This is a genomic window from Scandinavium sp., assembly GCF_051650185.1.
Lineage (GTDB): Bacteria > Pseudomonadota > Gammaproteobacteria > Enterobacterales > Enterobacteriaceae > Scandinavium.
Genome location: NZ_JBOFIN010000039.1, coordinates 1 through 46341 on the forward strand (window position 1 = coordinate 1; position 46341 = coordinate 46341).

Genomic DNA, 46341 nt, shown 5'->3' on the forward strand with positions numbered 1-46341 from the left:
GACGATCTGTCGGGTAATTGCAGTGCTCATATCGCTCATTTATGTCAGACTTACCGTTTACGTCGATTTCAATTACAGGAAGTCTACCAGAGATGCTTAAACAGGTAGAAATTTTCACCGATGGTTCTTGCCTCGGTAATCCAGGGCCGGGTGGTTACGGCGCGATTTTACGCTATGGGAAGCATGAAAAAACCTTTAACGAAGGGTATCACCTGACCACCAATAACCGAATGGAGCTGATGGCGGCCATCGTGGCGCTCGAAGCACTGAAGGAACATTGCGAAGTGGTGTTGAGTACCGACAGCCAGTACGTCCGTCAGGGTATTACCCAGTGGATCCACAACTGGAAAAAACGTGGCTGGAAAACCGCCGACAAAAAGCCGGTGAAGAATGTCGACCTGTGGCAACGCCTGGACACCGCGCTGAGCGATCACAAAATTCGTTGGGAGTGGGTAAAAGGACACGCCGGTCATCCTGAGAACGAACGCTGCGATGAACTTGCTCGCGCAGCGGCGATGAATCCTACTCAGGACGACACAGGCTATAAGCCAGAAAGTTAATCCTGCGGCTTGCGATACTGACAGGTGGCACCAACAGCCGGGCGCAGTTGAGTCCTTGATTTACTTTGCCGCATCGGATTGAGTGTCAGCGGAACCGTCCGTTTACGAGCAACGATTATCTGCAAGCATCCCAGAGCAGGTAAATGCGCACTGAGGATGCGCCCACCCTGACGGGTCCACGGAAGGACCTGAAAACGGCTTTGGTGCAGGACTTCAAAATTGAGCAGCCCAAGCCAGTCGAGCTGTCTCATCAGCGTGAACATTCGGCTGTTGTAGGGCATGCGGTTACGCAAGACTGGCACCATTTTGCGCAATCCCATCAGGCTGACCGGGTTGAACGCCGTCAGAATCAACCAGCCGTCATCAATCAGAACACGATCCGCTTCGCGCAACAGAAGGTGTGGATCCTGGCACCAGGGCAAAGTATGCGCCAACAGGCACGCATCAACAGACTTTTCGGCAAACGGCAGATGCAGCGGATCGGCCTTGACCTGCATCGGTTCGCCCCCAAGTGACACATTCACCTGGTGGGAAATAGCGCACGCCTCAGTATTGATTTCCGCGCTTAAATTGCCAATCTTAAGCAGATGAAAGCCATAGAGTTTTGCCAGCCAGGGTTTGAGTTGCAGCTCTAACGCTTCACGATAGTATTCGCCCCAGGGCATTTCAGCCCAGTGGCCAGGTGCCGTCACTGCCAGAGGTATCCTTGCCGGTTTCATCACAACACCCGCTACGTTTAAGAGGTAATCCATGAATCTTAACAGTATTCCCGCCTTTCAGGACAACTACATCTGGGTATTAAGTGAGGACGATGGGCGTTGTCTGATTGTTGATCCAGGCGAAGCCGCGCCAGTACTTGCCGCTCTCACAGAAAACAAGTGGCACCCGGAAGCGATTTTACTGACACACCACCACAACGATCACGTTGGTGGCGTGAAAGAACTGACGCAAAAATACCCAGGACTAGTGGTGTATGGCCCTGAAGAGACACAAGATAAAGGTGCAACGCAGATAGTCAAAGACGGGGATGTGGTCGATGTTTTGGGATGCGAATTTTCTGTAATTTTCACTCCAGGCCATACGGCAGGCCACCTCTGTTACTTTAGCGACCCTTACCTGTTCAGCGGTGATACGTTGTTCTCGGGTGGCTGTGGCCGCCTGTTTGAAGGCACACCCTCACAAATGTATCAATCACTTAAAAAGATTAGCGTTTTACCAGACCATACCCTGGTCTGTTGCGCACATGAGTATACTTTAGCAAACATGAAGTTTGCAGTAAGCATCCTCCCGGACGATTCTGACCTAAATGATTACTTCATGGAAGTTAAGGGGTTACGCGCTAAAAATCAAAAAACACTCCCCTCTATTCTGAAAAATGAGCGCAAAATAAATGTATTTCTTCGCACAGATGACGCTGATTTTATTGATAAATTATCCAAAGAAACAAATTTGCAACAACCTGAGCAGCGATTTGCATGGTTAAGGTCAAAGAAAGATAACTTCTAAAACACCAGGGTTGCCTTTTAAATTTATCGCCGTTATTATTGCTCGTCTTTTAAGCAACTATTGACCACACACATGAAGGCACGAGCGATATTACTCGCCTCTGTCTTGCTCGTAGGTTGCCAGGCCAATCGTGATGGTAACGTTCAGCAGCATGCACAGAGCCTTTCTGCGGCTAGTCAAGGGGAAGCAGGAAAGTTTGCAAGTCAAGCGCGATGGATGGACGATGGGACGTTTTATGCGCAGGATCAGGACTTGTGGGCTTTCATCGGCGACGAGCTAAAGATGGGAATTCCGGATAATGGCCGGATTCGCGAACAAAAGCAGAAGTATTTACGTAATAAGAGCTATCTCCACGATGTAACTTTACGGGCAGAGCCGTATATGTACTGGATAGCCGGGCAAGTTAAGAAACGTAACATGCCTATGGAACTGGTACTACTACCCATAGTGGAGAGCGCTTTTGACCCCCATGCAACGTCTGGCGCCAATGCCGCAGGCATTTGGCAGATCATTCCGAGCACAGGGCGCAATTATGGTTTGAAACAGACCCGAGCTTACGACGCACGTCGTGACGTAGTGGCTTCTACGACAGCAGCCCTCGACATGATGCAGCGTCTGAACAAGATGTTTGACGGCGACTGGTTACTCACTGTCGCGGCATATAACAGTGGCGAAGGTCGTGTGATGAAGGCAGTGAAAGCGAACAAATCGCGCGGGAAACCGACCGATTTCTGGTCACTTTCGTTGCCGCAGGAAACAAAGATCTACGTACCTAAGATGCTGGCTTTGAGTGATATTCTCAAAAACAGCAAGCGTTACGGCGTAAAACTGCCAACAGCAGATGAAAGCCGGGCGCTGGCGCGTGTTCGCCTGGATAACCCAGTCGACATGAAGCAGGTTGCGGATATGGCAGGCATTTCTGTCACCAAGCTGAAGGCATTCAATGCCGGCGTAAAAGGGTCTACCCTCGGCGCCAGCGGGCCGAAGTACGTGATGGTGCCGCAGAAGCATGCCGATCAGCTGCGTGAGTCTCTGGCGTCTGGCGATATCGCTGCCGTTCAGCCGACTCTGGTAGCGGATAACACGCCGATGACCAGCCGTAGCTATAAGGTACGTTCAGGTGACACCCTTTCAGGCATCGCTGCACGTTTAGGCGTGACGTCGAAAGACCTACAGCAGTGGAACTCACTGCGGGGTTCGCATCTGAAAGTCGGGCAAAACCTGACGATAGGCGCAGGTAGCAGCGCGAGTCGTCTTGCGAACAATAGCGATAGCATTACCTATCGCGTGCGCAAAGGGGATTCGCTGTCGAGTATTGCAAAACGTCACGGCGTCAACATCAAAGATGTGATGCGCTGGAATAGCGATACAGATAATCTGAAGCCTGGCGACCAGCTGACGCTGTACGTAAAGAACAGCGACAGACCAGATTCCTGATCACTTTGTTTGACCAGTCAGTTTAACGAAAAAGGCACCGTCTTCGGTGCCTTTTTTATTGGCTTTACTTACGGTGCCTTGAAGGCTTCCGCCATAATGGTATCGCTGGTAAACGACCCCTCTTCCTGCAGTTCGAAGTAATTCTTCACCTCCTGAGAAGCACTGTCCTGATACAGGCGTATGGCTTCACACAAAGCCGCAGGCGTGCGCATACGCGCAACCCATGAGCTAAATTCCAGCGGCAAGCGGTCGGTAATCAGATTACGGGTGATCAACCCGGCTTCGTTAATCAATGACAACCACTCACCACTTGAATAATTACGGACATGCGAGGTATCACGCAGCGCTTCAACGGTCTGCAACCAGATATCCCGCAAAGGATGCCCCGGGGACATGACATCCATAATAATAAACACCCCACCCGGCTTCAGCACGCGCTTCACTTCCCGCAACGCCTGACCGACATCATGCCAGTGATGAGCAGAGTAACGACTGATCACCCCATCATAGCTGGCGTCTTCAAAAGGTAAAATTTCAGCATAACCCTGACAGGTGGAAATATTCGTCAGACCCTTATCGGCAGCGGCCTGATTCACCACGTCCAGCATTTGCGCAGACAAATCGTAGGCCGTGACTTTCGCCACTTTTCCGGCAGCAATGAAACTGGCGTGACCGGCACCACATCCCATATCCAGAACATGCGCCTGAGGAAAATCGCTCAGTCTCTCTGACAGCCGTTGCAAATCACGCCCAGAGGCATGAACGGCACTGGTTAAGTACGCGCTGGCCTGAGAACCAAACTGTTTGTCAACGTTGTTGTGGTGCGTGTTGTTTGTCATTGTGTTGTCCTTCGGTTGATTGATTGAATAAAGGGCAGCACCTTATGTGCACAAGTCTGCCCCACGGCAGACCTGACTTACCTCTATCGCTCAGGTTTGCCGGGACTGAATTCCACTAGTAGCGGGTTGTGATCGGATGCACGAGTCACCAGAACGGATGCCTCATGGACATTCAAACCACGGTAGAACACAAAATCGAGAGGGCGACCAAATGCGCGTCGACGTTGATCGTCGGTGAAGCGGACTTCACGCAGCGACATTTCGCGCGCAAAGCGATAAAGCGCATTCATGCGCGGACGGCTCCATGCGTTGAAGTCTCCCGCCATGATGATTGGGCCATTGTGATGGGCAATCTGATCGCCAATCGGCAGCAGCTGTTTACTGTAAACATCGACGCCAAGGCTGAAGTTAACGGCGTGGATGTTCACCACCATTAACAAGCGTGAATCCGGCAAAGGGTAGACAGTGACCAGAGCTGATTTAGCTAAGCGCAGAATAGGTTCACGCTCGCGCAAAGGGCAGCAATAGACGGGATGAGCGGATGATAACGTCATCACCCCTGATGGATTCTGTGGTAAGACAAAAGCGGGCACCTGATCGGCCGCCAGATAGTTACTCGTGGCAAACCGGACCAGTTCTGGCGTTGTTTGAGCTTCCTGCAACAACACCAGATGAGCATCTTTGCCAAAGTTTGTCAGCACCGATAACCACTCTTCCCGTTTCTGCTTGAAAATGTTCCAGACCAGAATGCGGATTTTCTCATCGCTGCTCAGAGGCGCGCCTGCGGGTAACGCTTTGCCAATAGCCGCAAACGAACCGGGAGGTAAGATCCTCTCGGCCGGCTGTCCGGCAACATAACGCATGGCATAGGTATTTTTTCGCACGCTGTGTTTCTGACCTCAATAACAGAAAAACCACGCCGCCATCACGGTGTGGTTCTTCTGTTATAGGGACTTTAGCTCACACTTTCAACGCTATTTTCCAGAAAGTTACCTCCCGGAGTGTAAGCAAATACGCAGGCTACACATCAACTCATCGCCACTCTCGCCGTTTTATCAAGACGACCACTGATGCCAATCAACAGGAAGGCCAACATCACAATGACGGCGCCAATCCACGGAGTCTGAGCCAGACCATAGTGCTCCACCGTCTGCCCGCCGATAATGGAACCCAAAGCAATACCGACGTTAAATGCAGCGATATTTAACCCTGAAGCCACGTCCACGGCTGAAGGGGTATACAGCTCAGCTTTCTGCACCACATACACCTGAAGCCCAGGCACGTTACCGAACGCAAAGACCCCCATCACCAATACAGTGGCCAGTGCGGCATATTGCAGCAATGCGGTGAACTGGAAGACCAGCAGCAAAACGACCAGGGCTGCGAAGATAATCTTTAACGCAGGTACCGCCCCATGTTTATCAGCAAGTTTACCGCCCCAGATATTACCAATCGCCACTGAAACACCGTAACCAAGCAGGATCCAGCTCACTGCACCCGGCGTAAAACCAGCCAGATTTTGCATCATCGGCGCGAGGAACGTAAAAGCTGTGAAGACGCCGCCGTACCCTAAGGCTGTAATCGCATAGATCATCAGCAAGCGCGGATGAGTCAGCACCTGTAATTGCTCGCGAAGCGTCGCGGTTGCACGCTGCGGGATGTTTTTCGGCACCAGTATCCAGCTGCTGATTAGCGCAATCACGCCAAGCAGGGAAACCGCGAGGAAGGTTTCACGCCAGCCGAAGTGCTGGCCAATGAACGTTCCCAAAGGTACGCCTGTCACCAGAGCCACCGTCAGGCCGCCAAACATAATGGCAATGGCAGAGGCTGCTTTTTCTTTCGGTACCAGACTTGTCGCGATGGTGGAGCCAATGGAGAAAAACACCCCATGGGCCAGCCCAGTCAGCAAGCGTGCTAACACCAGAGTGCCGTAGCCCGGAGCCTGCCAGGCAAGCAGGTTTCCAGCAGTAAAGAGCACCATCAGGGCCAGTAGCAACTGCTTACGTGGCATATGGCCTGTTAAAGCAGTCAAAACAGGTGCACCAATCGCAACGCCCAGCGCGTAGATGGAAACCAGCAGTCCGGCGGAGGGTAAAGAAACAGAAAGTTGTTCGGCTATTGTCGGTACGAGGCCAACAATCACAAACTCGGTCGTGCCAATTGCAAAGGCACTGATCGTCAGGGCAAGAAGCGCCAGTGGCATAATTTACTCCGTATCATCAGGATTAAGATGACACGCAGTATGCGCGGATGCTTAAATAACAAAAACCGTCAAAATCTCAATAAAATTTTGCTTCAGGAGCAATAATGCGAGCTACCTCTGAAGAGATCGCCATCTTTGTCGCCGTGGTGGAAAGCGGCAGCTTCAGCCGTGCGGCAGAGCAGCTGAATCAGGCGAATTCCGCCGTCAGTCGTGCCGTCAAAAAGCTGGAGTCTAAGTTAGGCGTGAGCCTGCTTAATCGTACAACTCGTCAGCTCAGCCTGACGGAAGAAGGCGAACGCTACTTCCGCCGTATGCAGGGTGTTTTGCAGGAAATGGCGGCAGCTGAGAATGAGCTTATGGAGGCCCGTCATACACCCCGAGGATTACTGCGAATTGACGCTGCGACACCAGTCGTCCTGCATTACCTGATGCCCTTGATCAAGCCATTTCGCGAGCGATATCCTGAAATTACCCTTTCGCTGGTCTCATCTGAAACCTTCATAAACCTTATCGAGCGAAAAGTCGATGTGGCGATCCGCGCCGGAACGTTGACAGACTCAAGCCTGCGCGCGCGCCCATTATTCAGCAGCTATAGGAAGATAATCGCCTCTCCGGATTACATTGCGCGTTACGGTAAGCCTGAAACAGTTGAAGAACTTAAACAGCATCTGTGCCTGGGCTTCACGGAGCCCACCTCACTCAATATGTGGCCAATCTCCTGCTGTGATGGACAGTTACATGAGATTGTCAGCGGCATTTCATCCAACAGTGGAGAAACGCTGAAACAGCTTTGTCTTAGCGGGAACGGGATCGCCTGTCTGTCGGACTATATGGTGGATAACGAGATTGCCAGAGGGGAGTTTGTTGAACTGTTGGCAGACAAAAGATTGCCGGTGGAGATGCCTTTCAGTGCCGTCTACTACAGCGATCGTGCGGTTAGCACCCGGATCCGGGCATTTATTGATTTTTTGAGCGAGCATGAAGCTCAGCGTAAAAAATAGAGGGGCAATACGCCCCTCGATGTAATGGGTTAATCCCAGTCAGGTGCCAGACCTTCCGGGCTGACTAACCGGTCGTTGCACTCCAGAGCAGCAATCGCGGCCTTATCCGCCTCATCCAGTTTCAACTGCTGAGCCAGCAGGTTGCTCGCCAGATTCTCGCGCTTCGTTGAAGAAGGAATGACCGCATACCCTTCTGCCATTGCCCAGGCCAGGATCACCTGCGCCGGAGTCGCCTGATGCTTATCGGCAATCTTCTGGATAGTGTCATCTTTCAGTGCTTTGCCATAAGCAAGCGTCATATAAGAAGTGATGTGGATGCCGTGCTGCTTCGCCCAGTCCACCACTTTACGGTTTTGCAGATACGGTGAGAGCTCTATCTGATTGGTGGCAATATTTTCTGCTCCGATAGCGGTAATCGCTTTTTCCATTAGCGGAATAGTGAAGTTTGAAATACCAATCTGGCGGGTCAACCCACTTTCTTTCGCTTCCAGCAGCGCCTGCATAAACTCTTCCACGGAGACGGCTTCATTCGGTGACGGCCAATGGATCAGGGTCAGATCCACATAATCGGTACGCAGCTTCTTCAGGCTCTCTTGCAGGCTGGGGAGCAGTGCCTCTTTGCTGAGATTTTCCGTCCAGATTTTGGTGGTGATAAACAGTTCGCCGCGCGGTATTCCGCTCTCAGCGAGAGCCTGCCCGACCGCAGCTTCATTGTCATAAATCTGAGCGGTATCAATCGCTCGGTACCCCAGCTCAAGGGCAGTCTTTACGGAAGCAATAACGACGTCGTCTTTAAGACGGAATGTACCTAAACCAAATGCAGGGATTGTCATGTGTTCCTCTTCAATCACTTTGTGTGTGTTATCAGAGGATTATTGAACGTTCGGGCAGGGAGAAAAAGAGTCAAAAATGCAGAGGATTTTTGCGATTCTGGCAATAATCTCTGAATTCTGGACAAAAGAAAAAGCCCTGAGCAAATGCTCAGGGCTCTTAATAAGTGGCGGAACGGACGGAAATCTATTTAGTGATGTAACTCACTAATAATCAAGAAAACCCAGCATCATTCCTAATCGCTATAGTCCATATCATAGTCCATTTTGAAAATGTTTGCCTGTTAATAAAAATAAGAGCGATTTGCTTCACCAGCATGCTAAAACTCACGGAATGGCTCTCTGAGCAATTCTGAAGGACTAACCAATAGAATTATCGCTGTGTACTTAAGCATCTGGCGAAGCCGTTTTTTCAGCCTGTGTCAGCACAACTTCCTGGTGTTCAAACATTTACTTTGTCTTCCAGCAAGCCGTCCAGAAACTCAGTCAGTTTATCTTCTATATTGCTGTCAATTGTTCGTAACCTGAGCAAAGGCAGGCCGCATTTCGCCAGTATGCTGTTCTTGAGTTCATCCCGCTCAATCTGTGCTTTCTGCAAATGATAGCCGCCATCGACTTCAACAACGCCCAGAGGCGTCTTTCCAACTTTGTAATAAAGCACAAAATCGCAGCTTGCACGGTGGCGCATAAAAGCCAGTTCCCGGGCAGTGAAATCGCTGTGTTCCACAGATACCAGCTGGTTCAGTGCAATCTGTGAATGGTGCATCAGGCTGTTCCGGCCTTCCTGCGACAAAGCGTCCCGCAGCAGACGAGCTGCTATCTGTTCTGACTTAAAGCGTGAATCGTCAGGATTCAGCCTGGAATTCAACCTCTCCAGCGATTTATCATACTCACTGTACAATAAATCAAACGCTGAAATCACAGGGCTTTCAATAACCTCTGCATCCTCAGCATAGTACCGAATGTAGCGAATCAGTGCGGCAATGTGCCTGCCCTGACCGTCAAAAACACCATCGCCGGTCACAAGCGTAAACTTATTTCTGGCTCTGGAGACAGCCACATTGATAAGGTTCGGGTCATCCACAAAATTAAGGTTACGGCTTTGCTGGCTGCTGCGTTTTTTGTCGAGTACCGTGGAAAACACGATTTCATCGCATTCCCGCCCCTGGAACTTATGCACGGTGGATTTAACAAAATCACCAGGCAGTACCGTTTCAGCTATGCTGACCTGTGCATTATAAGGCGCGATATAACCCCTGCTGCTTGTTTCATCCCAGTAATGCCCCTCGATGGATTCAAGCTCCCGGAGGTTTGAAAAATTTCGGGTATGGTTTCCTTTTGCCGTGGTAACCAAAGACAGGGAGCTTTCCCCGTTGTCAGTCGTCAGTGGTATCAGTGCATTATCATAAAACTGCTTATTACAGAACTGGATGATTTTAGGGTGGCAACGGTAATGTTCTTTGAGCAGCGTAACCGGGGCTGTTTTCCTGAACAGCATGCACAGAGAGTCCAGCAGGCTGTACGCGGTGCAGTCATACTGGGCAGCAGGAGGTGCAATTGAAAGTGCCTCGGGAACATGAGGAAGCTGTTTCCGATCGCCGACAACAATGACGTTTCGGGCGCACCCCAACCCAAGAATACCAGGAACAATATCCTGCTGGGACGCTTCGTCAATAATGACGTAATCAAGAAGAGCGCCTTTCCCGATGGAATTGATGATTGAATGTGTGCTACTGCCAGTTACCGGAAAACGCTTTATGAAAGCGTCAAAATTATCCCGGTATGTCTCTGCATCAAAAGACGTTGCTCCGGAGATGGTTTTCTGGAGATGTGACTTCAGATACTGCATCGAAGATGATTTAAGACTTTCCAGTTGTGCGTTAAAATCTGACGATTTTAATATGTTATTATATTCAGCCAGAGCATCCCGCTTTTCTTTTATTGCAGCCTCATAATAAGATAGCTGGAGTGAAGTAAAAAGAGCCTGTCTTTTTTCAGGACCGCCCAGTGGTTTCACTCTCAGAATTCTGAAATTCAGCAGTAAATCAACTCTGTTTCTGAGCCCTATCCGGCGGTCAGAAAGGTAATGAAGGTATGCCATCAGGTCTGATGTTTTTCGGGATGAAAAACGATACTGTTTTCCCGAAAGATTACTGGTATCAGCGTAACCATTGTACCATTGCTGCAGATAATTATGCTCGATAGTGAGCTCGTCGATATCGGTTTTAAGAGACGCAACCTTGTTTATCGCATTGAGATGTTTTTTAACCTGCTGCAATAATTCCTGAATGATATCTATGGAAGGAGAGCACCGTTCTGTCCCGTCAGGAACCGAGGCTTCGCTTGAAAAAAAACTTTTCTTATTATCAGAACTACCCAGCCTGGCAATCAGATACCCAAGCTCCTGTTTATCCATTTTCTCATAAACATTGCTTACCGCGGTATTATTGTTGGATAAAATTGCCACGGTTTTATTCTGGATAAGGATGTTGGCGACAATATTAAGTATCGTCTGTGTTTTACCCGTCCCGGGTGGCCCCTCTATGATCGAAAGTTGTGAGGAAAATGCACGCTCAACAGCAAGTAACTGGCTTTCATTGAGTCCGAACGGAAAGATAAAATGACTATTTCCGGTACGCTTTACATTCTGTCCAGTACAGTAGGCATGAAGTGCTGTATCCGGGTGAGGGATAACTTTCTCCATCTGGCGGAGAACATTTTTTGCTATATCTTTTTTACTGCCACAGGCCTGAGCAATACGCTCACTGGCAATTCGGGTGAAGTAGTCAAACACAGCTTGTGTGGTAAATGCAGATTTCGCCTGAAATTCCATGCCAGTGGCATTCATTACATAGGGCTTGTCATTTCCAGAATAATAAACAACCGCATACTTTTCGCCATATATAATGGCACGCTTAGCAAGAGTGAGTGTTGCCCCCCCTTTTCTTTCGAGAAAAACATCATGTACGGTTCGTGTCGGCGTTATCTGGCATGCAGAAAGCGGGCGCGTATATTTTTTACCACTCGGAAAATGGCAGGTCAACATGACCTCACCGCTCTCACTGCCAGGCCATAGTGTCCAGTCGGTAATTTTCCGTGTTTTATCCTCGCCATCAACACATACAGTGACCATATTATCTCCCAAGGATTATCACTCTACATCAGGATGTTCAGGTATCGAATATTTAGTATGCACGCCATTCTTCTGGCAGCATTGATTGTTCTCACCGGTAAACGATTTACAACTAAGAAGTACCTTCGGAAGGATAGTATTTTTCCAGAATCGCCAGTTCCTTTTCCGAGCAGCCTACGGGTCTTGCCAGTCCAGGCGTTGCAAAGACATCCGCCCAGGAAGCATCTGCATGATGTGCTGCATTGGTATACCCGTTTCGTAATATGTGATGAGTACTTAATTTTCTTCATCACTCCATGGCTCAACCGATTTCACCGGCATGTAATTACCCTGCGTTGTCTTCATTTGCCTGAGTGCATGTCGCACTGATGCCGGACTTCGTGTCGGGAACAAGGCCTGTAACTCATGCAAAGGACTTTGTATATGCTCTTTTAACAGCTGCAGCTCTTCATCAGACCATCGACGAAAATAGCCGTTGTCGCCGGTATAACGGATATTGAATTCACTGGCTTTGCATCTGATTGACTTCAAACTCCTGCCAGGCAGGCGGGCCACAATATCATTACCTTCTGACGAATAGTATTGCTTCAAAATGTGTTGTTCCGCTTCTGACCAACGATGAGAAAGACGTTTTAGCTCCAGCTTCTCTGCCATCGCAAAGACAGATGTTTTTGCCCTTCCCGGGAGTTTCGCCAGAATATCTTTCATCGGCATCGGCGTTTCATAATGCTGCATCAGGACGGCTTTTTCTGCGTCACTCCAGCGATTGACAGGTTCCGTTGCCGCTTTTTTTCTCTTCGTAGCCACCTTTTTCACCACCTGGTCACTACCCGCCTGTTTTTGCTTTAACCGGCTTAATGCACTTTTCAGCGATGTTTTATTACGCTCAGGAAATAACTGACGCAGTATTTCCAGCGACTCATGTTGATGCTTTTTCAGTAATCGCCATTCTTCATCAAGCCAGACCCGAAACTGTGCATGCCCAATATAACGAATGCCCAGTTCGCGAGCCTTTTGTCTGATGCTGTGCTCCGTCCTGCCGGTCAGACGGTCGCGCACCGTCTGACCTTCTGTCGGGTAATAGTGCCTGAGAAGCTGTAATTCTTTTTGCGACCAGGATGGGGATGGGCCATGAATCCGACGAGAAAGCCCCATCCCTCTCGCTTTGGTCAACACGGCTTTATGCGGCCTCCCTGGCAGCATCGCCAGTATATCAGCCAAAGGTATAGCTGTTTCGTAGTGCTTCCTGAGTACAGCCTGCTCCGCCTCTGACCAGCCAGGGGCTTTCGCCTCCCCCAGAGCCAGTTTACCTGCCATACCTTTTACCGCCATAACTGTACGACCAAGATGCTCAGCAATATCCTTCACTCTCATAGCGGCATAATGTGTTTCCAGATAATGGAGTTCCGCTATCGTCCACTGAACTCGGTGATTTCTTTTTTTCTCAATTTTGTCGTTCATCGTTTGTCCTGCGTATCCCGGCCAAATCAGGCCATCCGCTGGAATCCGTGATCGGATTGTTGGAATCAGTGATCCTGTCGTCGGAATCCTGCGTTTTTCGCTTTGAAAACAATTGGTCAACACATCTTCCTGATAACGAGCCCTCTGGGGAGTCTCTCAATGGCAAGACTGAGAACGCGGGTAAATAAGATTAAAGAAGTACTGTGCTTTAGATTTAACCGCAATTCGCCCAGCAAAAACATCCCTCCCTGCCGGATACGCATTCGTATGACTCATATGTAAAATGGCGAGTAAATCACTCAAGGGGAAAATACGCACTCGTAGCTCACTCGTTGCGCTGAACCATAGCCTCCGACACGGGCTTGATCGTCGAAGCCTGTTGCGCCGACAACTGTTCCAGCAAATGGATTAACGAGTCCAGGTGATGTGAAACCTGCTCAATATTTGCCTGCGGGGCATCAGTCTCTGCAGACGCAGAAATCAGTTGCCGAAACTGTTCTTCCGCCGGAACCGCACTGGCAAACGAGCGGGTGATACGCCAGACAATCGTCTTCAGTTCGCTGCCCGTCATGTATTTACCTTTTTGTCTGTCCAGCGCATCCAGTTGTGCTGACAGCGCCTGTAGTTGCATCATACCGTCGTGCCAGCCATTCAGCTCGCCTGTCGGCAGCGCTCTTGATGCCTGATAGCGTTCCCAACGCAGAACAAGCGCCCGGGTCGCCGGGTCATCCGGCCACAGCGCCTTCGCCTGAGAGACCATGCCCCGGCCATAGCGAAGCCGCCAGCCGGGTGCCAGAGTCGTTATCCAGTTGACCTGGCTGGACATACGCGCAAGCCACATCCGGGCATGCGTCTGGCTGTTTCTGGTTCCGCGGTAGGCTTCAATCTGGGCTGGCGTCATAGGCTCCGGCACCCAGGCAACTGATGCCGCCATCGCCTGTACCGCCTCATCCTGGCGGTGAAAAGCCTGCCAGCCGAACACGCTGGCGGCGCAGAGCACCAGTGAGGTAACCATACCGGCAACAAAAACAGGCCAGCGTTTTGGTGACACTGGCTGTTCTTCAGCCACCTCAACCGCGATTTCCGGCTCTTTTTGGATGACATACACCAGACGGCTTGCCGGGGCGTCTTCCGTTATGACCCCTTCCTGCTCAGACACCATGGTGTCAGCAGGAGCATTCTCTGGAAGGGGGCTGTTCTCCAGACGGCTCAACGCGCTGCGTAGTAACTGCATCAGCGGATTCATCTGGCAGGCATGTTCGAGGTCCTGACGTCTGAGGATGCCCTTCATCTCCAGTAATCGCTTCTCAGCAAGTACCAGGGCCGGTACATCCGCAGCTCCTAGTGAAAAAGTGCGAAACAGCTTCTGTACGCGCTGCAGGAGGCCGTTGATTATCTCTGCCCGAGCATGGATCTGCTGTGGCCATAACTGAGCCCACTGATGATTCAACAGCGCCGTCAGAATGGCCAGCCCCTCGTTCAGGCCACTGACCCGCGCCAGATGGCTGCGGGCAAGGGTGTACCAGGCCCCGGTCTGCAATTCCACACCGTTGATTTCAAACAGGGAGATAGACAGTTTTTCCACCTGCTTCCAGTCGACGTCCGGGCGTGCCGGATGCGTCAGCTTACTCATCTCTTCGCGCACTGCCATAAACTCTGACAATGAACGCGGGTCGCCACCGGTTCTCACCTGGCGGGGTTGTTCGTCATGCATGTTTTGGGTATCCATGGGCATAAAAAGAGAGCCTGGTTCAGGGTCAGATACCGGTGCTACTCAGGCGACAAAGAGGCTCTGTGGTTCACTCTGGCAACACCGGCGCAATGACCTCAAAAAAGGCATCTTCGCCGAACAGCACCCGCAGGCCAGCAGGTTTGCAGACGGATGCATACGTCCACTCAGCACTCTCGGCCGAGCGCATGAACAACCGGCATAAAGCAGAAGAGTGACCTCCAACAACCAGAGTGACTTCCACACAGCCAGTCACGCCCTGCCCGTAAAGAAATACAGGGGTGAATTTTACTATCCGATTTTCATAATGAAGTGCAAAGCTGGGGATCGGGAACGCGGCGCTGCTGATGAGGATTTCCGTCAACGTGCATTGAACGTCAGCGATGTGGATCCCCGTACCAGCAAGCCAGGTTTCAATATTTTCCCTGAGTTCGCCCAGGCGCTGGCGAAACTCGGCCATATCGGCCAGTCCCTTTGTCGCATAGCTGCTTGCCTGTGGTTGGGTATCCTGGAGTTTTTGCAGAAATCGTGCTTTTGCTGACATAAATGTATTCTGGTCTTTTGTCGGAGAAGGTGGCGGACTAGATGTGATCCTGGCGGCCAAGGTAGTTTTGCTGTTTCATGTGGCGCACAAGCACCCTGCCCTCCGGCATGAATTCCGTGCCATACCGCACCAGCCCGATCCCCTTAAGTTCAGCATCGATGGCGTAGCGCAGCTCACCGGGGATTTCCTGCTCAAGCAGTACGACATCAATGGATTTCAGGCGAGGCTCATATTTCAGCAGGACCGCTGACAGCGTCGACATCAGTTTATGTGCGGTACCGGGAAGTCCCTGCAGAATGGTAGTCATATCCGGCAGGCCGTAGTCCGGCAAATGCGCCAGCGTGCCGGCGCGACAGTTAAGGATCCGTTGCAAGTTGTCCAGAACCGACAGAATGACTTGGTTTTCTTCGCTGATCTGCTGAAGGTCGAGATCTCCGACAAAATTACCGTAAAGCATCTCGCATAATGAGGGCGTATTTCGCGTCATGGTTTTCAGTTCTTTAGTTAATGACGTTGTAGGGATTTATGGTGATTACGCATCAGGCTTTTCCATTGAACGAATAACAAGGAAATCCTCAGAGATTCCACCGTCTTTCTCCACTGCCTGCCTGTCATGGACAAACCAGGCATACATTTCTGGGGGCGCAGTATCAACAGGTAAAAGTTGAGGCTGGTTCATCTCCGCAGCGTGCGCATAATCGATAAATCTTCTTGCGCGCCGTAACGCAGGCTCATAAATACCAGGCACTATCTGGAGTCGCTTATCATCTGGATTATTTTCCATGCTGTTTTTCATTTTCAGTGCTGCACTACGGACGTCTTCAAGCCACCCCCAATTTTTATGCAAAACGTTCATTTCATGCTGATATTGTCCAGCGGACTCTTTGGCCTGTGGTGATATTCCCACTAACCCTGCTGACGCAGCTGCCGACGATAAAACATCACCTCGTTTTTTTTCATACTTAATACATTCGCTGCGGTATTGATAATATTGCCGCCCCATCCATTCAAAATAACTGTCCAGGTGACGGTTTTGAGCACCAATAGCAACCTCTTTAAAAGGTACCGCCTGTTGATAAACCTTTGTCCACTGTGCAACTGACTTATGGTTGATGCTGTCCTGCATGATGAAATAGCTGGCAACTTCAGTATCCATTTGATCAAGCGTTTGAAAATCTAAAAAAGGAACCCCTGCCATCGTTGCTGCCCGGTACATCCTGTGTAGTGCCACCCGACAAAGCTCTGCGCTTGGCTTTTGTTCATTTGGTTTTAACCCACCGCCCACGTCCTCTGCACAACCTGGCAATAACTCCTCCTGATGCTTATCACTGCTCCCGCCAAGGCAATAAAGGCTACGCCATGGTCTGTTTTCATGCGCAGCGACCAGATGTAATGCATTTTTAACCGTATCTGGCAGAGCGGAGTCTTGATCAACAGATTTATCACCCAGCAGAACACTAATGCCTTTTACTGGTCCAGCGGCGGTGGCGACAAACCAGTCCACACCATTATTAATAGTCGCAGGTGTATGTCGGGAACAATCAAATAAACCAGTAAACAGAATCTCTACAGGGATCTCTTGATAACTATATTTATCACCCTGTTTTTGGAAAACATCCCCAATTAGCGTATCAATGAATTTACGCGCGAGAGTTGCTCCGACATCGTAGCCAAAAAATGAAATGGAAATTAGTTTGATTGGTACCTGGTTATTTGTTTTGGCTCGCTCGAAGAACCGTTCAAAGCGTAATTTAGCCGAATTTAGCCGGGTATCCACACCGGTAACCAGCATGTCTGCAATAACAGGATTATCACGCAGCAAAGGCGTTGCCTCAGTGATGACTTTTTTGGCCGCATTTTTCGCCGTATCAACAGCCAGATTTTTCCACTCAGTAGGGTTTATCAGCTTTTTCCCTGAGTCTTTTAATATTTCCCACCAGTCACCGCCTTTAAGAAGATCAACCCCTGCGTCCTTCGCCATATCACCCGGTTGTGATTTCAAATCATCAATAGCTGAGTTTTGTGCACCATCCATAATGTTATGAATTTTTTCAGTTAATTCTTCATCAAATGGTGTTCCGAGTCCCGATAAATAAAATTTATTATGAGTACTCTGCGGGGTGTCTTGCTTCTGCTCCGGGTATGCTCTGAATAGCCTCGCTACGTTACTAAGGCGTTGTTCAGGTGCGTCCTGATCAATATTTCGATGAATGCCATCAAAAAAGAAACCGACATGCCAGATACGCGAGCAATTCCCTAATCCGGCTTCATCGACCTGTTGTGCACGACTGGCGGCAGCAATGATACTCTCGATATCCATCAGTTATGCTCCTTTTTAGCAGTGGTACCGGCAGCATCAGGGTGCTTTTCATAAGGCGACCAGGCATTATCGCTCCAGCCCAGTAAGACTTTGTCGCCAGGCAAAAAGTGAACATGTAAATCGTTCTCTCCCCACTTTCTTTCCGGCAATGGCATGACAACCCGGCGGGTTTCTTTGCGAAGACCAGCATCGTATTGAGCACGCGTTGTACTTAATGTCCAGATAACTTCCGCAGTTTTCCCTGTGATACTGCCGCAACAGGTGGCACCACCACCGCCATGAGCAAATGCATTCGAACCCGCCACACCGTTAACACTAAAGCCCAGAATAGGTCGATCAATTTCACTGTGAATAATTAACGTCACGCCCCCGGTCGGCGGTCCCCAGACTGCAGCCCAGATTAACCAACCGCCATATGCCAACACCATGACCAGCAGACCTCTCCAGATCCATTTTCCACAGCGGGCATAACCCCGATTTACGGCGCGATCAACTTTATCGAAGGTTTTAAAAAATCCCATATGTATGTTCCGTTATATCCAGGCACTTGTATTGTGCGGAGCTTCAGTTTTATGCATTTCTGAGTTGAGCCAGCATATTTGCCAGAGAGCGCGATCCATTCACCACATTCGGTAATGCAGCCCTGAATGCATCCGATTTCAATATCGCCTTTCCACCGCTGAGGTAATAGAGTGCATAGACTTTCTGATCCATGGAAGATAACAACCCCGCCTCTTCACTCTTTTTCAAAGCTTTTACCACCATCGAATGCTGCGCACATGGCGGAAATATTGAACTGCTGGGCATTTTCTGCCATTCATTCAATACACTGGTCACTTCCGGCTTATCCGTAATCTGCTGCCAGGTGGCTTTATCAAGTTTGACAATGTGACTGGCTGGCACCAATACCTCTGAGGGCTCTATGGTAAGCGCCTGCCATTGCGCTTCGCCGGGGAACCACCATTGGGTGATGTCGTTGAACAGAAAGGTATGCCAGTCGTTCTCGGCACACTGCGCCAGCACTCCGATAACGTGACTTGCATAAAAGCGCGTCAGCGCCGTAGAACCATCAGGTTGCACAATGGTACATCCAGGTGATAACTGTACTGCCAGCGAGTATGAATAACGTTTGGACACAATTACTGCCGCAGAACCTGGCACCAAAGCCAGATAACCAGCTAACTGCTCCACATTATCAATTTCCAGCAACCAGGGGCCGTAGTTCTGAAACTCCGTCAGTTGCGGGTGGATATAGAGCGAATGCATCCTGTCTTCATGCTCCGCTTTAAACGCCAGAAAATCCTCTTCCAGCTGTGCACCGGCTTCAAACAGCAGGCTGATATTATCGTCTGAACTATAGGATAACGCTGTAATAAGTTCTGAACTGTCCATTGTTATGCTCCCTGCACTATCGCATCATTCGCCTGAATAGCCTTTAACAAGCAGGGAATACAAATCTTGCTTTCGATTGGGGGGAACAACTCTGGCATTTTTATCGGCTGTGACGCCCCACCTTCCGTATCCAGTCGGCTGGCCTTGCGGGTATAGGTACCCGCCGTCTCGTATTTAATTTGCCCTTGTTCGATGAGGATGGAGCTCCCGCCACCCACTAGTCGAATTCGCTTCTTCCCGGCCAGCAGCATCTCTTTGGCGGAAATAAGGGTTAGCTTCTGCTCGGCACTCAGGTGCATCACGCCGTTCTGCGCCTGAAACTGCACCGGACCCTGAGCCGAAATCGCACTCAGCTTGCCGTGTTGGGCAAACATTCCCACGCTGTCGCCTGCCAGTCCGGTGATATGCCCCTGGGCCCCGATACTGATGTCACCGCCTGCATTCAGGGCGATATTGTCAGCGGCCGCCAGCTGAAGATGCTCGGCGCTGGTAAAAGCCATCCCCTCAGGTGCTGAGAAGTGGATCATCTCATTGAGGGTTTTCAGGCGAGTGCTGAACATCGCCTGTTGGCTGGCGATATCAACCTCCAGGGCTTTCGCCTGTCGGGTAGCTGTAGCCAGTCCCTCGATTTGGGCGCTGACGGCCTCAATCTCCTGGAGTGCCACGTCCATATCCAGTACATCGCCCTCGCCGTGCACTTTGCCATCGGCGGTGACCAGCAGTCCTTTTGCCACACGGATAACCCCGAACTCATCGGTGCGCAGCTCAAACCCGCTGCCCCGCGGTTCATTCTCTGTGTCGACGATATGGCCCTGGTTCAGCGCCGTAGCCCCGAACGGGGTACTGAGCGCGATATGCTCACTCTGACGCTGGTCTTCCATCCGCAGTTCATTCTCGCCGGCAGTGCGCAGGATGTTCTGACTGCGGTTATCGCGGGTGACCACGTCCGGATGCTCGGAGTCATGGAATGCATGAGCAATGTACGGGCGGTCAGGGTCACCGCCGTCAAAGGCGATCCCCACTTCGGTGCCGTCAATCAGCGGCGTGTGCCAGCCATAAGTTTCCCCTGCATACGGTTTCGCCTGGCGTACCCACAGGTAGTTGTAGCCCTGCTCTGCATCTTCACGACTGAAGTCGAGCTTCACCCGATAACGCCCCGTCTCATCGAGGTGCGCATAGGTGTCGTTCTTCTCGTCACTCTCAACACGGGCGGTCAGCGTGCCGGCGATAAGCGGGCGCGATACAGGCTCAGGTCTGAAGCAGAACTGTTCGCTGTAGGGCATGCCCCACACCGAGACATGCAGACGGGTGTCACGGGCGGCACGGAAGGTGGTGAGCGTAACCACCATCCCCTCTTTCAGCTCCGGCACCTCACTGTCGTCAGTCTCCAGCACCATCCCTGGGGTCAGGTGGCTGGCGTTGCTGAACAGGTGCAGACGGGTGGCGTGATTCAGGGCGTGCTCATGCTGAATGCGGGCGTAAAACGCGCCGCTTTCGGTTTCCGGCTCTGAGGTGGTGTCATCGCCGGCGTCACGATAAGGGCCAAGGTAGCGGGAATGTTCGCCGGTGGTGGCCGCTTCATTTCTGACGCTGACAGTCGCATCCATCGGCGTGCTGGCAGTGCGGTAGTTGTAATCCCGGGTGGCCACGCTGCCGGTGACCGTGTGGTGCCACACTCTGGCGTCCCACACCGCTTCGACCGCACCGTCATGCAGCGCTGAAGGCTCACGGTACGGCAGGTTCACATCAAACTGATACTGCAACTGGCTGTCGCCAAAGGTCACCGTGTCCAGCCCGGTGGTGGTGTTGACGCCGGTGCGGAACCAGATGCCGTCTTCGGCCAGTATTCGCTGGATAAACTGCAGGTCGGTTTCCCGCCACTGGGTGATAAGCTCACGAACCGGGTAAGTGCGTTCCAGGCGGAACTCAAAATCCGACCCTTCCAGCCCGTGGCTGCGCAGGACCTGCTCCACCAGTTCCGGCACCGAGACATTCTGGTACACCGCACAGCGGCGGGTATGGGCGAGCAGCGCCAGGCGTGAGGAGAGCGTGACGGCAAAATGTGTCTGGTCTGCCGTTTCGCTCAGGTGCTCAAAGCCGTTGATAATGCCTTGTACGACCCTGCCACTGAGCATGCTGAGGGTGGCGTACTTGAGCATCACATCCTCGCGACCGATACCTTTCTGCGACGTGGTGAACTCAATGCGCCATTTAAACGGTTCATTCAGCGCTTCGCGCCCGTGGAAGTTCAGCACATCCGGCTTCAGGATGCTGTCGTTAATCTCAAGGCTGTAGCGGGTCTGTCCGTCAAACAGCGCCAGCCAGTTATCGAGAGTGGTATCCATTGCCTTACTCCTTCACCGGAACCAGTGTCAGCCCGGTGCTGTTGAGCTGGATAGTACGCGGCTTGTCCGGGTCGAGGTCGTCGAGGCTCAGCACCAGCTTCCAGGTGTTGTTCCTGATATCCGGGCGGTTAAACAGCCCCACCACCGCCACGAACTTCGCCTCTTCGTTCATCGGCATATTGAGGGTCACGCTGCCTTTGGGCATCACCAGCAGTGACTTGCTGGCAACGATGTCCTCTTTGAGGGTGTTATCCGCATCGCGCAGCAGCTTCTGGTAATCCGCTGCATCCACTTTCTGGCGGTCTTTCAGCTGGTAGACCTGCACCATGGTGGCCAGTGGCGCCTGCGCCTCATCAGCATTGATGGCCGCACGCGGCTCAAAATCCAGATGCAGCACTTTTATTTTTTTGTAGAAGATGGCTTTGGTTGCACTGACCGTGCCGTCCGACACGGCCTGGGTCAGGCCACATGCGGTCAACAGGGAACAGAGCAGCAGCAGTGCGGCGCTGCGCGACAGGGAAGCGAAAGTCATTCAGGGAGTCCTTTTCAGCCTTCAGAAACAGGGGCGTGTTGAATGTGTTGTGTGTCTGTATTGTGTGTCGGAATATCAGTCGAACCGGTAACCACCAGACTCTGCCGGTAACAGGGTTTCGCAGGTCAGGCCTTCATAGGTGCCCAGGCTCACGGTCAGGTGCGTGCGGGTTGCGGGACGGTCACGTTTGAGGCCCAGCACACCGGTACGACCCAGCTGTACCCGGTGAGCCTTACCCAGACGGGGTTCAGGCAGGCAACTGACTGGTACCGTGAGACGCAGGCGGACATCAGAACGGTAACCCATGTACACCCGCAGCAATACCATCAGGTCGGTGTGCAGCTGGCCGCCGGGCAGCCAGCCCTGCGCCTCGTCCGGGTTGTCAGTTGCCAGCATCAGCAGGATGCGGCTGCAGGCCTCCTTGCCGGTTTTGCCGAGCGTGGCCCGCTGTGAGAGCGACACACGGTTGGCTTTGCCGAGTCCACTGCGGCTCTCCACAGAGACTTTGACCGGGTCCGGGCTGATAACCGTGGCCCGGGTCTCCGGGGCCAGCAGGCTCACCAGCTGGCGGATACCTTCGGCATTTCGGGTCGGCAGGCGCATGGTGCCGAGCAGTGCCAGAAAACGGGAAACCGGGGTGGCAACCTGCTCTGCAGTCCCCGGGATGCCCAGACCAACCAGCCCCAGCAGACACTGGGAGGTGTCATCCACCCCGCCCACCTCAAAGGTCGCCGGGTAGGCGTACTTACGCCAGATACGGTAGTACTGGGTGTGAATACGGTGGCTGAAGATATCGAGAAATGCGGTGGTGGCTTCATGCCCTTCCCGGCGCTGGGCGATATCATCGAGATACGCTGTCGGCAACGGCGAGTCCACACCGTACATCCCGAGGAAGGTGGTGTGCACCGTCGGCGACAGCGCCGGAGAGTCTTCATCGGTTTCAACGGCTTTCAGTTCACTGACCGGGAAGCCCATCCCCGGCCACGGGCGAAAGCGCACCGGGTCGGCGGACAGTTTCTCGGTGCTGCCAAGTTTCGGCGCATCCGGGTTTTCCTGCTCCAGCAACTGGCAGAAACGGTAGAAATTAACCCGCCAGATGTCGTCGCGAAGCGCTTCTGTCAGCCCGGAATGTGCTGGCTGTGATTCTCTTTCCATCGCAGTCGTTTCCCTGTCGGTTGCAGTACCAGTGTGAGCTGATTGAAGAGGTGAACATCGGCATAAAGGGCAAAGAAGCGGTGCAGCATCTCGCCAAACAGGGTGACATCCCCTTCCCCGGCAAAGTTATCGGCATTCAACGTGATTTCAATGTCCACCCCGCGCAGCATAAAGCCCTTCTCAAAGCGACGAATCAGTGTGTGCTTCACTGCCACAATGGCGTCCAGGCGACGACGGTTCATCTCATCATCCGTCCAGTCGTACAGCGCCAGGGTGCCGCGCAGCACTTCCGGGTTATCCATCATGCTTAAGAAGCTGGAGCCCAGGTGACTCATCACCCGCCAGTGGAAGCGGTCGTTCGCCGGTGGATACAGCGGCAGGGTAGGCACTTTCAGGTTCAGGACCCTGACCGGCACCTTGCCCGCTTTCACCACCCGGTCAAGCAGGGTGCTTTCCAGTGAGCGGCGCGGCAGCTGGCCGTTGGTACCGGTGATGCGGATGGAAAGCGACTCCGGGGCCTGCGACAGTTGCTCCATCTCGAACGACTTACCGCCGAGGATAAGCCAGGTGTCATACAGTCCTGAGGGACCGCGCTTCACGCGGGTATGGAAGTAACGCTCTGGCGCATCGTGGCGCATCATGCCGCCGCGGTGACGGAAACTGGTGAACGGCACATACGGGTGTTTACCGTTTTTCACCGCTCCGTGAATGGAGTCCACGCTGTAGATTTCAGTATGCCCGTCCTGCACACGCATCGGGCGCAGCAGGTATTCGTTCTGCAGCGGATCAGGTGTCAGCGGGTCAGCTTCCAGCGAGAACAGGTTAATCACCGGCGCACAGTGCAGGCGGAAGTTGTCGGTCTCAAACGGCATGTCAGAGGGCCAGCCACCGTCGAGCACGATATCCGTCTCAAACCAGGTGGTTTTCTGACTCAGGCCGGCAAGCTCCAGACCTTTAAGCTCCACGAACATAAACTTCTCACGGAAACTGAAATACTCCAGCAGCAGCTGGTAACCGCTGAAGGCTGAATCCCCTTTCGGCCACAGACGGTCAGTGTCGTCAAAGCCCATCGGCTTACACCAGCCTTCAAACCGGACCCGCTCGGTGCGGGTTTCAGCATGGCGTACATACATCGCCTGAACCCGGCGGGTCAGCGCCAGATGCAGAGCCGAAGCTACAGGGCTGTCGGCATCAAGATAAATAGCGACCTTATCAATCCCGGCTTTCGACCAGTCCACCTTGTCCGGACACTCAAAACGCAGACGAATGGCGGCGCGACCATCCGGTTCGGTCTGCAGACGGGCCTCACTCAGATGCAACGGCTGCAGCGGGACTTCACGAGTGGTGCGGTACTGACAGACCGTGTTATCGGGCCCGACCGGGCGCGACAGCACGGAGAAGCCGTTTTCCAGCACTTCCATTTTACGCAGCTGGCGCCAGTCCGGCGTAAACGCCACTACAGAGAGCGACGGGATGGTGCGCATGTAATGCGGCCACAACAGGCTCACCAGCCCTTCGGTCAGTTCCGGCAGGTCATCATCGAGCTTTTCACGCAGGCGACCCATCAGGAAGGCGAAGCCCTCGAACAGGCGCTCAACATACGGGTCACGCGCCCCGGTTTTATCCAGATTGAGCATCGCCGCGCGGTCGGGGTGGGCGCGGGCAAACTCTTTACCGGCTTCCCGCAGGTAGCGCATTTCGGCTTCGTAGTAGCGAAGGGTTAAATCATCCATGTACGGAGATCCTGAGTGTAGAAAATATCAAAAAGAAAACAGACGGCGTCACCGGAGGTGATGACCCGTAATGTCAGGAGATGCTTAACCGCACAGCACCATCGCACGCGCCGGATCGAGGGCAATCAGCCCGGCCAGCAGGCTGTCCATTTCCGGGGCAAAACGGGCTTTGTCGCTTTCATTGCGCCCGGCTTTCATGCGCAGCAGACGAAGACGGCGGGCCTGCACGTCAAACAGCAGTCCCGGCTCCCACTCACTGAGCGTCAGCTGTGGAGCACTGTCGGTGAGTTCACCCAGCAGGTGAAGGGCCAGTTCATTGCGCCCGTACTGTTCTGCCACCTTCGCCATCAGAAGGCGAAGTAACCAGCGGCTGCGGGGGGAAGCCATATCCGGACGGCTCTGAAGCCAGGCCAGTGCTGCCTCCGGGCCCTCGCTGTCCCCTTTTTCCATCGCCTCGGTTTCGAGCGCCAGGATGTCATCCGCCTGAGCTGCGGTCGCCACTGCCGGTTCGTCACTGAAACCGGGCATCTCGTCGTTGACCTTTTCAGCAATCCAGGTGAGCGTCACTTCATCGGCAAGCGCCGTGCCATCGTTCCAGGCGAGCGTCTCCAGACCTGGCAGACGTTTCAGCAACAGCTTCAGGTCGCTGAGGATGTACTCTGCCCATTGCTCCCAGGGTGCGCCGGCACGGCTCAGCCCCTGCCACAGATACCACTGCAAATCGAGCCAGAAGCGGTTACCGCCTTCGGTGAACATCACGTCCACCTGCTCCACCAGTTCGGTCCAGCTCTGCTGCAGATACAGGCGTTTAAGCTGGGCGCGATAGTCAGCTTTTGGTGGCAGCAGGCGTGTCCGGCCGCTCGCATCGAGCGCCGGCAGTTGTGTCACCAGATCCCAGCGGGCGGCTTTCATCATCCGGTGGGCGGCAAGCCAGCCCTGAGGCTGATCGACCACCCAGCCGGACAGCACGCGCAACTGACGAACCAGCTCCACTTCCGATTTAACGGCCGCGGTTTCCGGCACGGCAGCGCCTGACATCGGCATGTTGTGGGTGCTTTCACCTGTATGCTCCTGCCCGGATGACGCCACCGGCGTATCCAGCCCGCCGCTACCGGCCAGCCTGGTTTCCAGCGTGCGCAGCAGACCGGCAAATGTGGGGCGCTCGGCCTCCGGCAATTTTTCCAGCGCGCTCTCCAGCAGGCACAGGGCCGCCGCTGTCCGGGCGGTCTCCTCCCGCGTCACGTCAGGCCAGCGCGAGAATGCATCCAGCACTTTCTCACTGTTCAGCCAGTCGAGTGCAGCCAGTCTGGCAGTGCTGCGCTGCGGATGGCAATGCTGCCCCGCCTGCTCCAGCATCGCCGTCAGCAGCAGGATTCCATCGGTCAGACCCGCATCGCCGTCACGCTGCAGGCGGGCCCAGGCATACCAGGTCACCACCCGGATATCGCGGGCATGTCGGGTCAGAATGCTTTCCGTCAGGCGGCAGAGTACATCGGTATCGGTGCCGGAGAGTTTGTTGATTTCCTCACGCATCAGCTGGAAATCATCCTCATAGGTCGGGTCATCCCCGGCCCCACTACCGGTCGGGAGTGGGGTCAGCCACGGCGACCAGAGAGAGAGGCTTTCCCGGCTCTGTGCGAGCAGTGCCGCGCGCTGAGCTTCATCCGGGAGACACAGGGTCAGAAGTGTTTCTGCAGCCGCCATTTATTCGTCTCCGGCAAGCGTGAGCGCACTGTCAGCCGCGCCCACAGAAAAAATGGTCTGCGGCAGGCTGAAGCCCTGCAGTTTGAGTAACGCCAGCGGCCCGTCTCCGAGTTCGCTGCGCATGATGAATTTCAGCGGGTTACCGTCCGGGGTGATCCACACCAGCTGGGTGCGGCTGCTGTCGAGCGGAGTGATCAGCGCCTTATCGAGCAGGCGGATGAAGCCCCAGTTCCCCTGGTTACTTTCATACAGACGCATTTCGGTGCTGGTTGAGCGCCAGCTCAGGTCGACACCCGGATAATAGGTGTTGCCCGGCCAGGTAAAGCTCTGCCAGCTTTCCATCTGGTTGAAGTAATCCAGTTTCTGACCATCCAGCGTCAGCTGGGTACGGGCCACATCGCGCGACGGGCGGGCCATCAGTTCGAAATGCACCCCGGCATCACCCTGGGCAAAGACGATATCAGAGATATCGGCAAGCTTATTGATAGCAGCAAGAAACGCGGGGCTGATGCTCATTCCCTGACTGGCGGCCGGATCCACCACCCAGTGACTGCCTTCCTGATGGAGCATGCCGCCAAGGTTGGTTTTGATGAACGCGGCAATGCGCCCGGAGTCGCTTCGCAGGAACTGAGCCAGTAGCGGCAGTGAGGCATCGCTGCCGGTGGCCTTAAACGGATAGCGTCCGGCAAAGGCAGTGTTCCACTGCGAGACAATGGTGCTCTGCCAGCGGGCATTCAGACTGCCTGCAGCCGGGGCCAGTACCTGACGCCAGGCCAGGTCGAGCGGCTGCACAAACAGCGCCTGCCCGAAGCCGTTCCACTCCTGGCCGAGACTGGCGGCCACCAGAGAGCCGTAGTCACGGGTATCGGTCAGGTCAATGGCTTTGCCCTGGAAGACGGTCTGGGCCAACATCTGGGCCATCGCCTGCGGATCAGGAGCACTGGTCACTTGCTGGAGTTTGAGTCGCACCTGGGTCACACGGGCAAGCCAGGACTGGAAGCTGAGGTTACCGTTCGAGCCGGTCCCGTCCTTTCCGGCCATCAGGCCTGTGAGCGGACCAAACACGCCGTCCAGCGGACCTTTCGGCCCCTGCGCCTGTTCGATAAACTGTTTTGCGTTCTTCTTACGCCCCACCAGTTTCTTCGCCGAGTCCACCAGAGAATCGGCGAGCGCTTCGCCTTTGGCTCCGGTCTGTCCCTGCCAGGCAAGCGTGTTCATCAGCGCCACCAGTGGTGACTGACGTACATCCGCCAGCAGGTTCAGCTGGGCAATGGCCTCCGAAAGTGATGCCGCTTCGTGCCACTGAATGCTGTTGGCCATGTTGAGCCAGGCGTTACCAAAATCGGTAAAGTAACGCTCGGTCAGGCGCTGTTTCAGCGCTTCCGGCGAGACGTCACTGCCCGGCTGATGGGTTTTGTCGGTGAGCACCCAGTCGATTTCATCACGGCGGGTCTTCACCACTTCATCAATCGCATCCTCAACCTGCTCTTCCCACGCCTGACGGGTAAACATTCCCGGCACCACTTCTTCGGAGGAGAACAGGGATGACACATCGGTATCACCGGTCATGTCTGCCAGGGTTAAATCCGGCCAGTTGCGGGCAATGCGCCCGAGCATCTCCTGGTACAGACCCGATTCCGCGTTACGCTGACCAATCTGCTTGAGCAAAATCTGGCGTACCGTCCCTACAAGGGCACGATCGGGGGTAATTTTCCACTCCGGGTGTGCCTGTAAGTTCTGCGCATAGAAGCCGAGCAGCTTCGGTGCCTGGGTCTGCCACACGCTGTCCGGTACACCACTGCGGTGCGGCCAGGCTTTCAGCATATTACCGGCAAGCCAGTTCGCGTCCGCTTTATCGGGACGGGCCAGCATCAGGTAGCCCTTGAGCAGGCTGTAGGTCTTCTGGGTGGCTGAGGTACGCGCATCGCTTGCCGGTGGCAGTTGCACAAAAGCATTTAACTGGCGGTGAAGCTCCTCTGCCAGCGCATCGCGCATCAGCTGCTGGTTATTACGGGCATACAGTGGCCAGAGCATCTTCAACGTGTCGCTGTCCTGATTCAGGCCAAAGCGGGTGTACCACGGCGCACCGTGTACTTCGCGGTTCTGCAGGCGGGCAATCGTCTGTTGCAGCGCCAGCTGGTTACGCAGACGTTCAGGCAAAGGCTGTCTGGTGTCAGCGGCAACACGCGCCGTATCCTGGGCGAGCCAGATTTGGGCGCGGTTGACGGACAGCGACAGCAGTGTACCCGCCCCCCAGAGCAGTACCAGCCCCAGCAGCACCAGGCGCAGTACCTTTTGCCAGTGGAAACCGATTTTGCGGGCATGCACCTGCAGGCTGTCATTCTCAAGCTCCTGCCAGACTGCCGGTGACAGGCGCGCATGCGGTACCGTTTCGGTTCCCGGCAATGCCGGGCTGAACATCACCCCGCGCAGACGATACGGGGCTGGGCCTGACATCAGACTGGTCAGCAGCGGAACCAGAGATCGTCGTAACGAACCGCGCAGGGCTTTTGACAGGCTCAACAGCCAGTGATGCTGTGAATTCTCCAGCAGCGCTGCCACGCCGGGCGTCTGCAATTCTGACGACAGTGTGGTGAGTGTCTCGCGGGTCTCTTCCGTTGTTGCGCCAGCACCAAATAACGCGCCGGTTGGGGGAACGCCCTCCCCGTCATGAGCCCAAACGCCTTCCCGGACAAGCCACAGCCAGACCGGCAACTGCCAGCCCAGCAGGGCATCGGTTTTCTGACGCACGCGCACCAGGGTGTCCTGCTTCGCCGTATCCGGCAGTGCGGCCGCATTCATCACCTGTACCACACCATCCAGCGGACGCTGTGGCCGCACCTCTTTCAGGACGGACAGGAACTCATCATCGGGCACGCTTTCCGGCAGGCCACCGTGAATAAGCACAATCCCGTCACTTTCCTGCCAGTGGTCGCGCTTAAGACCCGGTACCACTTTTTCGATATCGTTATCAGTACCCTGTACCAGCAGCAGACGCACTTTGGCTTTCCAGCGGCGGCGGTAACGCAGGCGCAGATGATCGACCAGCGCCTCTGCCACAAACCGGGAGGTGTCCTCGTCGGTATGTTTTGCTTCAGGCTGAGATGCAGAAGCCTGCTGCCCGGAGGCAACCACATCCAGATTTCCCTGCTTCTCACCGTTCTTCGTGAATACAGTTTCAAGTACCCAACCGATGATCACTGCTGCCAGCATCAGCAAAAGACAAATGATCACAATGCCGGTCCCGCTGATCGGGCCCAGATTGAAGGTGTCCTTGACCCACACCGGGTAGATCCAGAGTGCGCCGCCAATGAGACAGACAGATAACACGCCCAACAGCAGCGTAAGAAGAAAAGTGGATGCGATTTTCATAGATAGAGGAGAGCAATCCCTTGAGAGTTATTCCGGGGTGACAATACAGAGTTGTCGGTTGTCTTCTGAAAGTTCGGTGACAATAAGCTGGGCTCCGTTGTCACTCAGACACTGACGGGTCGCCAGCTGTAACGCCTGCCAGGGCGCGGCTACGCCCGCAAACCCGACAACCGTGTCGATATGAATGATTTTGTCAGCCTTAAGGCCTGGAGCATATGTCTCACGGGCCTTGCTGAAGATATCGCCGGAGGCCATCTGACCACCGCTGGTCCAGGCCCGCTTCAGGGCAGTTTTATCAAGCCCTGACCACATCATGACGCGTTCAAATGCCAGGTCGAGATTGCCATCGCGACACATCTGCGGCCGGTGAACTTTGACTGATACGTCCGGGATATCCTTCAGGCGGCAGTTGGACAGCAGTAACACGGAAATGGCTTCACCGCTGTCTTCTGGCGGATGTTCGTAGAGCTGAGCGCCGACCACCAGTAACGCAGCAGCACGGTCATAATGGCAGTCCAGCCAGTAGTCGAAGATTTCCAGCCCCGTCAGGTCGCGGATACGTACCAATGGATGAGTCACGCTTTTTTGCAGGAGGGACGGCAATGTCGAAAACTGTTCACCGGTATCCACCGCCAGATAACAGGTCAGCGTCGGCGGGAGCATCGCCACCAGATTCTGGACGTGGGCGATTACTTCCTGAAAATAATGCGCTTCCCGGTCAGCTATTTCCCCGGTGGCCGCCAGCGCCCGATGACGAACAGGGTCGCCACCATTGACAGGTTCGCAGGGCATCATCAGCGGCTTTTTAGCTAAGACCGCCTCATGCGTCATCGGACTGGCAGACCCCAGCCCGTTAACCAGGACTTCACCGATAAGCCAGGCAAAGCGCTGCCCGCGCGCAACGTCTGCCCGATACCGGGCGGCCGTCGTGGCATTCTTCTCATCACAACGCCCACGCAGTAACGCATAACCAAAATAGCGACCAACAACCAGCAGGCCCCACAACACGAGAGGCACACCTGCGGCCAGCCCCCAAAATGCTGCACCTGAACGCTCACCCTGCCAGAACAGGAATGTCACTGCAGCACCCGCCAACAGCATCACAAGTCCTAAGAACAGCCAGCGTTTAAAACGCGGACGAGGCGGCTGTTTCTCCTGCGCAGGGATGCGCTCAAGTTCAACCGGCACGTTTACCCCACCAGAGCATTGGGGAGTGAGCTGATAAGCGTGCAGCCACAGCCACACTTGTGACCATGAAAAGCTACCGGCACACCGCGATCGCGGTAGTTTGGGTTACCTTCAACGATAGTGGTATCGCCATGCTCCGGACAGGAAACACGATCACCTTTACGGGCCACACCGATATCGCCAAAGAGCATGGTAGTTGAACAGGACAACACTGCCCCACCGTGTGTGGTTTTATCGCCTAACCGGATTATCCCTTGCATATTCATCTCCAGGAAATAATTTCATTCTATTATTCACGGACGTTACTTTCAGAGTGACAAATTAATTTATCATCTTATAATTTCAAAATAATGAACTATAACCAAACCAGACAAATCAATTTAGTTATATTTGCTTTTAATGTATTGTTTAATGGATGCTGCGTTTTTATATTTAAAGTGCACCTCATCACCATTAAATTCACCATCCATACCATTTAATGCAGGGTCTTTTGTTACCATGTCATTTATAAATAACGAGTCATTACTGTATTTGTAAGCATAGACTTGATAAGTATTCCCGTTGATGGACTCAGCTTGATGCAATTGGTGCCAGGATATTAAGACAATAACGTTTTTCACATTATGAATCTTCATAAAAAACACAGTATCAATATTTGGAGTATCCCCATCCATTTCATATTTATCAACTTGCGTTTTTTTTGTTCCGGAATCATAGTACAAACCAAGGGGGAAATCAGGGTTTGTTTCTCTCTGAAAGTAGATTGCTTTTTCGCCGTCAATTTTGAACGGCCCCTGAACTACCTCACCCTGCCCATATGAAGGCAAAGAGCAAAATGCAAATAATAAGCTGCAAAGTATCTTAGAAAACATATATTAGTCCTTGTTAATATTTAACAGTTCTGCAACCTTGTTAAACCTAATCCGACGATCATCATAGCCGTTATGCCCGCCGTTTACTTTAAATGTCACATCATAAACACTTAAGGTTTTGGCAGATGCATTTAATCCTTTGCTTACCCAAAATGAAAATGCGGACTCAACACCGTATTCCACATTTGATATGACCAAATCCGGGGATGCTACAAAATCCTGACTGTCCGACGGATTTTTTTTGTTGTGCATATTTGTGAAATACCGATACCCATCTTTACCTGTCAACTGAATCATACCGCGGCCGCGATACTTGTATCCATCCCCAGATGCTTCATCATCATTTCCCATACGGCCCGCATAAACATAATTGGCTAAGTTCTCTGGATGATGAGCATAAGTTGATTCTTGCGTCCATAATTTATTTCTCAATCGTCCTAAATCGCAGTCATCATTAGCTTTGTTATAGTTTTTAGGTCCCTTTTTACAACCAAAAATCCGCCTCATGCCTTTACCGCTATAATTAAGATTTTCTTCGGTTATGACAAACCCGCTTTCATGGCCAATTTGAGATAAAAAGTGAGCAATTTCTTTTTTATCTTTCATGCCATAAGCATCGGCGTATTTATTCAAATATGGCAAAACTTCCTTACATTGTGGTTCATTTTTTCCTAAATTTGCTGCCAAAACCATTTCTAATGTGATGAATCCACTTTCAACGGTCTTAATTGCGTCTAAAAATGTCACGGGATGCATATGCCAGACAGGCTCACCACTGTTGAATCCGTCCACTTTGCTCATCCATTCCATGTCGTCAAACCACTGTTTTACATAGCTGACACAGAGGGGATCCATCTGCTTTAAAAATGTTTTCCAACGCTGGTGACTGCTGCCACCAAACCATTCACTGTCGTGTTTGACCACCATTCGTGCCGCGATATCTCTGACATCCATTTCCGGGAAATGAACCGCGTGACGCAGTTCTTCGCCGGACAGATCGCCACTGTTGTCGCTGTCCAATTTCCGCAGCAGGGCTTTGTAGTAGTCAGAGACCTGTTTTTCCTGAATGCCGCGCTCAGGCCGTACCCATTCCGCAATTTTGGTGAATCCGTCTTTAATCCATCCTTCACTCAGGGATTTCGTCATATCGGATGTGGACGGCTCTTCAAATGTACTGAAGCCAAGTTTCGTCAGGTCATACTGACCAATATCCGCATCCACATCGGCTTCGTTGAGCCAGGCTCCATCCCCGATATCGAACCAGCGCTTACCACTGCTGTCTTTGAACGGATGGCATTTGTCCTGAGGCATGATTTTGTGAATATCCTTCTTCACCTTTCCTTCAGTTTTGGTGAAGCTATCCCCGGAACGGGCATAGACCGAACTCTCCGGGTGGATATGAACGTATTTCGGGCCGCTCTTCACCTGTGCCTTATTACTCAGAAAATCGCTCATCCGGCTGTCGGTGCTGAGTACTTCAACATGTACGAACGCGCTTTTCTCCACGCCACCCATGCTGTCTGGGGCAATGTCTTCTGCCAGATAGCCCACGGCATCACCTGCCGCCACTTCGAGCTTCGTTGCCGGTTTAACGACAGCATCAAACGTTCCCTGCGTGACCGCCTGTTGCATCCAGGCTGGCAGGTGTGCCATCTGCTCGCCCACGGATGTCACATATTGCGGATCGAGTGACATCCAGAACGCTTTACCGGTCATTTCGGATTTGCTGTTCAGCGCCCGGGCAAGTCCAAACGTCTGCGTCTGTCCTTTCAGGTCGAAGGTGTTCTCACGCAGTACAATGACGTTGTCACTTGTTTTCAGCTTATGCTTCTCAGCGACCGGAGCCATGTCACCGGCCTTTTCTTTGCCGGTATATACACGCTTATGCAGTCCGTCGCCTTTCTCTGTAACCTGGTACAGCTTATGTTTCGCAAAGGCCGAGAGCGGCGCAAGCCCGATATACAGCGAGTAAAAGTCGAGGCTGTTGTCCTTCTTTTCGGGATCCGGGGTGCAGGTGGATTTTACCAGCACAAAGGTGCTGGAATACTGCAGCGGCTTATTCATGTACGTGGAAGTCAGGTAATTCTGATTCACACGCCAGGCCACCACTTCGCCACCCGTCATAAACTGAAGCGGTACCGCAGTATCAGCTGTCTCGTTTGTCAGCACGGAGCCGGGAGCACTCTCACTGGTAATGTGGATCCCGCCATGCCACATATTATTCGTTCCGGCCAGCCAGGAGCCATGTGGCTCCTGGAGGATCAGTTTCATCATGTCATCCACTGTGGCGTAATTATCGCCATTGGCTTTTCGGGCAGGAAAACAGATTTTCATTCCGGTCATCCTTAACGTGAAGGGATATTACGTGTTTTGGGAGGCGTCACGCTGGCATTTGTCTGGCTGAACTTAGGCGGCGTAATGTCCATGCTGCCACCGGCCATCGGCGAGCGGTAATGCGGGGATTTCACCAGGTAATCGCCCAGGGTCTCTTCAACAATGCCGCCGTTGTCCAGAGTGATACTGGAGCCACCACCATTAAGTCGCAGTTTAGGCGCACTGATGAGCAACTCATCCTTGTTGCTGCTGATGGTAAACAGCAGTTCTGATGTCATTTCCATTGAGCTCGCCTCTGCGCGGACCTCAACATCCCCCTGATTGGCGATAAGCTTCGCCCCGGACTGATGAGCAAAAAGCCCTACAGACTCACTGGCGGCGAGCGTAATGTTCTTCATTGCGCCCATATCCAGGTGCTGACCCGCACTCAGAATAGTGTTCTGCTTGCTGGTCATCTGCAGGTGCTCGCCCGACGTGAACGCCACGCCCTGTGGCGCACTGCCCAGCAGTGCAGCGGACTGGAGGTCTTTCAGGCGGTTTTCCAGCAGGCTGTTCTGACTTTCCAGGTCGCTGGTGAGTGCCTGAGCCTGCTGCGCGAGAAGATTGAGCCGTTTCATTTCTGCAGCAGACTGGTTCAGGCGCTCAATGGCTGGCGCCATATCCAGCACTTTGCCCTGCGCCGACGGCTGTGCATCTGCGGTCAGGAACATCCCCCGCCCGGCACGCAGCGCACCGTACTCATCGGTTCGCAGTTCAAAGCCGGTACCGCGGGGTTCACGCTCACTGTCCACGACGTGGCCGCCGTTGAGCTGCGTCTTACCAAATGGTGTCGCGAGCTTGAAATGCTCTTCCTGACGCTTGTCTTCGAGGCGGAATTTATTGTCCCCGGCCGTGCGCCAGATGTTGCGTGTGTGGTTGTCGCGGGTAACGTGGTCCGGGTGTTCGGAATCATGTTGCGCGTGGGCAATGTACGGGCGGTCAGGGTCACCGCCGTCGAACATCACCGAGACTTCAGTACCATCAAGCAGCGGGGAGTGGAAACCGTAAGTATCCCCGGCATACGGTTTCGCCATGCGCAGCCAGAGGTAGGCATAGCCCTGTTCGGTGCTGTTGCGGTCAAAATCAAGCCGGACGCGATAGCGCCCCTGATTGTCGAGGTACGCGTATGTGTCATGCTTCTCATCGCTTTCCACCCGGGCAGGCAGGGAGCCGGCCATCACCGGACGATTCAGCAGTGCCGGGCGGTAGCAGACCGTTTCGCTGTACGGAATGCCGGTAAAATGCAGCTGGAAGCCCTTATCGCGTGCACCTGAGGTGTGAACCCCGGTGATGACAATGCCGTCTTTGAGCGAATCAGGCAGACCGCTGTCCTGTGGCTCCAGGACTTCACCCGGGGCCAGAACCGGACTGCTGGCACGTCCCGTCACAGTCTGCTGGGCGTTGAGATAGCGCTCATGGCGCAGACGGGCAAACCAGGCCCCGCCTTCCGGGGTTTGCGTATCCCCTTCACTCAGGAACGGTTCAGCGTAGTGATACACCTCACCGGTGGTGGCACCACCTTCCTGACGGACAGTCACGGAACTGTCCTGCGGGGTCAGTGCATCGCGGTAGTTATAATCGCGGGTGGCCACCGAGCCTGTGACCACATGGTCTTTTGGCTGGATGTTCCAGACGCTTTCCTGGCCGTTATCACTGGTGCGTGACGGCGGGATAATCGGCAGCTTCACGCCAAACTGATACTGCATCTGGCTGTCCTGGAAAATCACCACATCCTGTTCAATGCGGCCGTCCATTTCAAAGCGCCAGAAAATGCCGACTTCGGCCAGCAGACGCTGAACAAAGGCCAGGTCCGTTTCACGCCACTGAGTAATCAGCTCACGGACCGGGTAGGCCTGCGACAGGCGGAATTCAAAATCCGCTCCTTCCAGCCCGTGGGAACGCAGGATTTGCTCCACCACTTCCGGCACAGACTGATTGAGGTATACCGCGCAACGCTCGGTGTGCTGCATCAGGGCAATGCGTGGCACAAGTCGCAGGGCGTAAGTGATTTCATCCCCCGAGGCAGAGATACGGCGGAAATCATCCACCACCCCGTAGACCGTGCGCACCGGCACGGCCGGTGTACCGTCATAGAGTGGCGTCTGGAAGGTGAAGGAGGCCGGTTTGAGCATCAGTTCACTGCCGGCAATGTTTGCCGCACAGGTGACGGTGACGTCATAGCGCCACGGCTGGCTCAGGGTTTCACTGGCGCGAAAACGCAGGACGTCGAGAAAATACGGGCACTCATGGACATCCACGCGATAGCGGGACAACCCCAGGGCTTCATCGATTTTCTTCTGTGCCAGACTGGCAATGCTTTCCATCATCACGCCTCCTCTCGGGTATCCGTGGCATCAAATTCCAGCCCGATCCCCTCTTCGTCATTCCAGCCAAGGGTCAGGGAGCGCGGTTTCTGTTTTGCGGCCATGTGAGTGAGCAGTTGCTGACTCAGTACCGGCAGAATTTGCTGGTTGAGTAAACTGTCAACGTTACGTGCGCCAGTGTCCGGCAGCAGGCAGGCGGCGGTGAGTGCGTCATACAGGCTTTCATCAATATGCGTGGTCAGGCCGTAGTGACGATGTAAGCGCTTGCTGACCTGCGACAGTTTCATCTCTACGATGGTGCGCATCGCCGCTTCCGCCAGCGGGCGGTAAATCACGGTCTGGAAGCGTGCCAGCAGCGCCGGCTGGAAGTGGTCGCGCAGAATAGGGCGCAGCAGTTCCTGCAGGTCGCCTTCGGTGGCCTCCGGCTGCTCATCGAGCAGCTGCATCAGGTGGTCGCTGCCGAGGTTGGAGGTCATCAGGATGACGGTGTTACGGAAGTCGATTTCACGCCCTTCACCGTCGCGCATAAAGCCGCGGTCAAAGACCTGATAGAACAGATTCATCACGTCGCGGTGCGCCTTTTCGACTTCATCCAGCAGCACCACGCTGTACGGACGCTTGCGCACGGCTTCGGTGAGAATGCCGCCCTGACCGTAACCGACGTAGCCCGGCGGTGAGCCTTTCAGCTGAGAAACGGTGTGCGGTTCCTGATACTCAGACAGGTTGATGGTAATCAGCGATTTTTCACCGCCGTACAGCACGTCCGCCAGTGCCAGCGCAGTTTCGGTCTTACCCACACCGCTCGGGCCGACCAGCAGGAACACGCCCTGCGGGCCGTTCTCTGACGTCAGTCCGGTCTTCGCCGCGCGTAAACGCTGTGCAATGGCCTCAAGGGAAACATCCTGCCCGACAACACGCTGGCCAATTTCATTTTCCAGGGTCAGCAGTTCGGTCTGTTCGTCTTTCATCAGAGAAGACAGCGGTACGCCGGTCCAGTCGGCAATCACGTTAGCGACCGTACGGGTGTCCACATCCACCTGAACCAGCACGTCACCCTGCTGTGCCTGTTCGAGCTGCTGCAGGTCGGTAATCTCCGCCTGCTGGCTGATGTCCTGGCGGCTGGCCATCAGTTGCTGCGCCAGCGCCTTCTCATTGCTGAAACGCGCTTCCTGCTCCGCAATACGCGCTTCCAGTTCAGTCCGCTGCTGTTCGATGGCCCCCAGGCGGTCACCATGACGGTTGCTACCGGCGGCGATATCTTCCAGCAGCGCCTGCTCTTCCAGCGCCAGTGCGGTCAGTTGCGCTTTCAGGCGCACAATCTGTTCCGGCACGGTATCGAGACTCATGCGCACACGCGCCGCGGCGGTGTCGAGCAGGTCAACAGCCTTGTCCGGCAGCTGACGACCGGTCAGGTAGCGACGGGACAGCGTAACGGCCGCACGGACGGCGTCATCGGTGATATGTACATTGTGGTGTTCGGCATAGCGGGATTTCAGGCCACGCAGCATCAGGCACGCAGTCTCATCGTCCGGCTCGTCGACTTTTACCATCTGGAAGCGACGTTCAAGCGCGGCATCGCGCTCAAAATATTGTTTGTACTCGGACCAGGTCGTAGCCGCGATAGTACGCAGTTCGCCGCGGGCGAGTGCAGGTTTCAGCAGGTTCGCCGCATCTGCGCCACCCGCCTGATTACCGGCTCCGATAATGGTGTGGGCTTCATCGATAAACAGCAGGATTGGCACTGGCGACTGCTGCACCGCATCGATGACGTTTTTCAGGCGCTGTTCGAACTCACCTTTCACGCCGGCGCCCGCCTGCAGTAAACCAAGGTCAAGGGTGCGCAGGATGACCGGCTTGAGGGATTCCGGCACGTTGCCCTCTGCAATACGCAGCGCCAGGCCTTCAACCAGCGCGGTTTTACCGACACCCGGCTCTCCGACCAGGATCGGGTTGTTCTTGCGACGGCGCGAGAGGATGTCGACCATCTGGCGGATTTCAGTATCACGACCGAACACCGGGTCGATTTTGCCCTCTTTCGCTTTGGCCGTGACATCGAGCGTGAATTTATCCAGTGCGTTCTGCAGCGCCGGGTTGAGCTCGCCCTCTTTCAGTTCAGCACCCACCGGACGACCCACAAACTCGACCTCACCACCGTGGTTTTGTGCCAGCTCAGCTTCCTGTTGCGCTTCTGGACGTTCATCCGACTGCGCATCAAGCAGCGGGCGCAGGCGCTCCAGCTGGCTCTGACCGAGAGTCAGCAGTGGCCACAGGCCATCACAGCGCACCAGGTTCTGTTTTTCCACGAGGGCCATCAACAGGTGCTGGCTTCGGATTTGTTCTTCACCGTTAAGCGAGGCAATAAGCCAGGCTTCCTGCATCAGGGTCTGAATGGCGTCAGACAGCTGCGGGCGGTGGCGTACTGAGCGCGGCTGTTTGTCCAGCCAGCCCAGCAAATCCTGCCAGATGGCATCCATATCCCACTCGTAACGACGGGCCAGCACGGTCAGGTCACCCTCCCCCTGCTCCAGCAGCTTCAGCAGCCAGTGCTCCGGCAGTATTTCGGCATGGGCACGGGTCTGACACAGAGAGGCCGCCCCTTCCATCGCGCGTGCGCAGTAAGGGTTCAGACGTCGAAGAAGGATTGCCGGGTTTTCCATAGTTGCTTCCACTCACTGTTGAGGACCGTTCAGGCACGCTACCGCCCATGGCCGTTACCGAGGCCCATAAGGTCTGTTTCCAAAATGTGATACTTCTTTGCTGAAGGTCCGTGTTTTGCAGGCCTTCAGCAAAGAAGAAAAGCGGACAGAGGGGACCTGTCCGCTTGCGACTTACGCGGTGGCGCGTTCGTTCCAGGAATCGGAATGAATGATGTTGCCGTCTTTGTAGGTCCAGGTGATTTTTTCGTAGCGCAGCTCAATCTCTTCGAGATGGTTGTGCTTCTCGAAATCCGGGTTTTTGATGTCGTGCATCACCGGATTCACTTTAACGACCTTCACGTTTTCCAGTTTGGTGTTGAAGTACTCAACTTCCTGGCCCGCGTCGTTGATTTTGTACCACTTGAATTCCGCAGACTTGAGGGTCTGACCGGTGGTCACCGCCTTGTACAGATACGGGCTGGACGAGTCGATCTCTTTGGTGAACTTGAACGGGGTGTGGATACGGGTACCGGTCAGCTTGCCAGTGTTGTTGTCGGTCGGGATGTACAGGTTATGCTCCTGAGCGACAACTTCGATGCTGCCGTCACGATCCTGAACGTCCACAGACCCTTTAATGTCCGCGCCGCCGTCGTCTTTCAGCCAAAGATAAACAGGAATTGCCATGGAATTACTCTCCATTGTGTTGTGATGCGTCATCATCCTGCGATGACGCCTGGGTGTGGCCCGGTATCTGGCAGGCATTAGCCTGCGGTACCAGACTGATTTCGACACGGCGGTTGAGCGCACGCCCATCCGGGGTGTCGTTGGTTGCGATCGGACGGCTTGCGCCATAGCCCTGCACCGCAAAACAGCTTTCCGGCACGTCACCGGTGTCACGCATCCAGTCGCGTACCGCTGCGGCACGCTCGAGCGACAGCGTCTGGTTCAGCTGTGCATCACCGGTGTTATCCGTGTGACCTGCGACCACAATCAGCCAGCCCGGTTTGGCTTTAATGCCGACCAGCGAATTGACCAGCATTTTGGTGGAGCCGGTTTTCAGTACCGCTTTGCCGGAATCGAACAGCGACATGCTGTCGAGACGGACAATTTTGGGTACCGGCTTTGGCTTCGGTTTTGGCGGTGGTGGCGGAGGCACCCAGGTATCAATAGCCTGCTGCACTGCCAGCCACAGGCGGTTACCCGGATACAGTCCGAGTCCGTAGCGATGGGGTTCTCCCTGACGCTGCCAGCGCTCCAGCAGCAGTGCATCCTGCTGCAGTGCATGCAGCGCCTGTGCTTTCGGGGCATAATGGCTCATCGGGATAGCCTGCCAGCGCTGAAGGTCGGCGCTGACCTTGCGGATAAGTGACTGGTTATGTCGTACGGACAGGGCAAGAGCACCCAGGGCGCATAACAGCAGAACCATCACCACCCGACGCCCGGTTTTGCCGCCCTGCAACGGAGTGGTATAGGGGGCCAGCAGCGGGAGGACCGCATCGGCAAAATGCCAGCGGGGTTCACAGGCAGTGACGCGTGCGGCCGGCGCAATGCGGGTCTGGCGGAACAATAACTGAGGCCACAGCGCAGCTGTCGAGGTGGATACCGCGCCAAGACGCAGGGTGACCGCAAACGGTCGTACGGCCGGACACAGCCTGTCCGCTTTACCCAGTTCATCCAGCATCACGGCGTGAAGCAGTGAGGTCGCCTGAGTCAGGTACGGCTGAATAAAGGCCGTTTGCGGGGACTGTTGCCATTCACTGAGAGTGACGGCAGATTCGTCTTCCGGACACACCAGGGCCGTATTGCCCCGCACCACTATCCAGGGCGTTTCCGGGCCGCTGAATTCGGTGCTCAGGACAACCGGCACGCTATAGCCGGTCAGGTCCCGTAGCTGCTTCATCTGCAGACGCAGCGCTTTCAGGGAGGCGCGCAACAATGCCTCATCCTCATGCTGGTCCGGCAGACAGCGGTACATCACCGTGAGCTGGCCTGCCATCGTCGGCGTACGGGCCAGCAGACGCTCAGCAATTGGCATGAGTCCGGTGAGTTCCGCTATCTGGAGATACCAGCCCTGCGTCGTTCCCCGGGTCGGTCCTGCCGCGAACATACCGTCATCCACGTCCCCGCAGACAAGCACCACCGGTCCGGTATGGCTTTCCGGCGGGAAGTGACCGGCGTCATCAGTCTGCAGTGCAGGCCGTTGTTGACGGTAACGCCGGCGGATAAGGAGAGCGGAAAGCAGCAGAGCAAGCAGCGTCAGAACCGATTTGCCTGCGACCGGCCATGCGAGAAATCCCCAGACCAGCCACAACACTGCGGTAAGACACAGCAATACAGGCAGGGCCGCCCGGGCAAGTGTTCGTCCACGCATCAGGGCTGCTCCGGCAGTTGCTGGTGCAGCAGGTCCTGCAACCACAGATGACCACCCAGCCACACCGCACCGGTCAGGATCACCGCAAGTACGATCCAGAACCAGACGGACCGCAGCAGGTTGTAACGACGGCGTCCGGATTTCTGCACGACCAGGGATGCACCCGTTTCCAGCGGCGACACACGCTCATTCAGGGCGGCTACCACCTCATCACGCTGAGTCTGCCCGACACCAGAGAGGCTGTACTGCCCCTGGAATCCCAGCGCCAGCACCCGCTGGTAGCAAGTCAGCACCGCAGGCTCAGGCGCAGGCTGACGCAGTACCTCCGCGATACGATCGTACAGAGCCCCGCCCGCTCTCAGGGAGCCGAAGTAAACCGCCTGCAGTGGAGCAGAACGCCAGGCGCGTTGGCCGGCATCCAGGGTCATATTCAGCGCATCGGGTGCAGTGTCGCCGGATACTGTCGCTTGCGCATTTTCCGCTTGTAGCACCTCCGGCTTACGGTTCATGACGGTTTCATCCAGCAGGGCGCACTGGGCATAGGTGATGTGATCAATACTTTCAGCACCCAGCCCCGCACGCTCCAGCGCCTCGCGTACGCTTTCCACCTGCGCTTTGCAGGCCGCATACAGCGCCGGACCATCCGTCACCTGACCACCGTGGCGCAACTGCGCCACGGTAAGCCATGTCTGCGCCATCAGGGCATCAATGTCGATAACCTTGTTCATGAGCGCAGCACCGCAAACAGTTCAAGCTCCAGCTCGCCGAGCAGGGAGGGAACGTAGAATACGCACACACCCTGATCCAGCATTTCGCGGGCCGCCGGACTTTCCATATCCAGCACGAAGTACTGGTTTTCCAGACGTACCGGCAGGGCCGCAGGCACACGGCTCAGCGCAATCAGGCCAATACCTTCTACGGCCACACCGGACACTTCACCGACATTCGCCGGCGCACCGGCAATACACATCTCAGCGAAACGCTCTGCAATCTGCCATGCCGGCTGATTGGCACGCACGGACAGGTAGAAATCCGCTTCATCGCGCAGACGAATATCATGCAGTACCGCTTTCCAGGTCTCCGGATCCAGCCTGTCCATTTTGACCGCCACCACACGTGACGGCAGGCTGGCTTCCAGCAGCTCACTGATGAGATCAAATAGCGGCGGGAAGGTCTTTTCTGGTGCCCGGTGGTCATACCCCGGAATGGCTTCCAGGTCATGCTCCAGCGAGAAGGTCAGCATACTGCCAGCCAGACGCGCCAGCTCTGCCCAGACCTGCTCAGGGTGCCTGTTCGGAAAACGTTCAAACTCGGAGAGAACCCGGGCATGGGAGTTCAGGGCATTCAGCAACCAGAACAGCGACACGTCAGCGACAGCAAAGTCAGCCATACGGTCATTACTTTCACGACGCATGGACATCAGACGCTGGCGACGGGAACGCAGCTGGCGATTCAGCAGCGCGAGACGTTCGCACAGCCCGCGGCTGGCCGAGAACAAAGCCATCGGTGGGATAAAGTCCGGATCCTGACGCCAGCCCCCCTGCCCGTCCCGCAGAAGCCGGGCAACCGCACAGGTTTCCCAGGCGCTGTTGTCTTCATGATCAAAGCGGAAGGCCAGATTAAAACGGGCCACTGCCATGGACTCTTCATCCTGACCGAAACGGTCAGTGATGGTCTCCCAGGCCTCGACATAGCGCAGCGGACGTTCTGCTGGCTGTGTGTCAGTCTGCACGTTGACGATCCCCGCCTGCATGACCGGCAGGGCAACATATACCGTCACAGCGCCACTGCCTGTTGAGGCAGGGACGTTCACCTCACGAGGCTCCGGTGGCAGGTCGCTGTTGCGGGTGTCAACCAGCGTGTCATCCGGAAGCCACAACAGCAGGGACTGTGCCTGCACCCGCCCGGAGGCCAGCATCGCATCGTCAAGCTCGACATGCCCGACGCCCCAGGGGAAAGCACTGCTACGGACAGAAACATGAGCCCGGGAATGGGCATCCCACTCAGACTGCTGCTGAAACTGCTGGGGGCTCAGCAGAGCCCCTTCATTCCATAACGGACGATGAATTTTCATCCCTGATTTCCCCTCGCCTTATGATTTGGCTTTCGGCATCTGGGAAACCAGTGACAGGTTGACGTCCATGCCTTCCACCTGGAAGTGCGGGATAGCAAACAGTCGGACGCGGAAGAAGCCCGGGTTGTCTTCGATGTCTTCCACCACCACTTTCGCATCGCGCAGCGGGTGAGAAGCCTGCAGCTCGTCGCCCGGATCGGTCATTTCGGTCACCAGGCTGCTGACCCAGGTGTTGAGCTCAAGTTCCAGCAGACGGCGGTCTTTGGTGGTACCGATGTTTTCACGCTGAATCAGCTTCAGATAGTGCGCGATACGGGACAGCAGGAAGATGTACGGCAGACGGGCGTTGATACGGCTGTTCGCGGTTGCATCGGCGGTGTCATACAGCGCAGGCTTCTGAGTTGAGTTAGCGCTGAAGAAACAGCTGTAATCGCGGTTTTTGTAGTACGACAGGGGGATGAAGCCCAGGTTGGCGAACTCAAATTCACGGGTCTCCGGGATCATCACCTCACTCGGGATTTTCACCTGGTTGCCGGTACCGAGGTCATACAGGTGAATCGGCAGGTCCTGCACCGCACCGCCGGCCTGCGGGCCACGGATTTGCACGCACCAGCCGTTGTTGATGAAGCTCTTCACCATGTTGGCCGCAAACGCAAAGGAGGCATTGGTCCACAGGTATTTATCGTGATCCGGGCCTTTCACTTCTTCAATGTAGTTGAAGCTGCGCACCGGCACGGTGTCCGGACCATACGGCAGACGACCCAGCACACGCGGCATTACCAGGCCGAGATAGCGGCTGTCATCCGTCTGACGGAAGCTCTGCCATTTGATGTATTCCGCCCTGTCGAAGTAGTTACCGATATCCTTGATGGCGGCAACCTGCTCCATATTGTCCTTTAAAAAGAACTTCGGACCGGCAGAACCGATAAACGGCATATGGGCAGCAGCGGACACTTTTGATATATTACGCATCAGCGCCACATCCTGGGCTGAGGCATCGAACTCATAGGCAGAGATTACAGCAGCAATAGGCTCTCCACCCGGGGTGTCGTACTCAGAAATGTACGTCTGACGGTATAACCCGCTCTGAATGATTTCCGGGCAGTCCTCAAAGTCCTGACGCAGATCTTCTTTAGATAAATCAAGAATTTCCAGCTTAACATTCTGTCTGAAGTCCGTTTTATCAACGAGGGATTTCAGACCTCGCCACACTGACTCAACCTGCTGAAACGTCTCGTTGTGCATGATTTCATCAAGCTGGCGGCTGATCTGAAAGTCCAGCTCAGCAATCTGCGCATCAATTAATTGCTTATCGAGCTTTTCGACTTTCTGACCTGATTTTTGCAGCACCTGCATAAAGACCTGAACGGCTGCCGTCACTCGGGCATTTGCCGATGTTTCGGCCATCACAGTATTATCTTCAAACCCATCCAGTTCCCCGATAGACATAACAGGGTCCAGATTAATTTTTTCGAACAGTGAAGCATATACACCGCCGGCTGGCAGTGTTTTTTCGAGGGTTGCACCCGCCGTCTGGTTCTGGGATTCGTTATTGACTGACATAAGCATTATTTCCAGTTATTCCGTTAAAGTTTCCAGTAATTACTTATTAATCCTGGGACGGGGCAAGCGCATTGAGTTCGTTACGCAGTTCGTCGCTTAAGGCGGGGTCTTTCAGAATTTTTTCAAATTCACGCTTGAAGGCTGTATTATCGAGAAGGTTGGATTTGAGATCGCGCAGCAAATTACGCATGGCTAACATGGCTTTCAGCTGCGGCACCTGGCGCGCAATGGCTTCCGGCTCAAAATCTTTCATATTCTGGAAGCCCAGACGAATATTTTCTTCAGACCCATCGTCCGCGAGGGTATTCTTGACAGTGAGATTCACTTCAGGGTTTAAATCCAGCAACACAGAATCGAAGTTGTTTTTGTTCACATTTATTTTACTTCTTTCCGACAGGGTACCGGTGGCCTTGCCGTTGCTGAAGTCGCCGACACTCAGCAGTTTCAGCGGAAGCTCAACCTTTTTTTGCGCGCCTCCTGTATGCAGATTTAACGATATGTTAACACGCGCTTTTGGTATCTCATTCTGGAAGCTTGAACTCATCAAGTCACTCTCCTGTGTATGTGTAATGGGCTTCCTGCCAGATAAAGAGCATGCAACAGATATAACGGCAGGCCGTTTATTATTACGCTGCATAATTCGTAAGTAAACAGGACAAAACCGATTAGTTAATTCGTCACCTGAGCATTAACAGAGATGTTTATACACCATGCCGCGCCGTGCCTGAGATTACAGCCTTGCAACATTGTCGCTTCTCAAACATTTATATTTACACTTAGAGAAATTACAACGCTGAATTGTGATAAAAACATCACAACATAATGTGAAAAATCCTAAATTAAGTATTCAACAAATTTAGATACACTAGGCAGAAAATATATTCACGCACCGTGACATTTAAGTCATAATAAATATTAGATACCTTTCACTTAATTTAGTCACCAGACAAATCAATTAAGCCAAACCATTCGCGCATCATATACAACAGACGAATCGTTCAAATTATCACCACTAAATAGCTGCGCCGAATAGTAGATCACTTAAAGGGAACTCAGCCCGGATTGTGCGATCTGATCAATCGCCAAACCAACCAAAATCACCAACTGGACTGAGCAATGCCGATCATAGCACCCATCCCCCGAA

General features: G+C 54.1%; 35 protein-coding genes. 4 read left to right on the plus strand and 31 right to left on the minus strand.

Translation table 11 applies throughout. The features are described from left to right. The first annotated feature begins 92 nt into the window (after positions 1-92). Positions 93-560, plus strand: a complete 468-nt coding sequence (gene rnhA / locus ACRCWW_RS05020) for a ribonuclease HI (RefSeq protein ID WP_438681429.1) — start codon at positions 93-95, stop codon at positions 558-560. Here rnhA and ACRCWW_RS05025 read toward each other — a convergent pair. Then, positions 557-1279 (minus strand): class I SAM-dependent methyltransferase, encoded by a 723-nt coding sequence (locus ACRCWW_RS05025; RefSeq protein ID WP_438681458.1) that lies wholly within the window; start codon positions 1277-1279, stop codon positions 557-559. The genes rnhA and ACRCWW_RS05025 overlap by 4 nt on opposite strands. Before the next feature lie 31 nt (positions 1280-1310). Between ACRCWW_RS05025 and gloB the strand changes: the two genes are divergently transcribed. Together gloB and mltD are read left to right on the plus strand one after the other, a co-directional pair. Beyond that, the gene (gene gloB / locus ACRCWW_RS05030; RefSeq protein WP_438681430.1) at positions 1311-2066 is read left to right on the plus strand and encodes a hydroxyacylglutathione hydrolase; all 756 of its coding nucleotides are present in this window, start codon (positions 1311-1313) and stop codon (positions 2064-2066) included. 72 nt (positions 2067-2138) lie between these two features. After that, positions 2139-3503 (plus strand): murein transglycosylase D, encoded by a 1365-nt coding sequence (gene mltD, locus ACRCWW_RS05035; RefSeq protein WP_438681431.1) that lies wholly within the window; start codon positions 2139-2141, stop codon positions 3501-3503. 68 nt (positions 3504-3571) lie between these two features. On the opposite strand, the gene ACRCWW_RS05040 is transcribed toward mltD, so the two are convergent. From ACRCWW_RS05040 to ACRCWW_RS05050, 3 genes are all read right to left on the minus strand, one after another. After that, positions 3572-4342 carry a class I SAM-dependent methyltransferase gene (locus ACRCWW_RS05040; protein ID WP_438681432.1) on the minus strand — a complete coding sequence of 257 codons (771 nt, stop codon included), beginning with the start codon at positions 4340-4342 and terminating at the stop codon, positions 3572-3574. Positions 4343-4425: 83 nt separating this feature from the next. Continuing rightward, positions 4426-5226: an endonuclease/exonuclease/phosphatase family protein gene (locus tag ACRCWW_RS05045; RefSeq protein WP_404659826.1), complete on the minus strand. Its 801-nt coding sequence runs from the start codon at positions 5224-5226 to the stop codon at positions 4426-4428. Between the two features lie 143 nt (positions 5227-5369). Next, positions 5370-6545, minus strand: coding sequence for an MFS transporter (locus tag ACRCWW_RS05050; protein ID WP_438681433.1), 1176 nt, complete (start codon positions 6543-6545; stop codon positions 5370-5372). Positions 6546-6649: 104 nt separating this feature from the next. Here ACRCWW_RS05050 and yafC point away from each other — a divergent pair, with 104 nt between their 5' ends. Next, positions 6650-7546 carry a DNA-binding transcriptional regulator YafC gene (gene yafC / locus ACRCWW_RS05055; protein WP_404659824.1) on the plus strand — a complete coding sequence of 299 codons (897 nt, stop codon included), beginning with the start codon at positions 6650-6652 and terminating at the stop codon, positions 7544-7546. A 29-nt stretch (positions 7547-7575) separates the two neighbouring features. Here the strand turns inward: yafC and dkgB are convergent, their stop codons facing one another. From dkgB to tssB, 27 genes are all read right to left on the minus strand, one after another. Further along, positions 7576-8379: a 2,5-didehydrogluconate reductase DkgB gene (gene dkgB / locus ACRCWW_RS05060; RefSeq protein WP_438681434.1), complete on the minus strand. Its 804-nt coding sequence runs from the start codon at positions 8377-8379 to the stop codon at positions 7576-7578. A gap of 439 nt (positions 8380-8818) precedes the next feature. Then, positions 8819-11509: an AAA domain-containing protein gene (locus ACRCWW_RS05065; RefSeq protein WP_438681435.1), complete on the minus strand. Its 2691-nt coding sequence runs from the start codon at positions 11507-11509 to the stop codon at positions 8819-8821. Between the two features lie 276 nt (positions 11510-11785). Further along, positions 11786-12970, minus strand: a complete 1185-nt coding sequence (locus tag ACRCWW_RS05070; RefSeq protein WP_438681436.1) for a hypothetical protein — start codon at positions 12968-12970, stop codon at positions 11786-11788. A 325-nt stretch (positions 12971-13295) separates the two neighbouring features. Next, positions 13296-14705 (minus strand): VasL domain-containing protein, encoded by a 1410-nt coding sequence (locus ACRCWW_RS05075; protein WP_438681437.1) that lies wholly within the window; start codon positions 14703-14705, stop codon positions 13296-13298. 64 nt (positions 14706-14769) lie between these two features. Continuing rightward, positions 14770-15243, minus strand: coding sequence for a hypothetical protein (locus ACRCWW_RS05080; protein ID WP_438681438.1), 474 nt, complete (start codon positions 15241-15243; stop codon positions 14770-14772). Between the two features lie 37 nt (positions 15244-15280). Then, positions 15281-15730, minus strand: a complete 450-nt coding sequence (gene tssE, locus ACRCWW_RS05085; protein WP_438681439.1) for a type VI secretion system baseplate subunit TssE — start codon at positions 15728-15730, stop codon at positions 15281-15283. A 45-nt stretch (positions 15731-15775) separates the two neighbouring features. After that, positions 15776-17563 (minus strand): hypothetical protein, encoded by a 1788-nt coding sequence (locus tag ACRCWW_RS05090; RefSeq protein WP_438681440.1) that lies wholly within the window; start codon positions 17561-17563, stop codon positions 15776-15778. Continuing rightward, positions 17563-18084 (minus strand): DUF3304 domain-containing protein, encoded by a 522-nt coding sequence (locus tag ACRCWW_RS05095; protein ID WP_438681441.1) that lies wholly within the window; start codon positions 18082-18084, stop codon positions 17563-17565. Before ACRCWW_RS05095 ends, ACRCWW_RS05090 begins: the two co-directional genes overlap by 1 nt. A 49-nt stretch (positions 18085-18133) precedes the next feature. Beyond that, the gene (locus ACRCWW_RS05100) at positions 18134-18955 is read right to left on the minus strand and encodes a DUF4123 domain-containing protein (protein WP_438681442.1); all 822 of its coding nucleotides are present in this window, start codon (positions 18953-18955) and stop codon (positions 18134-18136) included. A 2-nt stretch (positions 18956-18957) separates the two neighbouring features. Then, positions 18958-21300 (minus strand): type VI secretion system Vgr family protein, encoded by a 2343-nt coding sequence (locus ACRCWW_RS05105; RefSeq protein WP_438681443.1) that lies wholly within the window; start codon positions 21298-21300, stop codon positions 18958-18960. A gap of 4 nt (positions 21301-21304) precedes the next feature. Continuing rightward, the gene (gene tssJ, locus ACRCWW_RS05110) at positions 21305-21832 is read right to left on the minus strand and encodes a type VI secretion system lipoprotein TssJ (protein ID WP_438681444.1); all 528 of its coding nucleotides are present in this window, start codon (positions 21830-21832) and stop codon (positions 21305-21307) included. Positions 21833-21907: 75 nt separating this feature from the next. Then, positions 21908-22987, minus strand: coding sequence for a type VI secretion system baseplate subunit TssG (gene tssG, locus ACRCWW_RS05115; protein ID WP_438681445.1), 1080 nt, complete (start codon positions 22985-22987; stop codon positions 21908-21910). Beyond that, on the minus strand, positions 22951-24720 hold the full coding sequence (gene tssF / locus ACRCWW_RS05120) for a type VI secretion system baseplate subunit TssF (protein WP_438681446.1): 1770 nt from the start codon (positions 24718-24720) through the stop codon (positions 22951-22953). Before tssF ends, tssG begins: the two co-directional genes overlap by 37 nt. Before the next feature lie 84 nt (positions 24721-24804). Next, the gene (gene tssA / locus ACRCWW_RS05125; RefSeq protein WP_438681447.1) at positions 24805-26424 is read right to left on the minus strand and encodes a type VI secretion system protein TssA; all 1620 of its coding nucleotides are present in this window, start codon (positions 26422-26424) and stop codon (positions 24805-24807) included. After that, positions 26425-29796, minus strand: a complete 3372-nt coding sequence (locus ACRCWW_RS05130) for an ImcF-related family protein (RefSeq protein WP_438681448.1) — start codon at positions 29794-29796, stop codon at positions 26425-26427. A 27-nt stretch (positions 29797-29823) separates the two neighbouring features. Then, a complete protein-coding gene (locus ACRCWW_RS05135) occupies positions 29824-30984 on the minus strand; it encodes a hypothetical protein (protein ID WP_438681449.1) in 1161 nt (386 codons plus the stop codon). Between the two features lie 2 nt (positions 30985-30986). Beyond that, positions 30987-31244, minus strand: coding sequence for a PAAR domain-containing protein (locus ACRCWW_RS05140; RefSeq protein WP_072000524.1), 258 nt, complete (start codon positions 31242-31244; stop codon positions 30987-30989). 120 nt (positions 31245-31364) lie between these two features. After that, positions 31365-31856, minus strand: coding sequence for a hypothetical protein (locus tag ACRCWW_RS05145; protein WP_438681450.1), 492 nt, complete (start codon positions 31854-31856; stop codon positions 31365-31367). Between the two features lie 3 nt (positions 31857-31859). Further along, a complete protein-coding gene (locus tag ACRCWW_RS05150; RefSeq protein WP_438681451.1) occupies positions 31860-34190 on the minus strand; it encodes a glycoside hydrolase family 19 protein in 2331 nt (776 codons plus the stop codon). A gap of 11 nt (positions 34191-34201) precedes the next feature. After that, positions 34202-36556, minus strand: coding sequence for a type VI secretion system Vgr family protein (locus tag ACRCWW_RS05155; RefSeq protein ID WP_438681452.1), 2355 nt, complete (start codon positions 36554-36556; stop codon positions 34202-34204). After that, a complete protein-coding gene (tssH, locus tag ACRCWW_RS05160) occupies positions 36556-39210 on the minus strand; it encodes a type VI secretion system ATPase TssH (protein ID WP_438681453.1) in 2655 nt (884 codons plus the stop codon). Before tssH ends, ACRCWW_RS05155 begins: the two co-directional genes overlap by 1 nt. A gap of 171 nt (positions 39211-39381) precedes the next feature. After that, positions 39382-39873, minus strand: a complete 492-nt coding sequence (gene hcp, locus ACRCWW_RS05165) for a type VI secretion system effector Hcp (protein WP_147789493.1) — start codon at positions 39871-39873, stop codon at positions 39382-39384. Positions 39874-39877: 4 nt separating this feature from the next. Further along, positions 39878-41560: an OmpA family protein gene (locus ACRCWW_RS05170; protein ID WP_438681454.1), complete on the minus strand. Its 1683-nt coding sequence runs from the start codon at positions 41558-41560 to the stop codon at positions 39878-39880. After that, a complete protein-coding gene (gene tssL, locus ACRCWW_RS05175; protein ID WP_438681455.1) occupies positions 41560-42288 on the minus strand; it encodes a type VI secretion system protein TssL, short form in 729 nt (242 codons plus the stop codon). The genes ACRCWW_RS05170 and tssL overlap by 1 nt, the downstream gene beginning before the upstream one ends. Continuing rightward, entirely contained in the window at positions 42285-43634 is a 1350-nt protein-coding gene (gene tssK / locus ACRCWW_RS05180; protein WP_438681456.1) for a type VI secretion system baseplate subunit TssK, read from the minus strand. Before tssK ends, tssL begins: the two co-directional genes overlap by 4 nt. Before the next feature lie 18 nt (positions 43635-43652). Continuing rightward, entirely contained in the window at positions 43653-45203 is a 1551-nt protein-coding gene (gene tssC, locus ACRCWW_RS05185) for a type VI secretion system contractile sheath large subunit (protein ID WP_438681457.1), read from the minus strand. A 40-nt stretch (positions 45204-45243) separates the two neighbouring features. Continuing rightward, entirely contained in the window at positions 45244-45741 is a 498-nt protein-coding gene (gene tssB, locus ACRCWW_RS05190; RefSeq protein WP_438681459.1) for a type VI secretion system contractile sheath small subunit, read from the minus strand. Positions 45742-46341 lie beyond the last annotated feature (600 nt).

What these genes read in the sequence shown, in the direction of transcription:
- rnhA (WP_438681429.1), top strand. Translation starts at nt 93, where the DNA reads ATGCTTAAACAGGTAGAAATTTTCACCGATGGTTCTTGCCTCGGTAAT.
- ACRCWW_RS05025 (WP_438681458.1), bottom strand. Translation starts at nt 1,279, where the DNA reads ATGAAACCGGCAAGGATACCTCTGGCAGTGACGGCACCTGGCCACTGG.
- gloB (WP_438681430.1), top strand. Translation starts at nt 1,311, where the DNA reads ATGAATCTTAACAGTATTCCCGCCTTTCAGGACAACTACATCTGGGTA.
- mltD (WP_438681431.1), top strand. Translation starts at nt 2,139, where the DNA reads ATGAAGGCACGAGCGATATTACTCGCCTCTGTCTTGCTCGTAGGTTGC.
- ACRCWW_RS05040 (WP_438681432.1), bottom strand. Translation starts at nt 4,342, where the DNA reads ATGACAAACAACACGCACCACAACAACGTTGACAAACAGTTTGGTTCT.
- ACRCWW_RS05050 (WP_438681433.1), bottom strand. Translation starts at nt 6,545, where the DNA reads ATGCCACTGGCGCTTCTTGCCCTGACGATCAGTGCCTTTGCAATTGGC.
- yafC (WP_404659824.1), top strand. Translation starts at nt 6,650, where the DNA reads ATGCGAGCTACCTCTGAAGAGATCGCCATCTTTGTCGCCGTGGTGGAA.
- dkgB (WP_438681434.1), bottom strand. Translation starts at nt 8,379, where the DNA reads ATGACAATCCCTGCATTTGGTTTAGGTACATTCCGTCTTAAAGACGAC.
- ACRCWW_RS05065 (WP_438681435.1), bottom strand. Translation starts at nt 11,509, where the DNA reads ATGGTCACTGTATGTGTTGATGGCGAGGATAAAACACGGAAAATTACC.
- ACRCWW_RS05070 (WP_438681436.1), bottom strand. Translation starts at nt 12,970, where the DNA reads ATGAACGACAAAATTGAGAAAAAAAGAAATCACCGAGTTCAGTGGACG.
- ACRCWW_RS05075 (WP_438681437.1), bottom strand. Translation starts at nt 14,705, where the DNA reads ATGCCCATGGATACCCAAAACATGCATGACGAACAACCCCGCCAGGTG.
- ACRCWW_RS05080 (WP_438681438.1), bottom strand. Translation starts at nt 15,243, where the DNA reads ATGTCAGCAAAAGCACGATTTCTGCAAAAACTCCAGGATACCCAACCA.
- tssE (WP_438681439.1), bottom strand. Translation starts at nt 15,730, where the DNA reads ATGACGCGAAATACGCCCTCATTATGCGAGATGCTTTACGGTAATTTT.
- ACRCWW_RS05090 (WP_438681440.1), bottom strand. Translation starts at nt 17,563, where the DNA reads ATGGATATCGAGAGTATCATTGCTGCCGCCAGTCGTGCACAACAGGTC.
- ACRCWW_RS05095 (WP_438681441.1), bottom strand. Translation starts at nt 18,084, where the DNA reads ATGGGATTTTTTAAAACCTTCGATAAAGTTGATCGCGCCGTAAATCGG.
- ACRCWW_RS05100 (WP_438681442.1), bottom strand. Translation starts at nt 18,955, where the DNA reads ATGGACAGTTCAGAACTTATTACAGCGTTATCCTATAGTTCAGACGAT.
- ACRCWW_RS05105 (WP_438681443.1), bottom strand. Translation starts at nt 21,300, where the DNA reads ATGGATACCACTCTCGATAACTGGCTGGCGCTGTTTGACGGACAGACC.
- tssJ (WP_438681444.1), bottom strand. Translation starts at nt 21,832, where the DNA reads ATGACTTTCGCTTCCCTGTCGCGCAGCGCCGCACTGCTGCTGCTCTGT.
- tssG (WP_438681445.1), bottom strand. Translation starts at nt 22,987, where the DNA reads ATGGAAAGAGAATCACAGCCAGCACATTCCGGGCTGACAGAAGCGCTT.
- tssF (WP_438681446.1), bottom strand. Translation starts at nt 24,720, where the DNA reads ATGGATGATTTAACCCTTCGCTACTACGAAGCCGAAATGCGCTACCTG.
- tssA (WP_438681447.1), bottom strand. Translation starts at nt 26,424, where the DNA reads ATGGCGGCTGCAGAAACACTTCTGACCCTGTGTCTCCCGGATGAAGCT.
- ACRCWW_RS05130 (WP_438681448.1), bottom strand. Translation starts at nt 29,796, where the DNA reads ATGAAAATCGCATCCACTTTTCTTCTTACGCTGCTGTTGGGCGTGTTA.
- ACRCWW_RS05140 (WP_072000524.1), bottom strand. Translation starts at nt 31,244, where the DNA reads ATGCAAGGGATAATCCGGTTAGGCGATAAAACCACACACGGTGGGGCA.
- ACRCWW_RS05145 (WP_438681450.1), bottom strand. Translation starts at nt 31,856, where the DNA reads ATGTTTTCTAAGATACTTTGCAGCTTATTATTTGCATTTTGCTCTTTG.
- ACRCWW_RS05150 (WP_438681451.1), bottom strand. Translation starts at nt 34,190, where the DNA reads ATGAAAATCTGTTTTCCTGCCCGAAAAGCCAATGGCGATAATTACGCC.
- ACRCWW_RS05155 (WP_438681452.1), bottom strand. Translation starts at nt 36,556, where the DNA reads ATGATGGAAAGCATTGCCAGTCTGGCACAGAAGAAAATCGATGAAGCC.
- tssH (WP_438681453.1), bottom strand. Translation starts at nt 39,210, where the DNA reads ATGGAAAACCCGGCAATCCTTCTTCGACGTCTGAACCCTTACTGCGCA.
- hcp (WP_147789493.1), bottom strand. Translation starts at nt 39,873, where the DNA reads ATGGCAATTCCTGTTTATCTTTGGCTGAAAGACGACGGCGGCGCGGAC.
- ACRCWW_RS05170 (WP_438681454.1), bottom strand. Translation starts at nt 41,560, where the DNA reads ATGCGTGGACGAACACTTGCCCGGGCGGCCCTGCCTGTATTGCTGTGT.
- tssL (WP_438681455.1), bottom strand. Translation starts at nt 42,288, where the DNA reads ATGAACAAGGTTATCGACATTGATGCCCTGATGGCGCAGACATGGCTT.
- tssK (WP_438681456.1), bottom strand. Translation starts at nt 43,634, where the DNA reads ATGAAAATTCATCGTCCGTTATGGAATGAAGGGGCTCTGCTGAGCCCC.
- tssC (WP_438681457.1), bottom strand. Translation starts at nt 45,203, where the DNA reads ATGCTTATGTCAGTCAATAACGAATCCCAGAACCAGACGGCGGGTGCA.
- tssB (WP_438681459.1), bottom strand. Translation starts at nt 45,741, where the DNA reads ATGAGTTCAAGCTTCCAGAATGAGATACCAAAAGCGCGTGTTAACATA.